We start from the raw sequence: 57,671 nt of genomic DNA, 5'->3' as shown, positions 1-57,671 counted from the left end.
AACAAACTTCGTGGAACATTCAACGCAGTGGCAGTAAAAGCACCTGGATTCGGTGATCGTCGTAAAGCAATGCTTGAAGACATCTCTGTTCTAACTGGCGGAGAGTTAATCACAGAAGACCTAGGACTTGACCTGAAATCAACTGAAATCGGTCAGCTTGGCCGCGCGTCTAAAGTCGTTGTGACAAAAGAAAACACAACTATCGTAGAAGGTTCAGGAGATTCTGCTCAAATTGCAGCACGTGTCAACCAAATCCGTGCGCAAGTTGAAGAAACAACTTCTGAATTCGATAAAGAAAAATTACAAGAACGTCTTGCAAAACTAGCTGGTGGCGTCGCTGTCATCAAAGTTGGTGCTGCAACTGAAACAGAACTAAAAGAGCGTAAGCTACGCATCGAGGATGCACTTAACTCAACTCGTGCAGCAGTTGAAGAAGGTATCGTATCTGGTGGTGGTACAGCACTTGTGAATGTATACAAAAAAGTCGCTTCAATCGAAGCTGATGGTGACGTTCAAACAGGTGTAAACATCGTTCTACGTTCTCTTGAAGAGCCAATCCGTCAAATCGCTCACAACGCAGGTCTTGAAGGATCCGTTATCGTTGAGCGCTTGAAAAACGAAGAAATTGGCGTAGGCTTCAACGCAGCAACAAACGAATGGGTAAACATGATCGAAAAAGGAATCGTTGACCCAACAAAAGTAACTCGCTCTGCACTTCAAAACGCAGCTTCTGTTGCAGCAATGCTTCTAACAACTGAAGCAGTCGTTGCTGACAAACCAGAAGAAGGCGGCTCAGGCGGCGGAATGCCGGATATGGGCGGCATGGGCGGTATGGGTGGAATGATGTAATTACGGATTTAAACCCTTATTAATCAATCAAGGGTTTAACCGTAAGTCACACTCATTTTGATGCCATATAGATAAATTAGAGGCTTTTCATTAGTTCTCCGAACTTTTGAGAAGCTTCTTTTTTTCGGTCTTTTGTTATGTGCAGGTATATTTTAGTTGTTGTTTGATCTTCTGTATGTCCAAGTCTATCCATTATCCTTTGGAGATCCACACCAGCTTCAGCAAGAAGAAAGGTATGTGTATGCCGTAATGAATGAGTTGTTAATTCAACGTTTAAGCCAGCTATTCTAAGCAATCTGCCATTAGATTTTAAACGTTTTTATGGACAATTGGATAACCGTGCTATTGCTCGTTTTTGGCAATAATGATGTCTCTATTGTAATAAGTCGTTCGTTCGATTACTTGATGTTGTGCTTCTTTGTAGCGGTTTTATACCATCGTTTTCAGGGCAAAAAAATATTAAAAAAGAAGTCGCTCTTCAACAATATGAGCGGCTCCTTATTGTTTATATGTGATTTGATAAATCTTTGTATAATTCACACATTCTATTTGTTTAATAATCTTTTTAGCATACTTTTGGGTTTTACAGGATTTGAACTTTCAAGGATAAGAGTAGATAACTTCCCAAGCATTTTAGTTAATTCATTTTCGAATTCTATGGTGTTATCATCAGTATTTGTATGAGCGTGAACCAACTCGTGCACAAGTGTACCTGCGAATGATTGTATATTTTTCAGTTGGCTACGTTTAATAATAATTCGTTTAGTGGACGGCTCCCATAACCCAAGTGCATCATAACCCGTATTATTGTCTGGCCGCATTGAATCGGAAATCACAATATCATTGACGAGATTACTCTTTTTTGGGAACCAACTTACAATGGTATCTTTGTAGTTGAAAATTTCTTTTTCTTTAGCCGTTAATTGGTTGACTTTTACGATATCAAATTGGAATTGTTCGTTCCATTCTAACGCATAAGTTTCCAAGCTTCTGAAGTTATTACCATTCAGATCTTTACTAGTTTCAAGTTTATTCGCTAGTGAATCAGGAACAGTAATGATACGTATTCCTTCCTCCTTTGCGTAACTTAAGTATTTACCACCATCCATTAAATCATAAGCACTTAAAAACATCACTTTTTTGTCCTTGCTACTTAATATTTTACAGGCGTGTAGTTGAACATCAACCCATTGTAATTCATCGTGATAATTTCCTGTTTGAATCCTTTGTAAATCATCCACCAGTTTTCTAGCAAATGTTGGGCTCTTACATTCTAAGAGAATAGACTTTACCCTGTCTGTGTAAGCACTTCTTCCTACATTTGTTCGCTCCCGATTTAAAGATTGACGAAGTTTCTTAGTGGTGGAAGTGATATTGTAAGAAAAGAGTAAATTGTCTTCCTCAGCTATACAAATTCCGTTAACGTAAATTCTTGAACGATTTTTATTGTTTTCAATGAGTTCCCCATACTTCGTTTTTTCAATTGTCTTTTCTCCGGAATAAAGTAAGAAGAAATCCTTGGCTTTTTCGATATCATCATCTTTGAGACCAGTAAACATAAAGTCTGTGCCTACCAAATTAGGATTAGTCGGACTATTGACGATGGCGTGCAAAGTTACCAAATCGTCAAAGTCTCCCTTAGATAACTTCTTTATTGTAATATCACTATATTTTGATTGAATGAGGATTTCTACGTTCCTTCGATCGAATGTCGCCAATGCATCTTTTAAACCTACCCCGAATTTGCCAATGACTTTATCCGGGTTCTCTGTCTTTTCTATATTCTCGTTTTGCGTTAGGTGTTCATACTTTAGACCTCTCCCAAAATCTTTGATATGCCATTTATTATCATCATCTTTAAAAATAAGGGGCTCTTTCGTGTTCGTTAAATTTGATTCATCCAGTGCATTTGCTATGATTTCTCTTAAGGCGTGAGGAATGGTCCAGTGCTCTAATACTTTTTCGATGTTCAAATCGAACTTTCTCATTATTAATGCTTCTCCTTTGTAATTGGTATTTTTTATAAGAAAATTATACCTCATACTTTTGAAACTAGACTATAAATTGATTTTTATTTGTGGTTTTGCACCTCAAAAAAGAACCTGTTAGTATATTCAAGATTGTCTCTTTTTTAATCTGAAATTATGCTCTGTATAAAAAACGTTTTTAAAATAGAAAAATCTATGTTGTGAAATATGATGTTATTTGTCATTGTGATTATAATAAAAAGATTGAAGTGGTTGATATGATAGACTTCAGAGAGTTTTTATGGGAGGCGTTGTCTGAGGAACTGTTAGAGAAGCAAAATGAAAGGCGCTGTAGGCTTTAAGATCATCATTAATGAAGTTCAGGCTGCTTCTAAATTAAGCTAAAATCGCCACGAAAAGGATTGTGCTCGCATCATTGAAAAGCTGATGCAGAGGGTGAAGTGGAAATGGCTGAGGCGATAAAAGAGTGAGTAAACGATGTATGAGAAAAGCACTCTTATGATCAAGAGTGCTTTTTTCTATTGAGAGATATAAGATACCTTGGCTTATAATGTCACATTTTCTTTAAAATTACATAAAAAAATCCACTATTTCCATAAAAAATCAGATCATTTCCTTATAATAAAAGTATCTGAAAATGGGGAGTGAGTCGAGATGGACCAAAACGTGTTGCAAATGAATCAAGAAGCATCAGAGAATGAATTAGCGGTTCTTAATATTTCTTCTAAAGATATTGGTGCTCTATCAAAAGAATTAGCGGAGCGGATTTTACAAACGAAGGATACGGACTATATTCATCAGGTGATGTATGTTCCGATTGAGAAGAAAGAAGATTTGGATTGGTTGATTCAATGTGTTGGAGAGGCGTTAGACGATGAGGATGAAGATGACGTTACACTTGAATTCGCTGATTTGCTCTATTTCTTTGTCATTCCGTTTTATGGGGAGTATATTTTGAGAGATCGTCATTTGTATGAGTATATCGATCATTTGCTGGTACGATTAGCATCAAGGGCTCACTCGGATATCCAAACACTGGTCGATGCTATGAGAGATGATTTGACTGAGGTGAACATTAAAAAAATCTTGTAGAGCGGACCTCTACAAGATTTTTTAGTCGCAAGAAAATCCATAAAGAATGTCCTTGTCCATTTACTGGGCTCTTTCCCAGGTGATTTTTGTTTCATTTGTTGTTTTCTTTCCTTTTGCCAGCACCTTGCCGTTTTCTTGTTTCACGGTGATGTTTAGGTCATAAAAGGAATAGAGGGCGCCAAGGCTGTCATTTTCCGGTTTATGCAGGTTGTTTTCTTTTTCAGTCGCTGCCCCAATGGCTAGCGTTTTGGCAAAGTTTAAACCGATGACTTCAGCGTAATCACTATTTGTATCAGAGGAAGCTGTCACGTTTAAAGAAATGACTTTTTTCTTTTGATCAACGGTGATCGCTGTGTCTTTTACGAGCTTAGACTGCTCCATCACCTCTTTTGTTTCATTTTGAATGCGTTCATTGATCGTTGGAAGTGCCTTCGTTTCTGTTTTTTGTTCTTTTGTCGTATTTGAGCAAGCTGCTAGCATGAAGAGACTTGCAACTAGACTCATGAAAACAAGTAGACTTTTTTTCACGTTCGTTCTCCTTTTTTCTTCGAAGTATGTATGCTTATGTTACCACGAATCCTTGTTTTGATTAAAAGAGAAGTGTTGATAAGCTGTGAACAATAAAAAGCACCCAAACTGGGCGCTTTTTTCTTATTGTGCTGAAAGGCTTGTACTAAGTGGAATAGAAGAATGTACCGTGAATTTAGGAGACGGCGCACCTGATTCTAGATTTTTACGCAACAGCGATGATTTGATGGACCCATCCCATTTTTTATAGACGCTTCCTGATGTATCTGCACGAAGCTGTACATTTGAGAAGCTTGCTTGTGTGTAGCTGTTTGCCCCATTATCCTGAACACCGTGTACCATTTTGACAACATCAAAGTTTTTCAGACGGCTAGGGTTGAAAACAGGCTGCTTGTAGCGCAATTTCCCATTGACATATAGTGACACCGTGCCATCACCATTGTTGATGAGCTTTAAGTTGACACGTGCGCCATCCTTAATGCTCGTATCGTATTCACTGTTCCAGTATTGACTGCCGCCTTGTGAGCCGCTGCCAAGAAAGACCTTATAGCCAGAAGACGTTTTTGAAATACCGCTCTCTACAACGGCAGAGCCAAGACCGAGATACCAGTCAGCATATCCATTTTTAATCGTTGCTGTTTTCGGAAGCACAATATCAGCAGAGATACCTGACCATTTGGCTTCATCCGTTTGTGTCACAATCGCACCGTGACGGGGACCAGCTGCTGAGGCAGGTAGACTTGAAAGCATCAAAACGAAGGCCAAACTCACACTCAAAACAATGAACCACTTTTTCATAAAAATTCCTCCTTATATTGGATTCACTTTTATTATATAAAATGAAAGAGAGGGGCTACTTACATTGTTCTGGCTGATTTTGGTATTTTTTGTGAACAAAATCGGTCATAAAAAAGTGGTCAACTTGTATTCGAATTGTAATGTGACTGTAAAATAACTGGGGGCATCTTCATGTATAATAAGTGCAGAAACCAAATACGGAGGATTTTTTTATGAATAAAAAGCTTATCGCGACAATCGTAACAGTAGCTAGTTTATTTTTAGCGTTTAGTTTCTCACATGGAGCAAGTGCAAAAAAAGTAAGCGGCAATATTACTTGGTATAATGGTGTCGGTAAAAAAGGCGCAGATGGAAAAAAACTCGGTCATTGGGATGCAGCAACTAAAATGGGATTTGACGTACCGAAAAAAGGTACAAAACTAAGAGTGACAACAAAAGCGAAACCACATAAAGTGATTACAGTATATAAATATGATGTTGGTAGAATGCCAAACGCTGTATTAGACGTAAGTCCGAAAGCATTCAAAGCACTTGGGTATAAAACAAGTAAAGGTGTCGTAAAAGGGCATTACACTTATTAATACATAGGCATGCAAAGAAGCGGGAAAAGTTCATTTTCTGGCTTCTTTTCTTGTAGAGAGGGTCTAAAAGACAATGAAAAAATCAACATGGTGGATCATCACGGTCATTGGAGTCGCAGTGATTGCGGCAGTCGTTTTCTTCATGATGAAGCCGGCTCAAGAGGCGAAACATGTGGGAAAAGTCAAAACGAATCAAGATGCAAAAGACGAATTGCTTGTTTCATTTACAGATCAGCAGTTAAACAATACATATTACCTGCACGATCGGGCGCTTCATACGGAAAAGCTGACAGCGTATCCTTCGATTGCTTATGATTCTACGAAACAGCTTTTATATTACACGTATACGGATGAAGACACGCAAAAAGTGAGTATTCGGGAATTGAATGTGAAAAATGATCAAGAAAAAACGCTGTTTACTAGTGACGATTCAATCGACAGTATGAGGCTATCTGGTAACGGAAAGCAGTTATATCTAAGGTATAACAAGGATTCTGGGGAACAGTTTTATGTCGCTTCTTTTGATTTGAAAAAACACAAAGTGAAGATGTTGTATCCAGAGAAAAGCAAGGATGATACGGTGAGTTCTTTTGCCTATGATCCGACTTCAAACCTTTTGGCCGTCCAGCATTATTCATTAAAAGAGGATTATCAGAAGACCGATGAAGCGAATGAAAAAGGGACGGATCCTGAACCAACGACCATGAAGATCACCCTTCAAACAGGTCAGAAGGGGAATCGTATTGCACGTATCTCACAAACGATCAATGATATTTCATTTTCACCAGATCACAAGACATTGATTTATACAGAAGTGAAGGTTCGAAACGAAAAAGAAGTATCTTCTATTAAGATGCTTGATGTAGAAACGGGGAAAACGACGACACTCGTTAAAAACAACCAGAATGTTCATATTTTAAGTGCTGCACAGCCGCAATTTTCTACGGATGGGACATCTGTTTATTTCTTAGGTGTTGCAAAGAACGCAAAGGAATTAAAGGATGACACCGGAAGAAAGGCGAAGGTAAGGACCATTTTTGAATATGATATCAAGAAGAAAACAGTAGAAGCCGCTTGGGAGAAGGATGGCGGAATCATTAACAATTTCACTGTCAATCGATAAACGATGCGTTCAGTTATTTTATATAACTGGACGTTTTTTTATTTTGTCATTTGATATACCGGGGAAATAGGTGAGTTCATGAAATGAAATTCGTTTTTTAGAAAGAAAAAAGAGGAGCATTTTCGTATTTTGCTGGTGTGACAGAGGAGAAGAAAGAGAGTAAAATGAATGGAAATAAAAAAACGAGAGGACAGATGGGCTCTCGTTTGATCTTATTTATTTGGTGTTTTCGTCTAGTAAGTTTTGAAAAATAAATAGGGCATTAATGGAATGAGGAAATCCAGCAATCTTTGTACAGTGCTTAATAATCTCCATGACCTCTATGACAGAGAGACCGATATGTAATGCTTGTTTAAAATGAGCCTTTAGCTCTTCATCACAATCGCCTTTTGTGATGAGGGCAGATAATGTGCTAATTGCCTTCTGTTTATCATCTAATATGAAGTGGTTGAATTCTTTTTGTTCACCGAGTTCAATTGTTAGTTGTTCAATGTTTGTCCGAATGCTCTCATTTTCATGAATTGAAAGCTTCTCCATGTTACCTGCCACTGTTTCTTGTTTGATCTGGCAAGTCTCTTTTTCTTCATTCAAATTGAACTCCTCCGTTTTTTATCGCAATTTTCCATTTGTTTGTTTAATGTTCCTTATGTGCCTTTTGATAGATGTAATGGGTATATAGTAGTACTATCGGCTTGCTGCGTCAACTTTTTAAGTGTTGCATGTACAAATAAATGCCAATTCACGCGATACATTGTTCTATTTTCTAATGAATCAATGAAAAGGAAATAAAGGGCTAATGTAACAATGTCCGTTAGCCCTTCGCGATCATCTACTTCATGCATATTTCTACGCATGTGAAGGAAGAATGGTTTCATTTTTACCGAATGATATCCATCGGCCGCATCATGTCATAATCTTCGTGCTCTAAAATATGACAATGCCACACATACCGTCCGCTGTATGGGACAAAGCGTGCGATGATTCGAATGACTTCACCGGCATGCGCCTGAATGGTGTCCTTGTAGCCTTGTTCATGTAAAGGAGGTGCTTCATTTGGTCCTGTATACACGATTTCTCCAGTCGACTGATAGATTTCTGTATCAAATGGTCTTCTGTCTATCACCCTGAATTGAACAAGGTGTAAATGAATGGGGTGTGTACCCCTTGTTGGGTTGACGATGGACCAAATCTCTACACTGCCAAGTCGAGGATTTTCCGTGACGGGATCATTCCAAAATTGATTATCTAGTAATAAAATAGGACGGCCATATTTATCCTGCGTGCCGCTAAGTGTGAGCGTACGCTCTTTATCAGCTCGACTTGGCCGAAGCGGTGGCAGCGGTTTGAAGATTGGACGTAATGATTTAGGTGCTCTCCCTTTTAGCGGACGTGTGACTTTAAACTGCATAATGTTCGCATCTGTTTCTGGATTCACTTCTTGGCCGCAGCCTGCTTTATTTTTTAGAATAATTGTTTTGTTTTCATAAGCTGAAAAGTCGATAATGACATCGAAACGTTCAGCAGGTGCAATGCTAAAGGACTTGTGATGAACAGGTCTTGGCAAAAAGCCGCCATCAGATCCAATTTGCAAGATCGTAGCATCGTTGTCTAGATGCAGCTCGTAAGTTCTTGTATTGGACGCATTTAACATGCGAAAACGGTATTTTCGCGGCTCTACTTCTAAATAAGGCCATACTTTTCCATTAACCAGTATCGTTTCCCCGCAAAAAAAGGGGACGATGGAAGGGTCTGGAATGTCACTGTCTTCCGGCGTGTTGTTTGGTCTGCTTGGATAAAATAGTGCGCCATCCTCCTGAAACGTACGGTCCATGATCATTAAAGGAATATCATACTCATTTTTCGGTAATTCTAACGACTTTTCAAACGCATCTGAGATCAAGTAAAACCCAGCTAAGCCGGCGTATACATTTAATCGCGTCAATGCCATTGCATGATCGTGATACCACAATGTGCAGGCTTGCTGATGATTCGGGTATTCGTAAATCTCCCGTTCAAAGAAGGGACCTGTCGCTTCAAAGTCTCGTGAAAACCAAGCTTCTGGATAACCGTCACTGCTTGCTGGTGTGACCCCGCCATGTAAATGAACGACGGTTTTGACTTCTGGTTCGTCATGATGGCCTTCGTGAATGGTGTGATCGACCGGCAGAAAATGCTTAAGCGGCAATTTATTCATCCATTTTACTTTAACCTTTTCATTTCGATTTGCTTTAATGGTTGGACCAGGCAAACTGCCATTATAGGTCCATAGCTTAGTTGGGGGCAGGTCTCTATGAACTTTTAAGAACACTTCCTCCATAGCGATTTCATAATATGTTTGTCTTGGGTTCTTTTTGACGGGCTCCGCTACTTCTGGAATGGGCAGCTCGTCGACAAATTTTTCTAGGTTCATGTTCACTAATCCTCACTTCAAATTCAATTTGATACATTATAAGTGCGGACATCAAAATAGGTGAATAAAATAAAAAAAACCGCTTTTCAGCGGGAGAATTAAGGGTGTTTATTTTCAAGCGCCGCATTTGCAGGCACTTTTTTATTCGGTTTAAAGATAAAATAAGCGGCTAGCACACCAAAGGTAATGATACTTGTCAAAATGAGCTGTGGTCTCATCGATTCGATAAACAGCATAGAAGCCAAAATTGCGCAAATAACCAAAATGGTAAAGTACGTGAGGTATGGGAACAGCCACATTTTGATTTTGAGTTGTTCTGGATTTTCTTTTTCGATTTTACGACGCATTCTTAATTGCGAAACGGCAATGACCAAGTAGACAAGAAGTGCAATGGCACCAGATGCATTGACTAAGAACAAAAAGATGGTTTCAGGATAAAAGTAGTTCATCATGACGGCAATATAGGAAAAGAAGGTCCCTGCGACTGTAGCCGCTATAGGAACACCACGCTTGCTGATTTTCATAAAGCGTTTCGGCGCTTCGCCTCTTTCCGCTAATGAATAAAGCATTCTGGACGTTGTGTACAAGCCGGAGTTTAAACAAGAAAGAACGGCTGTTAAGACAATGACGTTCATGACCTGAGCGGCTGATGGGACGCCGATGTATTCTAACACAGCAACGAATGGGCTTGTTAAAATACTCGCTGAATCCCATGGAAGCAAGGTGACAACGACAGCGATCGATCCGACATAGAAGATAATAATACGCCATACAACAGAGCGAGTAGCCGTTGTAACAGATTTGACAGGGTCAGCTGATTCGCCGGCCGCAATTGCCACAATTTCAGTTCCCATGAAGGAAAAGATGACGACGACGATCCCGAGTAAAACAGAGCTGAATCCGTTGGGAAGAAAACCGCCGTTCCCCGTTAAATTCGCAAGACCTACAGTATGATGACCGCCAAAACCAAAGATGAATGCAAAACCAATGAGTAGAAAGAGAATAATGCTGACGACTTTAATTAATGAAAACCAATATTCAAATTCGCCAAAAGATTTAACAGAAAAGATATTTGTCAATGTTAAGAGGATTGTGAGGATTAGACTTGTGAGCCAAACAGGTGCATCTCCATACCAGTATTGAATAATGGCAGCACCGGCAATCGCCTCGATGGCGATGACGATCACCCAGAAGAACCAGTAAAGCCAGCCGATTGTAAAGCCAGCCCATGGGCCGATGGCGTCGCTTGCATATTGTGAGAAAGAACCGCTTGTCGGATAGGCACACGCCATTTCTCCAAGCATTCTCATAATAAAGATGACCAGAAGTCCGGCAAATGAATAGGAAAGAATGGATCCAGGCCCTGCAGAATGAATGACAGCGCCGCTACCAACAAATAGCCCTGCCCCAATGACCCCGGCAATGGAGATCATTGAAATATGTCTTGTCTTAAGGTTTTTTTGAAGACCGTTTGTCATGTTGGACATTTCTTTACCTCCAAACACTTCTCTTTCGTAGAGAATTTGTTTTTAGAATATTTTAAATTTTATCACACTGAATTGTCATTCAGCATTGGACAGGTTATCAAACTGACATTTCAAACCTCTTAACATGATGTTAAAAAGTATAAAGGATTTGAGAGATTATGTTCCCTCTTTTCCCTCAGTTCATTCTTAAAAATAGCAGAAGAAAGTGGGGAAAAAAGTTGCGTCTTAAAATAAAAATATTCTGATAATTTTAAAGGGAAGTAATGTTGCTCATATGCAAATTTCGGAACGGAAAAGAAAAATGTTGATGGGAGTAGGTTTTGAGGTCGATTGACCTTATAAAAATAAGTTTACTTAGGTCAACACATTTCTATGTATCCTATTTTGCTGACGCAAGCGAATCATGTTGCTGTAGACCCACATGGGCTTTGCTTTGTAAGATAAATAATAGAAAAGTTATGTGTGAGGAGGCTCTGTTCGACATGGAGCGCTATAACGAATTAAGACAAGGTGAAACAGGAGCTTGGGTCAGCATCATTGCCTATGTGATCTTATCTGCAGTCAAACTCATCATTGGATATGTGTTTCATTCAGAAGCTCTTTCGGCAGATGGATTGAATAATACGACCGATATTATTGCATCTCTTGCCGTGCTTGTTGGGCTGCGTATTTCTCAGAAGCCGCCTGATGAAGATCATCCATACGGGCATTTTAGAGCTGAAAATATTGCGTCACTTGTGGCTTCCTTTATTATGATGCTTGTTGGGCTTCAGGTTCTGCTGAGTGCAGGCCAGTCGCTTTTCTCATCTAAGCATCAAACGCCTGATATGATCGCGGCTTGGACGGCAGCGGGAAGTGCTGTTGTGATGTACGGTGTGTATATATACAACCGCAATCTGTCCAAACGAATCAATAGCCAGGCACTTCATGCGGCAGCTGCTGATAATAAATCAGATGCGTATGTGAGCATCGGGACATTTATAGGGATCATCGCCTCCCAATTTCAGCTGGCATGGATTGATACGCTTGCTGCGTTTGTCATTGGCTTAATTATTTGTAAAACGGCTTGGGAAATTTTCAGAGATGCCTCTCATTCGTTAACTGACGGTTTTCATATAAAAGATATGTCAAAATATAAAGAGACCATTGAAGAGACACCAGGAGTGGGCGATTTGAAAGATATTAAGGCCCGTTATCTTGGAAGCACAGTTCATGTTGACGTAGTAGTTGAGGTAGAGCCGCATTTGAACATTGCAGAAAGTCATGAGATTGCAGATGAAATCGAACGTAGAATGAAAAAAGAACATGATATTTTACATTCTCATGTTCATATGGAGCCAGCAAGTGCGCCTAAAGAAGAGAAGAAGTCTTTTCCATCGTGAGAAGGCTTCTTTTCTTTTTCTGACGTGCTGATGTTTTATGCAAACGCGCGTTGTATGGTAAAGTTAGACTATATGAAAATTGACGGAAACGTGATAGGAGGATCAGGATGGCATTTGATGAACCAATGCATTCAGATTTACAAAAAATCGTAGATAACATCAATAAAGTCATGGTTGGGAAAAAAGACATTGCGATATTAAGCCTTGTTGCGATTTTGGCGAAGGGACATGTGTTATTAGAGGATGTGCCTGGCGTTGGGAAGACGATGATGGTTCGTGCTTTGGCAAAATCAATTGGCTGTGAGTTTAAGCGAATCCAATTCACTCCTGACCTTTTGCCTTCAGATGTGACAGGTGTGTCGATTTATAATAAAAAGACAAATGAATTTGAATTTAGGCAAGGACCGATTATGGGGCAGATTATTTTGGCGGATGAGATCAACCGGACCTCTCCTAAAACACAATCAGCACTGCTTGAAGCGATGGAGGAGGGCAGTGTCACGGTGGACGGAGACACAATGCCGCTTGCGGATCCTTTCTTTGTCATGGCCACGCAAAACCCGGTGGAATATGAAGGAACCTATCCACTGCCAGAAGCGCAAATGGACCGGTTTTTATTCAAGCTGCAGATGGGGTATCCGACCATGCTGGAGGAGCTAGAAGTGCTCAACTTGCAGGAGAAGCAATCTCCGATCGATACGCTCCAGGCTGTGATGGCGAAGGAGCATATCCATGCTTTGCAGCAAGCCGTTCAGAAAGTGCATGTCGATGCATCTATTAAAGAATATATTGTGGAACTTGCCCAAGCGACACGTCATCACCCATCTGTTTATTTAGGCGTTAGTCCAAGGGGATCGATTGCACTTATGAAAGCGGCTCAGGCGTATGCGCTTTTGAATCAGCGGGATTATGTGATTCCAGATGATGTACAGTATTTAGCGCCTTATACATTGCCGCATCGAATGATTTTGACGTCAGAAGCGACGTATGAAGGGAAGAAGGCGGAGACACTGCTGCGACAGCTGCTTGAGCAAATTGGCGTACCAGTTCAAAAGTCGATGACTCAATGAAGCCACAAGACCGTTTAGCTGTTTCATTATGGTTACGCGTGATGATGCTCATCATTCTTACTGCGGCAGCCTTTTGCTATGCCATGTTTCAGGGCGGCTTTGTGAGCTGGTTCCTTTTTTATGCATTTTTACCATATGCTTTGTATGCTTTGATGTTTGCGCTCGTTCCGCTTCGGGCGACAGCCAAAAGGACATTACAGCACACCCGGTTGAAGGCGGGGGATATGCTGTCTGTTGATCTTGAAATCAAGCGGACAAACCCATTTCCATACGTTTACGTCATTATTGAGGATGATCCGCCGGACACCTTCCACTTGCAGGAACAGATTGAAATGAAGCAAATGCTGTTTCCATGGTTTCGGAAGATGTGGCGCTTTTCTTATCAATTGAATGATATTGCGCGGGGTGAGCACCATTTGACAGCGGTCCGAATCAAAACGGGTGATATGTTTGGTTTTGTTGAAAAAGAAGTAATCATTCCGTTAGAAAAAAAGCTCCTTGTTTATCCAAAGATGCTGGATCTCCCAGTTGAGTCTGCTGATTCAGTGAATGAAAACGGAGGCAAAGCGGTTCACTCGTGGTTAAATGAACCGACCAATGTCACAACAGGTGTGCGGGAATACCAGCAAGGAGACCGTTTTGCTTGGGTGGACTGGAAGACGACGGCCAGAAGAGGCCAGCTGATGACGAAGGAGTTTGAACAGAATCAGACAAAGGACCTTGTCGTGTTTGCTGATTTTACAGATGAAGTCGTTTTTGAGACGGTGGTGTCTATTGCAGCATCTGTTCTCCAAACGGCTGTGAAAAAAGGGGTGCCGGCAGGTCTTGTTCCTCTTGGAGATCAGCATGCATTTCGAGTCGATCAAGGAGAACTTCATTTACAGGACATGCTTTATTATTTAACAAGGGTGCAGTATCAGCCTTCTCGCGCACCAGAATATAAGCCGTTAGCAGCGAGTGAGTATCAGCATTCAGGGAAATATGTCATCACGGGTCAGCTGCAGGAGGAGCTTGCTGCCAGTCTTCTTGGGAATCGAAACAAAAAGAACATCACCGTTCTTTTAGTGAAGAGAGCCGTTGACCGATTGACGACAAAAGAAAAACTGCTTGTAGACCGGCTCAAGGCTTCTGGAATACGCACCACCATTTTATTTGAAGAAAAGCTGCACGAAAGAACTGTGAGGTGATAAACATTTATGCTGCATACGCATCAGCGGCAAAGCCGTTTTGAGTTGTTCATCTATTATGCTGTAGCATTTCTGCTGCTATGGGAGTGGCTTCGTCCGCTTCAAGATTTTACAGAGACGAGTCATACGTCTTATTTCATCATTTTTATAGGGCTTACCTGTTTGTTTACATTCTTTCGTCTAAAGTGGTATGTGACGTTTCCGATTTGTGCTGGATTGATCTTGCTTGCCTTATATTTGATCTTTTATCAATCAGAGCCAGGCTATCCGGCTGCTTTGTTTGCCGATATCAAAGACAATATCACGTTAATGAGCACAGGAATGTGGAGTGACATGTATCCGTCTTTCCGCACATTGTTGTTTTATATTTTGCTTTGGCTGCTTGTCTATTTGCTTCATTATTGGGTGGTCTATCAGCAGCGTATCTTTTTCTTTTTACTCATGACGATTGTGTATGTCACGATACTTGATACGTTTACGCCATATGATGCGACCTTTGCGATCGTTCGTATTATGGTGTTTGGCTTTTGTTTGCTTGGGTTGCTGTATTTCGATCGACTTCGTTCGGCTGAAGGTGTGCGGGTGTCACATAAAGCGCGTCTACAGTGGTTTTTGCCGATGATGGTGCTTGTCCTCATATCAGCGTCGCTCGGTGCTTCTTTGCCAAAGTCTGATCCGAAATGGCCTGATCCTGTCCCGTTTTTTAAGGCGGTCACGAATCAAGATGGCACTACCGGGCAGAATAAGGTGGGATATAGTACAGACGATTCAACGCTTGGCGGGCCGTTTAGTGAGGACCGTACACCGGTGTTTAAATGGAGCGGAAAGGAGCCGTCTTATTTTCGTGTAGAAACAAAAAGTATTTACACGGGAAAAGGCTGGGAGGATGCTTCAAATGATACAAAGCCTACTCGGTTAAAGGACGCTGAGGTGCCAAATAGGTGGTTTACCAATCGTGTGAAAACAGAGGAGCATGAGACGAGAGTCGATATGGAATCGGACTATCGATTTAATCATGCCGTCTATCCGATTGGGACGATTTCATTGACACCAATGGAAAACATCCCCCTTCAAATGATGGGGAAAACGGAGAAAATTGTACCGTCTAATCAAAACCCGCCCAAGAATTTAGGGAACTATCAAATCAGCTTCTTATCACCTACATTTATCCTTGAAGATTTACAGAGGATCAAAGTGCCTTCAAAACAACAGGTAAATCAACAAGTGGGACGTGAATATTTACAGCTCCCATCCTCATTGCCAGAGCGTGTGAAAACATTGGCAAACAGCTTAACGGAAACGAAGGATAATATGTATGATAAAGCCAAAGCGATTGAGGATTATTTAGGATCTGCGAAGTTTTCATATGAAACGCAAAATGTCGCAGTCCCTGGGCGTAACGAAGATTATGTGGATCAATTTTTATTTGATACGATGATTGGCTACTGTGATAATTTTTCATCCTCTATGATTGTGATGCTTCGTTCGATCGGTATTCCGGCGAGATGGGTGAAAGGGTATACGTCTGGTCAGTTATATGAAACACAAATGGATGGAAACAATGTGTATGAAGTGACCAATAACAATGCACATTCATGGGTAGAGGTCTATTTTCCAAACAGAGGCTGGGTGACCTTTGAACCGACAAAAGGATTTACGAACCCAGAGACATTTACGAATGAAGCCGTTTCTAGCGATCAAACGGATGATCAAAAGGAAGAAGAAGATCAGTCTAGTGCTGATGCAAGCGAAGATCAGCCGCAAGACCAGCCGCAGTCGCAGGAGACAGAGCAGCCGGCAAAACCAAAGGAACAAACAGCTCAAACAAAGCCAAGTATGGTGCATGTTGGTTCGATCTTGGGGTATGTGGCAGGTGCTGTTGCCCTTCTCGGTTTGATCAGCTGGATGCTTTATCGATTCAGGGCAAGATGGCTACCATTCTTCATTGTACGAAAGGTGAAACGCCTGCCTGACGAGGAAGCATTCTTCTATGCGTATGCCGCCTTATTAAAGCAGCTGAAGCGCAGAGGGATCGAGAAGAAGCCAGGCATGACATTGAGAGAATTCGCTTCTGTCATAGATGGAAAGAATGAAGATCAACAGATGTCAGAGCTGACACAGCTCTATGAGCGGGCACTCTATCGACGAGAGGATGCGTCGACGCTTTGGAAGCAATCCGCAAAGTTATGGGAAAATTTAATAAACAGGAGATAGTCTTGACCGCGTACCTTCCTGTTGTTAGAATAGGTGAATATTAAAACCTTCTAAAATACATGAAATTGAAGCGTTCGGATGTGAGTCTGGGCGCTTCAAAAGCGTGATTTCACACTGAGAGCAGGTTTTCTCCTCTCATTTTTTCTGTGCGTTTATAAAATTAAATTGGACATAGAGGTGACACCATGACAAATTTAGTAAATGAAATGATTTTGGTTCTCGATTTCGGCAGTCAGTACAACCAGCTGATCACACGTCGTATTCGTGAATTTGGTGTGTACAGTGAGCTTCATCCGCACACTTTAACTGCTGAAGAAATTAAAGAAATAGCGCCTAAAGGAATCATCCTTTCTGGTGGACCAAACAGTGTATACGATGAAGGATCTTTCCGCTGTGACGAAAAGATTTTTGATCTAGGCATCCCGGTTCTAGGCATTTGCTACGGCATGCAGCTCATGACTCACTATTTAGGCGGGAAAGTAGAAGCAGCAAGCCAGCGTGAATATGGGAAAGCGGATATCCACATTAACGGAACACCTGCTTTATTCAAAGACCTTCCAAATGAGCAAGTCGTTTGGATGAGCCATGGTGACCTTGTTGTCGAAGTGCCAGAAGGCTTTACAGTCGATGCAACAAGTGCACATTGTCCAAACTCAGCGATGAGCTTTGCTGAGAAGAATTTCTATGGCGTTCAATTCCACCCAGAGGTTCGTCACTCTGAGTACGGCAACGACCTATTGAAAAACTTTGTCTTTGGTGTGTGTGATTGTGAAGGCAAATGGTCAATGGAGAACTTCATTGAAATCGAAATGCAGAAAATCCGTCAAACAGTAGGCGACAAACAAGTATTGTGCGCACTAAGCGGCGGTGTTGATTCATCTGTTGTGGCGGTGTTAATCCACAAAGCGATCGGTGATCAGCTAACATGTATTTTCGTTGACCACGGTCTTCTTCGCAAAGGCGAAGCAGAAGGGGTTATGAAAACATTTAGCGAAGGTTTCAACATGAACGTCATTAAAGTAGATGCGAAAGATCGTTTCTTAAACAAGCTAAAAGGTGTGTCTGATCCTGAGCAAAAACGTAAAATCATCGGTAACGAATTCATTTATGTATTCGATGATGAATCGGACAAGCTAAAAGGAATTGACTACTTAGCACAAGGAACACTTTACACAGATATCATTGAGAGCGGAACAGCAACGGCACAAACAATCAAATCTCACCACAATGTAGGCGGTCTTCCAGAAGACATGCAATTTGAATTGATTGAGCCGCTCAATACACTATTCAAGGATGAAGTCCGTGCCCTAGGTTCAGAGCTAGGCATTCCTGACGACATCGTCTGGAGACAGCCATTCCCAGGTCCAGGACTAGGTATCCGTGTATTAGGCGAAATTTCTGAAGAAAAACTAGAAATCGTCCGTGAATCTGACGCCATTCTTCGCGAAGAAATTGCGAATTTCGGCCTCGAGCGCGACATCTGGCAATACTTCACCGTTCTCCCAGACATCCGCAGCGTTGGTGTCATGGGTGACGCAAGAACATATGACTACACAATCGGCATCCGTGCCGTTACTTCAATTGATGGAATGACGAGTGACTGGGCAAGAATCCCTTGGGACGTGCTTGAAAAGATCTCAACTCGTATCGTGAATGAAGTGAAGCATATTAACCGTGTTGTGTATGATATTACGAGTAAGCCGCCTGCTACGATTGAGTGGGAGTAGACTTGCACTATTGAGATACGAGATAGGTCGAGAACTTTGATACTTTAATGTTAATGGTGACGTTTCGAAAGAATTATTAATCTCCGTGCGGAGCAATTAACATAGAATAATTACTCTCTTTTATTTACGTTAATTCGTGAATAAAAGGGGGTTTTTTATATTCTAAATTATTGAGGTGATTAATGACTTCTTATTCATTAAATATTAGGTGAGGATGCAAAGTGTTTCTTTAGTAACTTGTTGAGAAGGGAATTTTTGATGAGCTAGAAAATATGGTGGATTTAGAGTTACGTTAAATTCAATGATGAAGTAAACAGAAAGCTATTGTATATGTAAAAAAATTATAAACAGATGAGAGCTAGTGAACCAATAACAATTGTTGTGTAGGGATTAAACCACAAAGAAATTTTAATGGTATGATAATAATATGAATTTAATGGTTATATTTACAAATGTGAGGGGTGTGTTTTATGGTATGTACTTATTGTAAAGAGAAAAGACAACTTACAGGAGAACACTTGATACCTATGTCACTTCTCAATTTGTTCCCAGAATGTGATATTAATTATGTACATGATAAATGTTTTAAAGGTGATAGAATTGTAATAAATGATGTATGTAATATTTGCAATAACGAGACTTTATCAGAATTAGACACATATGGGGCAAAGATGGTTAAGGAGTATTTTGTGAAAACTTATGAAGCAACCGATTACCTATCAATTCAATATGATTTTCTAACGCTTTCTAAATGGTTATTGAAGATACTTTACAATGTTGCTAGAAGTAATAAAATTGATACAACATGGTTTGAAAAGAATTTAGACTATATTCTTGGTAAAACTGAAATACCACTATTGCACTTTTCTATCTTTTCTGGACTTTCAATTGATATGAACCCTCTTCCAGAATTTTTCTTTGATAATTTGAAATTAGGAGTATATTTCAACCCTTTTATTGTAAAGGATAGTGTATTTGAAATCATAGAATCAAAGAAGTTAACTTTTAAAGTCCGAGACAATTTAGAAAAAATATCATTTTCTAAGTTAAGTCAGTCAGGTATTCTGAGGTTTGGATCGGGGATGTTTTTAGTGTTCCTGTGGGACCCCGATATAGAAAATCAAGAAATTCAGAATAACGAAGAGATTATGCTCTCAAACTATCCATATACATTACTTAAATCTAATTCGAAAATAGCTGAATTAAAGCGAGTTACACATGCTTTTAACTATCATAATTATACTATAATCGACACAACTCCTGGCATGTATATAGCTGACCAAACGAATTGTTTTTTACCTTATGATATTAATCCAATTAGTGAACGCGAAAAAGAGAGTAAAGATTGGAATCAGCATGTTAAAAAAATAAGAGAAAATAGAGAAACGAGAAGAAAATTAGAACGTGAAAAAAGAAAAAGAAAAAGGAAAAGGTAAAAAAGGTATATTTAGAATAAACTGAATTTACGGAATGGAATGTTTACCTAATTTTTTATAATAAGTAAATTTTTTAAAAAATAAATCTGCAAAAAACGTAGCTTTATTTTTAGGTTCAGCTATTATAATAAATAATTCTTATAATTTTCATATGGAAAATCCATTATGTGGTGTTTAATATAATAGAGGTGATTTAAGTGAACGAGAATCCTAAAGTTTTTATTAGTTATACACACGATAGTAGAGAGCATGCTGATAAAATATTGTCTTTTTCAAATTCTTTGAGAAATGAAGGAATTGATACTATCCTTGATCAATATGAAACATCTCCACCTGAAGGGTGGCCTAGATGGATGGATAGGCAGGTTAGAAATGCAGACTTTGTTTTAATGGTATGTACGCCTACATATTTTAGGCGTGTTATGGGAGAAGAAAAAGAAGGTGTAGGTTTAGGAGGGATCTGGGAAGGTAATTTAATTTATCAACACCTTTATAACAATGGAATGGTGAATAATAATTTCATTCCTATTTTATTTGATGGATATTCATATAATGATATCCCAACACCACTACAAGGGGCAACGCATTATTATGTAGACGTAGAAGCGAATTTTGATAAGTTATATTGGAGATTAAGAAATATTAATCCTACTGAAAGACCGGCATTAGGCAAACTGCGTCCGTTACCTGAAAAAGAAAGAAAGTCACTCTTTATATCTAGTTTTATTGATATAGAAAAATGGGATAGAGCTAAATGGAGTGGGGTAGCATTTATATTAGATCCTAGCTATACTGAGCCTCCACGATTAGTTTTACTCTTTAAAAGTGAAAAAGAGGCAAAAGAAATTTTTGAAGAATGGATATCTAGAATTGGGAGATGTGATAGTGAAGGAGCTATTAGAATTTCTATTGTTGAAGGTGATGTATCTAATGAAGATGCTGGGTACTATGTACATATAGGTACTAATATTGAAAGTGCTATTGAACGTGCTAAAAAGCAAGAGCTAGATATTCATGATAATTTATTTCTAGTAGTTTCTAGATTTCATAGAATGAATCCTTTACCAGAGTCAAGAAACTTAGAAAATTTTAAACTAATGTATGAAAAGTTTGGTTCTTATTTTATTATGCCAAGTGTAATTGATGAGAGTTTAACAAAGTTTAAATATTTAGGTGATGAATTTAAAATGTTAAAGAAGGGTATCATATTTAGAAATGTAGATGAGATTTTTTCTGAGCATGATGAAGATGCAGTTTTGCTACCTAAGTACAGACAATCGTAGCTTATCATTAGTTCGAGTTTGAAATTATCTTATTCACAATTGACTTAAAAAACAACATAAATAATCTGATAAAACTCAATTAACAATTGGCTAATAAACTCTGATATATCAAAGTTTAAACAAAGTAGAAACACATCTATCGCATAGTGGTGACATTACTTCAAGCTTCCTGCTACAATTGAGTGGCGTAAATTATATAAGTATTTTAAAAACCAATTCCTTTATATAAAAGGAGTTGGTTTTTTAGATAGTCAAATAATAATAGCCTGAAACTTATAAATCATAGTACTTTTTAAACCATTCTTTTATCGAAGTGTACTCCTTCATTTCTTTCCCCCTACTCTACTCATCTACCATTATTAAACATTCAATTTTTTATCCTTAATTTTCTCCACAACACCATAGCAAGAACAAGCAAGATGACACATTGAACCGAAAGTAAAAGCATTTGCATTGCCATAGGCGTTTGCCCATTTGTCATTTGATCCACGATATTATGCACCACATGCCATATAATCACCCATTGCAGGCTGCCAGTGAGCGCCACGATTTGCGCTGCAACAAATCCAAATAAAAAAGCGAATAGGATTTGTGCCACTGTTAAGGTGATGCTTTTTCCGCTTAATAGATTAGCAGAATGACCGAGACCGAATAGTATGGCGGAGCCCCAAATGGCGGTGTTCAGGTTGATTCGTTTTAAATATTGAAACAGAATGCCGCGAAAAATACCTTCTTCAAAAATACCGACACAGACCATGAAGAAGCAAAGCGCCGTAAAGGAAGAAAGGGATAAATCCGTGTTTAATCCAGCAATAAACGGGATGGCCTCAATGAAAAGGATGGGAATGACCCACATACCAAGAGACCCTTTTCGAAAACCTATTTCTTTCAAGTGAAAACGGCTTTTTTGAATAATGAATAGAAGTAAAAGACACCCAGCCAGCATGGCACTGCCATTGATGATATAGATGTTCATTGGATCGGTCACTTCTTTGATGGATATATAAACACCTGCACTTGTTGGAATGATTAAAGAAAACAGCAGTAGAAGCACAGATTTTCGAATGATTGTGATTGGTTTCATGTTTTGATTCCTCCTCTAATCTCAGAGTAGTGGAATCAAACAGAAGCCTCAATCAAATCTTCCTAACATGTCAATTTTTAGCCCTAAGATGCATATTAAGATGTTGTTCGTTTTTTTCGCTGCTGTAAAAGCTCATTGATTTCCGCAGCGGTTGCCTGATCTTTTTTATACAAGAGGTACTTGATCAAAAAGAATAATACAATAACCACAAGGAAATTCACGATGAACGAAAGGAGACTGATTTCACCGCTGACGATGATGATGGTTGTCATAATCATACACATCACAAGGATGATATATATAATCTGTTGAAAAAGAATCCGTTTATGGCTGTACGTTTGTTTGGGGTACAACAAAAAGGTAAGTGCACTTGAAATAAAGGAACTGGCAATGATCGCTTGTACAATGTAGATGGGCATCGATCCAAACGTGAAACAGTAAATCAATACGAGGGTCGTAAAGATTATACAAAATGTGATCAAAAGGTTTATGATGTAACGTCTCATCCTGTTCACTTCCTCCGTAATCCAAGCTTCTCTTTTAATTTTTGAATATAAAAGCGTGAAATCATCACCTTTTCTTCATTCATAAGGCTTGCTTCAAAACGGCCACTCGTTTTAGGAGAAATAGCGGCGATCTGATCAATATTCAGAATCATCGATTTCGAAATCCTGACATAATCATGCGCTTCAAGCAACTCTTCAAGTTCAAATAACTTTTCCTTTATGAGGAATACCCCATCTGACGTATACAAGAACGATCTTTTATCGACGCTTTCTATATATAAAACCTCGTGATAATAGACCTTCTTCACTCTTTCTTTCGTGGGCTCTTGCGCTAGGAAATAGGGTGCTGATTGCTCTACTTGTTGAACTAGCTTTTCAATAGTAGGATTTAGCTCATAAATGTGAAAAGAAACATATTCTGCTTGCGGCTTTTTGATGAAATGAATATCCGTTTTCATTTGTTTCTCCTCTGTCCATTGGGGTTTTATTCGTAATCTCTCTTTAAAATCGAATACATAAACACATCATCAAACCCATTTTGACCAAGATCATACTCTCTCAATAATCCCTCTCGTACAAAATCAAAGTTCTCCAACAATTGAACAGAGGATGTATTTGCTGGATCAATAATCGCTTCAATCCGATTCAGGTTCATTTCCTGAAACCCATATCGTAACACCGCAGCAATCGCTTCCTTCATGATGCCTTTTCTCCAATGATCGTGGTGTAATTCATAACCAATTTCCGTACGGCGGTGCTGTTTTTCTAGATTGAGAAAGCCGCAGCTGCCGATGATGGCAGGGTTGTCTTTTAAAGAAATGCCCCACCGGATACCTGTTTGTTCTTTGAAGATATCGTCATACCACTTGATTTCTCCTTTTGTGTCTTCAATGGAATCATGAGCATCCATTCCCATGTAGCGGCACACGGTTTCATTGGATAAATAGATGTGCATATCCTCAGCGTCTTCGATCGTTGTTTGTTTTAAGATCAATCTTTCAGTATGTATCGTTGGAAATGATTGTGGAAAGGTAATTTTGTTCATTTGGTTATCCTCCATGCGATATCTTACAATAAAAAACCCCTTCATTCCTCAGCCAAGCCTTCACCCCCGTCATCCCTCGTCTCTTTGGAGAGACCAGCTTGACGTACACTTCTTCGTTACCTTCTATCTTTTTCTGACAGCTAGCACACACGGGTTCTTCAAATAGAAACAATTGACATACTCATTTTTGTAGATATTTCTACCATTATATCAAATATTCAACATGATCTTTGTGGACCGTTCTTCACTTTTTCTATTTTCGTCCGACATATGGTAAGGAAAAGAAATTTTCGTTTGTTGAAACCGTTTGAGAGAAAGCTTGCTCTAACAGGTGTAGGAGGTGTGAATGAGATGAAGCAAGTGCGTCTAATTAAAAAAGCACAAAAAGGGAATGTCCCGGCATTTGAGAAATTAATGCTGATGTATCAAGAGCGTTTATATAAAACGGCTTTTCTCTACACAAGAAATAAAGAGGATTCGTTAGATGCCGTTCAAGAGACGGTCATTAAAGCATTTAAGCATCTATCCGGCTTAAAAGAACCAGCTTATTTTTCTACCTGGCTGACGCGGATTTTGATTCATACGATTTTTGCGATGAAGAAAAAGCAGCAAGACATTGTTCCGTTTGAACAGCATCATGAGAGCGTTGAGCGTCATGATTTTTTGGAAGACAAGCTCGATTTAAAAAACGCACTAGATGTGTTAGATGAGCAATATCAGCTCGTGATTCAGCTATTTTATTTTCAAGATTATTCGATTTCAATGATTTCTGAACAGATGGGTGTGCCCGAAGGAACGGTCAAAACTCATTTGTATCGAGCAAGAAAGTTATTAAAGCAAACGTTGGAGAAGGAGGAGAGTGTCGATGGAACGAAAAGAAATGAAAAAGCTCTATGATGAGATTGATGTACCAACAGTTGAAGTGTCCTCTGCGATTCGCCAAGCAATAGGAGAGGTAAAAGCTGAACAGAAAAGACATTGGTTCAAATGGAATTGGAGAACGCCAATATATTCAGTCATCGCCCTTGTTGTCCTTTACTTTTCATCAGGTTTCCTTTTTCCTTCGCTTAATACAGCAATGGCACGTGTACCGATTATTGGACAGTTTTATATGATGTTTCACGATAAAGTAGGAATGTCTCTTTTTCAGAGTGATTTGGTGAAGCATGTCAATGAGGGGGCTGAATCAAGAGGGGTTACTGTGAAAGTGAACAGTGTGTATTATGATGCAGGGCGGCTTGTTTATACGTTTACTGTGGAGAATTTGAATACAAAGGAAGATTCTGTACCATTCATAGTCAACAACTTCGATCATATAAATGACACTTTCCAACCGAGTTACGACAATCAGGGATTGAAAAAAATGAAAGATGGCCGCTATGTTGGGCAGACGGAAGTCTATACAAATGGACAAACGATCAAACAAGGTCAGCAAGTACCGCTTGTTATTTCGAAGATTGGGGATATTGTAGGGAATTGGCGCTTCAAATTACCTGTTGTCAAGCAAAAAACCACCTTATTAGTGGGACAAAAAGACGTGTCTATTTTAAATGGACGTTATCAAATAAGAAATGTAAAGGTAGAAAATGGAGTGAATGGCTCTGCTATTCAATATGCCATTGATTACAATGGTTTTGCCAAAGATGATAGAGTCAGTATTGATGGAATGAAGGATAATTTAGGGAATGAGTATCAGCTTGAGATTGGAACCGTTTTAAGAAAAAAACAAATGTCTTCTGACAAAACTAGAAAAGATCATTTAACGATTTTGAATCAGCCGATCAATCCAAAGGCGGCTGAATTGACATTTGACACATATGTGAATATCGAACGGGAAGAAAGCAAAATCATTCCTCTTCAGACAAAGCTGCCTGTTCAGTTCAAAACAAAACACCATGGCATCGGAATCAAAATCAATAAGATAGAGCAAAAAGACCGTTCTGTGATTGTTGATTATCAATTTACTGGAATAGTTCAAAAAGAATTGGATCAGGATGTGATGGAGAATATAGGTGAATTCATTGGATTAGGCGATGTTGAAAAGATGAAATCATGGCCCGATCCGCAAGCAGACTATGAAAGCGGATATTACTTGAAAGGGAACCATGCGAAGATAACGAATTTAAAGACAGCTTCCATGCAATCCACCTTTGAATTTGATGATAAGGAGTTAGATACTTTATCATTAAACCATTTTTCATTTAAAGAATATGGGCTTTATCTTGATTTATCAGAACTGAATATGTTGGCACCACAGAAGGCGATAACGGTAACCATTCCAGTCAAAAAAGAAACATCAAAAGCTAATCGATAAATAAGAAAGCGAACATGATTACACATGTTCGCTTTTTATCTGTTGATGCATCCGCCGATTGCGATTGAACGAGTACCGAATCAACATCAACGCAACAAAACTGGCTAACCCGCCTATCCAACTTAAATTCGTTACATTTGTATATTGAATAATCAGACCACCCATTGACGAGCCGAACATCATGCCGATATTCATAATCGCTGTATTAAAACTCAGCACGGTTTCCGATGTTTCCGGTTTTAGGGAGATGAGATAAAATTGCTTCGCTGGTGTTGTTGTCCATGTTGCGGTGCCCCAAATGGCGAGCGTGATGAAGACGCCAACTACAGAAAATTGTGTAAAAGATAACGCAAAGAGCATGAGCATCTGAACCGTGATGCTGATGGAGATGGTTCGGTTTGGTCCCCATTGATCGACAGCGTATCCACCAAAGCGTGAGCCAATAAAAGCAGAAACCCCTAAAACGAGTAATGCGATACTTGTCATTTCAAGAGAAAAACCGGCAGTCTGTCGTAATAATGGAGAGATATAAGCGAATACCATCGTGTAGCCTAAAATCCAAAACGCTGTCGTGGCTAAGCCACTTAACACCCTACGGTCTTGAAGAATTTGAATTTGCTGTTTGAATGGCACATGGGAATGTCCCTCCATAGGCGGTAATAATCGATATAGAAGAAACAAGAGACAAGCGGTTCCTATTGCAATGATGAGAAAAATGGCATGCCAATCTACATATCCTGCTAAAAATGTTCCAATCGGTACACCGAGTACTAGTGAAACTGTAAACCCAGTGATCACCGTTGCCATCGCACTTCCCTTTTTTTCTGGCGGTGCGATCTGCGCCGCATAATTCGTTGCAAGCACAATATATAAGCCGCCACTCATGGCCATGATGACCCGCGAAAGCATGAGCAGCATAAAGTGATGGCTAAAAAAGGCAAGCACATTACCTGCTATAAACATGGAAATAGCCGATAAAAGAACCTTTTTTCGATTCAATTTCGATGTGGCCATGACTAAAAAGAGGGCACCCACGGCATAAAAAAGAGAATAGATGGTGATGAGCTGACCCGCAACAGGGATTGAGATGTGCAGATCGTCAGAAATAATGTCCAGTATGCCTGACACGACGAATTCTGACGTGCCTGTGACAAATGAACCGACAGCTAAAAGAACAATCAATAGCTGATGAGATGTGTTTTTCATTTTGAACCCTTCCTTCATGTTGATACGTTGTCTTTAGTTTAAATTCCGTGCTAACATAAGTAAAATTGATGTTTTTCATGAAAGGGATGAGCGAATACTCATGAGCTTTGTTCGATTCGAGACGATGGCTAAGGTGGTCGAGCTTGGCAGTTTTACAGCAGCAGCTGAAGCATTAAATATGACACAGTCTGCCGTGAGTCATGCGGTGGCAAGTTTAGAGACGGAGTGGGGCGTGTCTTTATTCGTGCGTGACCGAAAAAAGGGCATTACGCTGACAGACATCGGCGAAACCCTTCTTCCGCATATAAGAGAAGTGCTAAATAGAGTAGAGAAAATTCAGCAGGAAATTGCGCTCACAAAGAATATTGAATCTGGCTTGATTCGAATTGGAACATTTGCCAGTGCATCCGCTTGTTTATTGCCAAAGCTGCTTGTGAGCTATCAGAAAAAGCATCCAAAGATTGAATTTAAATTCTATGAGGGGACATATGAAGAAATATTGGAGTGGCTCGATTCTGGCATTATTGATGTTGGTTTTGTTGTAAAAGGTAAAGCAGATGAAGCGTTTGATCTATTGCCACTTATGAAAGATAAAATGGTGGTCGCCTATCACGAAAATCATCGTTTTAAGCAGCAGCCAATTGTAGACATGGAAGAATTAGCAGATGAACCATTTATTATGCCAACTGGCATGTATCAATCACATGTAGAGGATATTTTTTCAGAGGCGCAAATCAAGCCGTCTATTTTATTTGAAGTGCATGATTGTACGACCATTGCCCGCATGGTTGGGGAAGGACTTGGTGTGACGATAGGTCCTGAGTTATTCCTGAAAACGCAGCAACTTGTGAAGATCAGTCATCTGAATGTATCGCATCATCGTGAGGTGGCGCTTGCCTGTCCATCGCTCACGCAAGCTTCTCCTGCTGTGAAGGCATTTTTTGATGTAGCTGAAACGGTTTTTACAAGAATTCAGTGATGGGTGTATAAAGAACTAGATGTGATTTTCCAAATTCGTGTAATAAGACGAATGAAGCGGACATTTTTTTGAAAAATGTTCGCTTTTCGTATTGTGTTTTAAAAATGAAGTTGGTACAATAGACACAGAAATCAAATAGATAGAAGTCGTATAATCGCGGGGATATGGCCCGCAAGTTTCTACCGAGCTACCGTAAATGGCTTGACTACGTCAATTCACACTCGTTTGATATAAATCATGCATTGTTCTTGTTTGATGTCACAGTCTGAATTCACAATTGTAGTCAAGCGTCCCAAACTGTTGGGGCGTTTTTTATTTGACTTGTGAATGGGGCAGACTAAAGCAAAAGGACATGAAGGGAGTCAGTTGGCTTTGAAACAGTATTTTCAGTTTGATGAATTAGGAACGAATTATCGCAGAGAGATCATCGGCGGTTTAACGACATTTTTGTCGATGGCTTATATTTTGTTTGTCAATCCGATCACACTTGCTTTAGTGGCAGTACCGGATTTTCCAGATAAATTACGAATTGATCAGGGGGCTGTCTTTACAGCTACAGCGTTAGCCTCTGCGGCAGGGTGTTTCCTGATGGGATTGATCGCCAGGTATCCGATTGCGATTGCACCAGGTATGGGTCTGAATGCGTTCTTCGCCTTCTCGGTTGTTCTTGGCATGGGAATCTCATGGCAGGCAGCACTTTCAGGTGTTTTTGTTTCAGGATTGATTTTCGTTGCACTTTCTTTAACAGGTTTCCGTGAAAAAATCATCAATGCCATTCCGGCTGAGCTGAAGCTGGCGGTTGGTGCTGGTATTGGTTTGTTCATTACGTTTGTCGGTCTGCAAGGCTCTGGCATTATCGCCAATAATGACAATACGCTCGTTTCTATCGGGAACATTCATAGTGGCCCTGTGCTGTTAACTGTGTTTGGTATTGTGGTGACCGTCATTTTAATGGTTCTTCGCGTGAATGCAGGTGTCTTCATTGGGATGCTTGTGACAGCCATTGCAGGGATGATCTTTGGTCTTGTGCCAGTACCATCTCAAATTGTAGGAAGTATTCCAAGTCTGTCTCCAACCTTTGGTCAAGCGTTGATTCACTTGCCAGAGATTTTCTCGATCCAAATGCTTGTCGTCATTTTAACGTTCCTATTCGTTGGTTTCTTTGATACAGCAGGTACACTTGTGGCTGTAGCAACACAAGCTGGTTTAATGAAAAATAATGAGCTGCCACGTGCAGGAAGAGCCCTGCTAGCGGATTCTTCTTCTATCGTTGTCGGTTCTGTTCTTGGAACATCAACAACGACGTCTTATGTTGAATCTAGCTCAGGTGTTGCAGCTGGTGCTCGTTCTGGTTTTGCAGCGGTCGTCACAGGCATTTTCTTCTTGCTTGCGATGTTCTTCTCACCACTTTTATCCATCGTTACAAAGAATGTGACAGCACCTGCTTTAATCATTGTCGGTGCACTAATGGTCGCTCCGCTGGCGAAGATTGCATGGGATCGTTTTGAAATTGCTGTACCAGCTTTCTTAACGATGATTATGATGCCACTGACATACAGTATTGCAACAGGGATTGCGGTTGGCTTTATTTTCTACCCGATTACGATGATCTTTAAAGGGAAAGCGAAAGAAGTGCATCCAATTATGTACGGATTGTTTGTCATCTTTATACTATATTTTGTTTTCTTAAATCATTAATTGAACATCTGAAACAGCAGCTCATGGAAGCTGCTGTTTTTTTGTTAAAAAAATCAAAACATAGTTGACTTATAGGAATTATGTGTTTATGATAAAAAGACATAATTCGCTGATTGGATCACCAAAGGCGCTTTGATTTCCTTTTTTCAATAGAAGGTTTCAGAGTGCCTTTTTTTCTTGTATTCATGAAAAAGGGGAGGGGATGTCTTGTCACGCTGGCTTAGGCAGGTGATTGAGCGGAAAAAGCAGGTATTGATTGAGAAGCTCCTTTTATCGGGGCATGAAGAAAAACAGGAAGCGCTCATGCATTATACGATTCATGAGCTGGAAAATGAGGTTCTCTATGTAAAAGAGCGAAAGCAAAAATAGTGGGATGGGGGATGAGCGATGGATGAACAAAAACTGAATTTTATTTTATCTGCCTTAAAAGGGATTGAGTATGGATCAGTGGTGATCACCATTCATAATGGACATATTACACAAGTCGATACGACAGAAAAGACCCGTTTCCCTGCTCATCAGGAGAATCTCCGGGTTCAGAAAGCAAAGCGGAGTCACTATCGTTCATGACGAGCTCATATAAGATGATGAAAGCTGATGCAGCCATCAGCTTTTTTTGTTTTGTCTTATTTTCTCACCGTGTTAAAACCTCTGCGGTCTTTTATCCGTCTATTCGTATGACGGTCAAGGAATCTTGACTGAATAGAGAGACTCCGCTACTTTAATAGGAGTCATCCGAACAGGTCATTCACCTGAGCCTGTAAGGATTGGATAGGAGTTGATATGAGATGTTAGAGAAAGATCAAGAGCAGGTCACATCTGAAATGAAAAATGACGAGCCAACAATAGATCAAGAAACAAGGCAATCCCGTCTTAGCCGCAGCACTGCAAAACGAGGAAGAACTTCAAAGGCGGCTGATGATGAGCGTTCAGCCCTTCAGCGCATATTGAGAGGCGTAGGTGGTGCTTTTAAGCGCTATGGCTCATATGGACTTGCGATGTTAAAATCACCTAGTCGTGCCATAAATCAAGCGGAAACATTACGCATGAAGTACGCCTGGATTTCCATTGTGTTATTCAGCGTGTTTTTTGCTTTAGGGAACTATGTTCAATTAAAGGCGTCTAAGACCCGTTTATTAGGTTTTGGCATTCATTATTCTTTTGGTGACGCCTTTTTGAAGGTAGCAGTCTTTACACTCATTCTGTTGACATTGATGATGCTCACGATTTGGGTACTTGGAAAGTACATGCTAAAAGGGAACATATCGCTGAAAGAAGTGATCATGAAGTTTGGTGCCGCGCTTGTCCCGGTTTTGGTTTTATCCATCCTTTGGCTTGTATTTGCCATGCTGAATATTCCATACGTGACTGTTATGTTATCCGTGATGATGTTTTTCGGTCTCCAGTTAATTGCAGTTGTGCTCTTTCGTTCCATTCAATCAGAGCATGAAGCCATGCGCGGAGATTTGATGTATGCTGGCTGGGTATTTTTATTGGTTGAGCTGGTCATTATTGCACTGCTCTGGAGCATTGTTGGAGAGTATTTGATTCCATCACTTGTTCCTGTCCGGTTTGGATAAATATCGTTGAAAACCTCCTTTTTAGAAAAAGGAGGTTTTCATGTTGAGAAGAGAAAAAAACGGGTAAACTCTTGGTAACAAAGACCACCCTTGTTGTCGAAAGATATATGTGTTTTTCTCGCGCAAATTTGATTGTATCAAGGTTTGTTCTCTAGTAGAATATGGGGTGCTTTATTTGATTTTTAGTGCAGGGGGTTCGAATCGTGCTTCAACAACTTTTATCCAATGCGTTCACCATGGTTTTAATCATTTTAGTCATTAATATTGTCTATGTCTCTTTCTCCACCATGCGATTGATTTTAACAATGAAAGGTAGGCGGTACGCAGCAGCTTTTGCTGGTACGGTCGAAATGCTCATTTATGTGATTGGGTTAAGCATTGTGCTAGATAACTTAGACCAGGTACAAAATGTTCTTGCGTATGCACTAGGTTATGGGATTGGGATCATTGTCGGGATGAAAATTGAAGAGAAGCTGGCACTTGGCTACATTACTGTGAACGTGATTACAAAAGAATTGGATCTTGATCTCCCAAGACAACTGAGGGAAAAAGGATATGGTGTCACCACCTGGGCAGCAGGCGGTCTTGAAGGAGACCGGTCAGCAATGCAAATTTTAACACCGAGAAAATATGAACTGCAATTATATGAAACGATTAAAACGCTTGATTCAAAGGCGTTTATCATCTCATATGAGCCCAAATCGATTCACGGCGGCTTCTGGGTGAAGGCTGTGAAGAAAAGGAGAATTAAAGAATGACTGCAAAACCAAAGAAGAAGAAATTCTATGTGGAAGACAACATGACGATCGACCAAGTGTTGTCCCAGATGGCAGAGGAAGGCTATTCGCCTGTCCGTCGAATGGAGGAGCCGATCTTTCAGGAAAAGAAGGAAAATGGGTCGATTCAGATCATTCCGATTGGGAAAAAAATCGTATTTGAAGGAAAAATAGTCTAAACACGAACATTAAAACGACGACTTCATAGATTGTTCGATAAATCCGTTGACATCATGAACATCCGTTGTTAAGATAAAAATGAAATCAAAACACGAGCCTCATATAATCTTGGGAATATGGCCCATAAGTTTCTACCCAGTTACCGTAAATGACTGGACTATGCAGGATAGTGAACAAAACTGACATGGCGTTTTAAAAAAGCGAACAGCGCTTACCATGGCCCGGTTTGTGTTGCTTCCTAACAATGCAATGCAAATCGGGCCTTTTTGTTCGGCGTTTGACAAGCTAACTTAGGTTTGGGGAGCGTGTCAAACGATACAAAATCGAATATCAGCTTAAAGGTGGGAACAAAATGAAGCCGCTTGTAGGTGTCATCATGGGAAGTACATCTGATTGGGAAACAATGAAAAATGCGTGCGATATCTTAGAGGAATTAGACATTCCGTATGAAAAACAGGTTGTATCCGCACATCGGACACCTGATTTGATGTTTGAATATGCGACTGAAGCAAGAGGTAAAGGACTAAAGGTCATTATTGCCGGTGCTGGAGGCGCAGCACATTTACCGGGGATGGTCGCAGCAAAAACGACACTGCCGGTCATTGGTGTGCCCGTTCAATCAAAAGCACTAAATGGGCTGGATTCGTTATTATCCATCGTTCAAATGCCAGGTGGTGTACCAGTTGCCACAGTGGCTATTGGTAAAGCCGGTGCAACAAATGCAGGCCTGCTAGCCGCACAAATGATCTCAGCGTTTGATGAAACAATCGCAGCTCGTCTTGAAGAGAGAAGAGAGCAAACGAAACAGACTGTACTAGAAAGCAGTGATCAGCTTGGCTAAGCAGACCATTTTTCCAAACGCAACCATCGGTATTATCGGCGGAGGACAGCTTGGCAGATACATGGCGGTTAGCGCAAAGCAAATGGGGTACCGGGCAGCTGTTCTAGACCCAGTCACACAATCTCCATGTGGACAGGTTGCTGATACAGAAATCACAGCCGCATATAGTGACCTTGAAGCGATAAGGCAGCTAGCGGAAATCAGCGATGTGGTGACATATGAGTTCGAAAATATTGATTATGATGCACTTAATCAGTTGAAGGAAGAGGCGTATTTACCGCAAGGAAGCGAACTCCTTCTGTTAACTCAAAACCGTGAAACCGAGAAAAAAGGGATTGTAGACGCAGGCTGTGAAGTAGCGCCTTACCGCATCATTCATGATGAAAAGGAGCTAGAAGACGCAGCGGACGTGCTTGGGGTGCCTGCCGTGCTGAAAACATGCAGGGGTGGTTACGATGGAAAAGGACAATACGTGATCAAAGAGAAAGAGCAGCTTCATGAAGCTGCCGCATTGCTCTCGCATGGAACATGTATTTTAGAAAGCTGGGTCCCATTTCAAATGGAGCTATCGGTCATCGTCACGCGGTCTGTTCATGGAGAAATTGCGGTATTTCCAGTCGCTGAGAACATTCATAAGCACAATATTTTATTCCAAAGCATTGTGCCTGCAAGGGTAGATGATCACATTGAGGAGAAGGCAAAAGAACTGGCAACGACACTGGCTGAAAAGCTAGGATTAGTCGGTACACTTGCTGTAGAACTGTTCCTGACAAACGAAGGAAAGCTACTTGTCAATGAACTGGCACCACGCCCGCATAATTCAGGTCATTATACGCTCGACTTATGTGAGACGAGTCAGTTTGAACAGCACGTTCGGGCGATATGTGGTTTGCCCCTAGGTGGTACAGCCCTTTTATCAGAGGGCATGATGGTGAACTTATTAGGCGATGAAGTGGACATTCCAAAAGAGCATCCTGAGCTTTTAAAGGAAGCAAAGCTTTATTTATATGGAAAGCATGAAGTAAAAGCAGGCCGCAAAATGGGGCATATAACGTTTATGAAAAAGCTCGATGATGAATGGATGACAAACATCACAAAGATATGGACTGAAAGAGATGGAGGAAACGGGAAATGATCGAACGTTACGCACGACCAGAAATGTCAGCAATCTGGACAGAAGAAAACAAATTTAATGCATGGCTTGAAGTAGAAATTCTCGCTTGTGAAGCTTGGGCAGAACTTGGCATTATTCCAAAAGAAGACGTTGTGACAATGCGCAAGAATGCAAGCTTTGATATTGGACGTATTTTAGAGATTGAACAAGACACGCGCCACGACGTGGTTGCCTTTACGCGTGCTGTATCTGAATCTCTAGGAGAAGAAAGAAAGTGGGTTCATTACGGGTTAACCTCTACAGACGTAGTGGATACGGCGCTTTCATATCTATTAAAACAGGCGAACGATATCCTGCTCAAGGACATTGAGAGATTTGTTGACATACTAAAAGAAAAGGCAAAAGAGCACAAATATACCGTCATGATGGGCCGTACACATGGTGTACACGCTGAACCGACAACATTTGGCCTGAAGCTTGCTCTTTGGTACGAAGAAATGAAGCGTAACTTAGAACGTTTTAAACAAGCGAAAGCTGGTATCGAATACGGCAAAATCTCTGGTGCTGTTGGCACATATGCGAACATCGACCCGTTTGTTGAGCAATATGTATGTGAGAAACTTGGCATCAAAGCTGCACCAATTTCTACCCAAACCTTGCAGCGTGATCGTCATGCAGATTACATGGCAACCCTTGCTTTAGTTGCAACAAGCATTGAGAAATTTGCTGTTGAAATTCGTGGTCTTCAAAAGAGTGAAACACGCGAAGTAGAAGAGTTCTTCGCAAAGGGACAAAAAGGATCATCGGCTATGCCGCATAAACGGAACCCAATCGGCTCTGAAAATATGACTGGGATTGCCCGAGTCATCCGTGGTTATATGCTGACAGCTTATGAAAATGTACCGCTTTGGCATGAGCGTGATATTTCTCATTCATCTGCTGAGCGCATCATTTTACCAGATGCAACGATAGCACTGAACTATATGCTGAATCGTTTCTCAAACATCGTGAAGAACTTGACGGTCTTCCCTGAGAACATGAAACGCAACATGGATCGCACACTTGGCTTGATTTACTCACAGCGTGTTCTTCTCGCGTTAATCGATACAGGCATGGCACGTGAAGAAGCATATGACACCGTTCAGCCAAAGGCGATGGAAGCTTGGGAAAAGCAAGTGCATTTCCGTTCATTAGTAGAAGCGGAAGAAAAAATCACATCACGCTTAACACCTGAACAAATCGCGGATTGCTTCGATTACAACTATCACTTGAAAAATGTCGATATGATTTTCGAACGTCTAGGTCTTGCGTAAGAAATGGGTCGCCTGCTCGTCAGGCGTCCAATCCTGAAAATTGCCAACATTCAAATTAGGAGGCCAACCTGAATGACTGTGAAACAAGAACTTCTCTACGAAGGCAAAGCGAAAAAAATCTATCAGACCGATGACGAGCATATTTTATTTGTCGAATATAAAGATTCAGCGACAGCATTTAACGGCGAAAAGAAAGCTGAAATTGAAGGCAAAGGCAGACTGAACAACGAAATTTCAAGCTTAATCTTTCAAATGCTGCATGAGAAAGGGATCAACAATCACTTTGTGAAACGCCTCTCTGAAACAGAACAGCTCATTCAAAAGGTGCAGATTGTACCGCTTGAAGTGGTTGTACGAAACGTTGTGGCAGGCAGTATGTCAAAGCGTCTCGGAATTCCAGAGGGAACGAAACTGGATACACCTTTGATCGAGTTTTACTACAAGGATGATGCACTCGGTGATCCGCTCATTACAGAAGATCATATTCGCATTTTACATGCAGCGACACCTGAGCAGGTGGAAGAAATGAAACAGATCACAAGACAAGTGAATGAAGAGTTAAAGCAAATCTTCTCAGATTGCCATGTGAATTTAATTGATTTCAAACTTGAATTCGGAATAGATCACGAGAATCGTATTTTGCTAGCTGATGAGATTTCACCTGATACGTGCAGGCTTTGGGACAAAGACACAAACGAAAAGCTTGATAAAGACGTGTTCAGACGAAACCTGGGCGGCTTAACGAATGCATACGAAGAAATTTTCAAAAGACTTGGAGGCCATAAACATGTATAAAGTGAAAATTTTTGTCAGCTTAAAAGAGAGCGTTCTTGATCCACAAGGAAGTGCCGTGCAGCACGCTTTGCACAGTATGTCTTATCAGGAAGTAAAGGATGTCCGTATCGGGAAATACATGGAGCTTGTCATTGAAAAATCAGATCGTGATTTAGATACAGTGGTAAAAGAAATGTGTGAAAAATTACTTGCCAACACGGTGATTGAAGATTACCGCTATGAGGTGGAGGAGGTTGTCGCACAGTGAAGTTTGCAGTGATCGTCTTGCCTGGCTCTAACTGTGATATCGATATGTACCATGCGATTCAAGATGAGCTAGGTGAACAAGTTGAATATGTATGGCACGACGAAACAAATCTTGACCGATTTGACGGTGTACTCGTACCAGGCGGTTTCTCTTATGGGGATTACTTAAGATGTGGTGCGATTGCTCGCTTCTCTAACATCATGCCGGCGGTGAAAAAAGCAGCTGAGGAAGGAAAACCTGTTCTTGGTGTTTGTAACGGGTTCCAAATTCTTCAGGAGCTTGGCATTCTTCCGGGTGCGATGAGACGAAATAAAGACCTGAAATTTATCTGTCGTCCAGTTGAACTCATTGTAGAGAACAACGAAACGCAATTTACAAGCGGCTATCAAAAAGGCGAATCCATTACGATTCCTGTAGCGCACGGTGAAGGCAACTTCTACTGTGACGAGGACACTTTAGCGAAGCTCATTGAACGAGGCCAAATCGCTTTCACTTACGGAGACGATATTAACGGCAGTGTCAATCGAATTGCAGGTGTAACGAATGAAGAGGGCAATGTACTCGGCATGATGCCGCACCCTGAGCGCGCAGTTGATTCATTACTAGGCAGCGCAGACGGACTTAAATTGTTTCAATCTATCGTGAAAAATTGGAGGGACACTCATGTCACTACTGCTTGAACCAAGTCACAAGCAAATTAAAGAAGAGAAATTGTATCAGCAAATGGGATTGAGTGATGAAGAATTCGCTTTAATCGAATCCATTATTGGCAGGCTGCCAAACTACACAGAAACGGGCATTTTTTCTGTGATGTGGTCAGAGCATTGCAGTTATAAAAACTCGAAGCCTGTTTTAAGCAAATTCCCGACAAAAGGAGAGCATGTTCTTCAAGGTCCTGGGGAAGGCGCTGGAATCGTTGATATTGGAGACAACCAAGCGGTTGTATTTAAAATCGAATCACATAACCATCCATCTGCGGTTGAACCGTATCAAGGAGCGGCAACAGGTGTCGGCGGGATTATCCGTGATGTATTCTCTATGGGTGCGCGTCCAATTGCTGTATTAAACTCTCTTCGTTTTGGTGAACTGACTTCACCGCGCGTGAAGTACTTGTTTGAAGAAGTAGTGGCAGGGATCGCAGGCTATGGAAACTGTATCGGTATTCCAACAGTCGGCGGAGAGGTTCATTTTGATCAAAGCTATGAAGGCAACCCGCTCGTTAACGCCATGTGCGTTGGGTTGATCAATCATGAGGACATCAAAAAAGGCCAGGCCAAAGGTGTTGGCAATACGGTCATGTACGTCGGTGCCAAAACGGGACGTGACGGAATTCACGGTGCAACATTTGCCTCTGAAGAATTTTCTGATGGATCAGAAGAAAAACGTTCAGCTGTTCAAGTTGGCGACCCATTCATGGAAAAGCTATTACTTGAAGCATGCCTTGAAGTCATCAAAAACGATGCGCTCGTTGGCATTCAAGATATGGGAGCGGCTGGCTTAACAAGCTCAAGTGCGGAAATGGCCAGTAAAGCAGGTTCTGGTATCGAGATGAACCTAGATCTCATTCCGCAGCGTGAAACAGGCATGACGGCATACGAAATGATGCTGTCTGAATCGCAAGAGAGAATGCTTTTGGTCATTGAAAAAGGCCGTGAACAAGAAATCATTGATATTTTTGAAAAATACGATCTAGAAGCTGTATCAGTCGGTCATGTGACAGATGATAAAATGCTTCGTTTACTCCATCAAGGCGAAGTGGTTTGTGAGCTTCCTGTTGATGCACTAGCAGAGGAAGCACCGGTTTATCACAAGCCGTCAAGTGAGCCTGCATACTATCGTGAGTTCTTAGAAACAAAAGTCGAAGCACCTGACATTACAGATGCAGCACATACGTTAAAGCAGCTCCTTCAGCAGCCAACGATTGCAAGTAAAGAATGGGTTTACGATCAATACGACTACATGGTACGAACAAATACAGTCGTTGCACCGGGCTCTGATGCGGGTGTTTTAAGAATCCGTGGAACGAAAAAAGCGCTAGCGATGACAACAGATTGTAACGCACGCTATCTCTACCTTGATCCAGAGGTCGGCGGGAAAATCGCAGTCGCAGAAGCAGCACGTAACATTGTATGCTCAGGTGCTCGTCCTCTTGCAGTGACAGATAACCTGAACTTCGGTAACCCAGAGAAACCAGAAATTTTCTGGCAAATTGAAAAGTCTGCTGACGGAATTAGCGAAGCATGCCGCACGCTAAGCACACCGGTGATCGGTGGTAACGTCTCTTTATATAACGAATCAAATGGAACAGCGATTTACCCAACACCAGTCATTGGGATGGTTGGTTTGATTGAAGATACAGCTCATATTACGACGCAATCGTTTCAGCAGGCAGGCGACGTGATTTTCGTCATTGGTGAGACGAAGGAAGAATTCGCAGGCAGTGAGCTACAAAAGATGACAGAAGGCCGCATCTACGGAAAAGCACCAGAAATTGATTTGACTGTCGAGCTTGCGCGTCAGGAAGCTCTTCTAGCGGCGATTCAAAACGGACTTGTTCAATCAGCGCATGATGTATCTGAAGGCGGTCTTGGTGTCGCACTTGCTGAGAGTACGTTTGGAACAGACGGCCTTGGTGCTGATATCCAAATCGATTTAAACAACGAAGCTTCATTATTCAGTGAATCGCAGTCACGTTTTGTTGTGACCGTTAAGCCAGAGCACCGCGAAGCGTTTGCTGCGGCTGTGAAGGATGCAAAAGAAGTCGGAACGGTCACAAATGATGGTGTATTTACCGTCAAAAATCAAGAAGGACAACAATGGATTCATGCAGCGGTCAACGAGCTTGAACGCGCATGGAAAGGAGCGATCCCATGCTTGCTGAAATCAGAGGCTTAAACGAAGAGTGTGGTGTCTTTGGGGTTTGGGGACACGAAGAAGCCCCTCAAATCACATATTACGGATTGCATAGCCTTCAGCACCGAGGACAAGAAGGTGCGGGAATCATTGCAACAGATGGTGAAAACCTGACGTCACACAAAGGCCTTGGACTGATTACGGAAGTCTTTCAAAACGGTGAGCTAAAGGATTTAAAGGGAAGAGGAGCGATCGGACACGTTCGTTATGCGACAGCAGGCGGAGGCGGCTTTGAAAATGTGCAGCCCCTTTTCTTCCGCTCGCAAAATAATGGCAGTCTTGCCCTTGCTCATAACGGGAACTTAGTGAATGCAACGCAATTAAAGCAGCAGCTTGAGAACCAAGGGAGTATTTTCCAAACATCCTCTGATACAGAGGTGCTGGCTCACTTAATTAAGCGCAGCGGGTATGTTGAATTGAAAGAGCAAATCAAAAACGCCCTGTCTATGCTAAAAGGAGCATATGCTTTCTTAATTATGACGGAAACAGAAATGATTGTGGCGCTTGATCCGAACGGCTTACGTCCACTTTCACTTGGTATGCTTGGGGACGCTTATGTGGTCGCTTCTGAAACATGTGCATTTGATGTCGTCGGCGCAACATATTTACGAGATGTGGAGCCTGGCGAAATGCTAATCATTAATGATGAAGGGTTGAAATCTGAACGCTTCTCTATGAACATTAACCGCAGCATGTGTAGCATGGAATATATTTATTTCTCAAGACCTGACAGCAACATCAATGGCATCAACGTGCATAGCGCGAGAAAGAATCTTGGCAAGAAGCTTGCAGAAGAAGCCCATGTGGAAGCAGATGTTGTCACAGGCGTACCAGACTCTAGTATTTCTGCAGCGATTGGATATGCCGAAGCAACAGGCATTCCATATGAGCTTGGTTTAATTAAAAACCGATATGTCGGCCGGACATTTATTCAGCCGTCCCAAGCATTGCGCGAGCAGGGCGTACGTATGAAGCTGTCTGCTGTGCGCGGGGTTGTCGAAGGAAAGCGTGTTGTCATGGTGGACGATTCCATCGTACGCGGAACAACGAGCCGCCGAATTGTGACGATGCTAAGAGAAGCGGGTGCAACAGAAGTACATGTACGCATTAGTTCACCGCCAATCGCTCATCCGTGTTTTTATGGAATTGATACGTCCACACACGAAGAGCTGATTGCTTCTTCTCATTCAGTTGAAGAAATTAGACAGGAAATCGGTGCAGACTCCATTGCATTTTTATCTGTAGACGGTTTAATGGACGGGATTGGCAGAGAGTATGATGATCCGCAGCGTGGTCAGTGTTTAGCATGCTTTACTGGAAAATACCCGACTGAAATTTATGAAGATACTGTCCTTCCGCATGTGAAGGAAACAGTCCTGACGAAATAATCGAATAATGGAGCAGCAGTCAAGATGATTTGATATGCTGCTCTTTCATTCTGCCGAAAATACATGGAAGAAAAGCAGATAAAAGGAGTGAATGGGATGTCAGAAGCATATAAAAACGCCGGTGTCGACATCGAAGCAGGATACGAAGCCGTCAAGCGAATGAAAACACACGTAGAACGTACTAAAAGAGCAGGAGTCATGGGTGCTCTAGGCGGATTTGGCGGTATGTTTGATTTATCTGAGCTGTCATACAAAAAGCCTGTTCTTGTCTCAGGAACAGATGGTGTTGGCACAAAATTAAAGCTCGCTTTTTTAATGGATAAGCACGATACAATCGGTGTAGATGCCGTCGCTATGTGTGTCAATGATGTGCTGGCACAAGGGGCAGAGCCGCTCTTTTTCTTAGATTATTTAGCTGTCGGAAAAGCAGATCCTTTGAAAATTGAATCCATTGTCAAAGGGGTGGCTGACGGATGCGAGCAATCAGGTTCGGCGCTTGTCGGCGGAGAGACAGCAGAAATGCCAGGTCTTTACACAGAAGATGAATATGATATTGCTGGTTTTTCTGTAGGCGTCGTTGAAAAGGATGAAATCGTGACAGGAGACAGCATCAAAGAGGGACATTTGCTCATCGGACTAAGCTCAAGCGGAATTCATAGCAATGGTTATTCTCTTGTACGTAAAGTATTGCTGGAAGACGCTGGTCTTGACCTTCATCAAACGTATGCACCTTTTACAAGACCGCTTGGAGAAGAGCTACTTGAACCGACGAGAATTTATGTGAAGCCTGTGCTCAAACAAGTGAAAGCCGGTAAAATTGACGGCATGGCACATGTGACGGGCGGCGGTTTTATTGAAAATTTACCACGTATGCTGCCTGAAGGACTTGGCGTTGAAATTGATAACGGTTCATGGCCAGTACCGCCTATTTTCTCCTTCATTCAAGAAAAAGGACTGTTGAAGTCAGAAGAGATGTTTAATGTGTTTAATATGGGCATTGGCTTTGTCTTAGCTGTAAAAGAGGATCATTTAGTTGATGTGATCAGTGGGCTTGAACAAGACGGAGAAAAAGCATTTCTCATTGGGCGTGTTCAAAAAGGAGAAGGTGTCACATTCGGCGGTGGAAGCCTCTCATGAAGAAGTTTGCGATCTTCGCCTCTGGAAGCGGGACGAATTTTCAAGCCATTATTGATACGTTAAAAGAAGAACAGTGGCAGGCAGAGGCTGCCATTGTGATTTGTGATAAGCCAGGTGCGAAGGTGCTAGAGCGAGCGGAAAAAGAGGGCATTCCCTCATTCGCTTTTACGCCGAAGGCTTTTCCAAGCAAAGCCGCTTTTGAACAAACCATTATTGAACAACTGAAGCTACATGAAGTGGAATGGATTTTCCTCGCTGGGTATATGAGATTAATTGGTCCGACATTACTTGAAGCATTCAGAGGGAAAATCGTGAATATCCACCCATCCTTACTGCCAGCATTCCCAGGGCTTGATGCCATTGGACAAGCCTATCAAGCAGGAGTCAAAGTGGCAGGCATCACCGTCCATTATGTTGACGAAGGCATGGATACGGGCCCGATTATTGACCAAGCAGCGATCCATATAGAACAAGGCGAAAACCTTGAATCAATTGAAAAAAGAATGCATGAACTAGAACACACACTATATCCAAAAGTGATCAAATCACTTTTAGAATTATCTTAATGAGGTGACAAAGGCATGACGATTAAACGCGCATTAATCAGTGTTTCCGATAAAACGAAACTTGTACCTTTTGTGAAAGCATTAACAGAACTTGGTGTTGAAGTGATTTCAACTGGAGGTACACACAAGCTTCTTCAAGAGAACGGCATTGATGTGATTGGTATTTCTGAAGTGACTGGATTCCCAGAAATCATGGATGGACGACTCAAAACACTTCATCCAAACATTCATGGTGGACTATTGGCAGTGAGAGAAAACGATGAGCACATGGCACAGATTGAAAAGCACGGCATTCAGCCGATTGATCTTGTGGTCGTGAATCTCTATCCATTCAAAGAGACAATCTCAAAAGACGATGTGACGTATGAAGAAGCGATTGAAAACATTGATATTGGCGGACCGGGCATGCTTCGTGCCGCTTCTAAAAACCATCAGGACGTAACAGTCATAGTGGACCCTCGTGATTATGATTCAGTCGTTCAGCAAATCAAAGAAGGCGGCGTGTCGCTAGAGAAAAAACGTCAGCTTGCGGCAAAGGTATTCCGTCATACAGCTGCTTACGATGCCCTCATTGCGGATTATTTAACGAACCATGTTGGCGAAACGGAGCCAGAACAGTTCACTGTCACGTTTGAGAAAAAACAATCCCTCCGTTATGGAGAAAACCCGCACCAAGCGGCTACTTTCTATGAAAATGCTCTTCCAAGCAAAGGCTCATTGGCAACAGCGACACAATTACATGGAAAAGAACTTTCCTACAACAATATCAAAGATGCTGATGCCGCTCTCCAAATCGTACGTGAATTTACGGAGCCAGCAGCTGTCGCTGTGAAGCACATGAACCCATGTGGCGTCGGTACAGGAGAAACCATTGCAGAAGCCTTTGACCGTGCATTCAAAGCAGATGAAACATCTATTTTTGGCGGCATTGTTGCGCTCAACCGTGAAGTAGACAAACAAACAGCTGAAGTGCTTCATACGATTTTCTTAGAAATTGTCATCGCACCATCATTTAGCCAAGAAGCACTTGAGGTGTTAACAGCGAAAAAGAACCTTCGTCTATTAACACTCGATGTCGAAGCTGATCTCGAGAAGAAAGAAAAGCAGCTAACTAGTGTACATGGCGGACTACTCGTTCAGGATATCGATACTTACGGCTTAGACGAAGCAACGATCTCCATTCCGACGAAAAGAGAACCAACAGAAGACGAATGGAAAGATTTAAAGCTTGCATGGAAAGTGGTCAAGCATGTGAAATCAAATGCGATTGTCCTTGCGAAGGATCAAATGACAGCAGGTATTGGTGCTGGTCAAATGAACCGTGTCGGCTCAGCTAACATTGCGATTGAACAAGCAGGTGAAAAGGCGAAAGGAAGCGCACTAGGCTCTGATGCTTTCTTCCCAATGGGCGATACAGTGGAAGCTGCTGCAAAGGCAGGCGTAACAGCGATCATTCAGCCAGGCGGATCGATTCGTGATGAAGAATCGATTCAAAAGGCAGATGAATACGGCATTGCCATGGTCTTCACTGGCGTTAGACATTTCAAACATTAAGGGGATGACAGTGTGAACGTATTAATTATCGGCAGAGGCGGAAGAGAGCATACCATCGCATGGAAAGTGAATCAAAGTGAACTTGTCAGCCAAGTATTTGTCGCACCCGGCAATGATGGAATGACAGACGCTGCAAAGCTTGTACCGATTGACGAAGGCGATCATGAGGCGTTAATTCATTTTGCAAAAGAAAACGAGATCGGTTTAACAATTGTCGGTCCAGAGGTTCCTTTAATTGCAGGTGTGGTTGATGCATTTGAAGAAGCAGGTCTAAAGGTATTTGGACCAAATGCAAAAGCTGCGGTCATTGAAGGCTCAAAGGAATTCGCAAAGGACTTAATGAAAAATTACGATATCCCGACAGCTGCTTACGCCACCTTCACATCTTTTGCAGAAGCAAAGGCATATGTGGAAGAAAAGGGTGCGCCGATTGTGATTAAAGCAGACGGTCTCGCAGCAGGAAAAGGCGTGACAGTCGCCATGACACTTGAAGAGGCGATCAACTGCCTGCATGACTTTTTAGAGGATGAAAAGTTCGGTGATGCGAGTGCATCTGTTGTGATTGAGGAATTTTTAACAGGGGAAGAATTTTCTCTGATGGCTTTTGTAAATGGAGAAAAGGTGTACCCAATGGTGATCGCACAGGATCACAAACGGGCTTTTGAAGATGACAAAGGACCGAACACGGGCGGTATGGGGGCTTATTCACCGGTTCCGCAAATTTCAGATGAAGTGGTGCAAAAAGCGGTGGAAGAAGTGGTGAAGCCGGCGGCTCGTGCGATGGTGCAGGAAGAACGTCCGTTTACAGGCATTTTATATGCGGGCTTAATGCTGACACCAGAAGGCTCAAAGGTCATTGAATTTAATGCACGCTTTGGCGATCCTGAAACGCAGGTAGTGCTCCCTCGTCTTGAATCAGATTTAGTCCAAGTATTCCTCGATGTTCTAGATGGAAAAGATGTGGACTTACAGTGGAAAGACACTGCGGCTGTCAGTGTGGTTCTTGCATCAGAAGGGTACCCTGAGGACTACGCAAAAGGCACACCAATAGGTGCTTTGCAAACGACTGTATCTGATGTTGTAACCTTTCATGCAGGAACGAAAAAAGAAAATGAGCAATTTGTCACAAATGGCGGTCGTGTAGCGAATGTTACTGCATTTGATGACACGTTTGAAGCGGCAAGATCAAGAGTGTATGAAGCGGTTGAAGAAATCATTCAACCAGGGCTATTTTATCGCCGTGACATTGGTGCCCGTGCGCTGAAGGCAGCGGGGAAAGCTTTGTAAGCGAGCATTCTGCCATAAGTGTATAGAAAAAACACCTTTAGTTTGTGTGTAGAGAAGTCATCTACTGCAACTCGAAGGTGTTTTTTCGTTTTGTTTTTAGGGGTGTTCTTGCTTTTTGTGAGCTTTTTGCAGTTTATCGATTAATTGGAGCATGAACCTCATTCCTTTCGAACCGTATCCAAAATGATTAAAGGTTCCAATGAGATAGGCCTCTGTTGCAGGGTGATAAAACATAAATGAGCCGGTTGAACCTGCATTCCCCCAAGAATTTAATTTGGCTGGCATGAAGATTGGCACCGTTTTTATATTCATCACGCCATATCCATAATCAATTCCTAAAGTGAACTTCCCTGGATCACTTTTCATTTGGTCCATGGTCTCTTTCTTTAACAGTTGATGGTGAACGAGTGCTTTTAGGAATTTGAACAGGTCACTTGTAGTAGAGACGATGCCGCCACCAGCAAATACAAAGCTCATACTTTGATAATGCGTAATGTCTGTATGACGAACAGACAATTTCGCTATGTCAAATGGATTTTTTTCTAATGGTTCCATCCGAATGTAATGTGAATGAACCATGCCTAATGGGTCAAAAATATGGCGTTTGAGCTGCTCATGATAGGGCATGTTCGTGATGTGTTCAAGGATGAGTCCTAAGAGATGGTATCCTGTATCGGAATAATGGAAGCCTTTTTCGGGAGGGAAATGAGAGTTCATATGTTCCTTCGCCCAATTAAGTACTTCGATTGGCGTCCATTTTTTTTCGGGATTTTCTAGTATCTGTTCAATCATAGACTTGCCATGTAACGGCTTATCCTCTAAGAAGTCATGTAAACCAGAGGTGTGATTTAATAAATGCTTGATTTTTATTTCGTTCGTATAATCTTTGCCTTTATATATGTGCAGATTCTCTAACACATCTGCTTGTATGTATCGCGAGATGGGATCATCGTATGAACATCGGCCCTGTTCAACTAACTGTCCGAAGAGAACAGCGGTAAACAATTTGCTCACACTTGCGATATAATAAGGCTGTTCAGGATGTATTGCATCATTGCCAGTAGCTAGACGGATGTCAGCATCAAGCTTTTCTGAATGAACAAGTAAATACGCATTATGAATGTTTGAATCTTTTTCTACTTTCTTCTTAAATAATTGTTCAATCTCTCTTTGGACATTTATCGAACCCATTCGACCATCTCCTTCTATATTCAGCCTTTTTGTATCAAAGTGCAGCAGTACTCGTATCTTTACCCATATGATGTAACGGGTCATTCGACTTCTAATAGAAGCAGGTTGGGTACACCTGTCAACGAATGCCCTTGTTGAAGCGCTTACACACCACTAGCGACTTTTGCCTACAAGATCCATATGTAAAAAGGATCACAACGATGTGCTGTCTGAGAGCGCTACATATGATATTTCTTCCTCATTATAAAACAAAAGAAGCGATCACACTCTTTCAACAAAGTAAATAAAGGGATACAATGAGATAAAAGGAAATGAATGGTGGTTAAAACATGGTTATTAAAGCATATATCATTGGTGTATTAGTCATGCTTATTTTATTTCTCATAGCCATAAATAACGTCATGTTGATTGCCATTAAGCAGAATAAATTGAAAAAAGGCTTAGCCATTAGTTATATGATCATTTCAATTTTTTTTGGCATTGCTATTTCTTCATTTTTAATTTGGAAGTTTTTCATTAGCTAAGAGAGGAATGAGTGTATGGTGCAATTGAAGAAACTTGCAAACGAGCGTTTTTCAGCCTTGATCTGTATTGATTCATTTAATGAGCGAATTCGTTTGGATGACTATAGCGGTAGGGTGCGGGATGTGATTCAGTCCGTTCTTCAGGAAGCAGCGGACTGTAAGGCTTCTAAGGTCATTGTAAAAGTAAGGCGTGAGCATATGTCTCTTTTCTTAGAGAAAGGCTTTCGACTTGAAGGGGTGTTTTCTCATTATTTCCTGGGAAGTGATGCGTACGGCATGTCGCTCTTTCTCACTGAGGGTCGAATGAATAGCCCCTATTGGCTGAAGGAAGATGAAATTGTCGCATCCATTCAAACGAAGCAGATCAAAAAAGGCCAAGGCACTTGGCAGGATGAATATGTGATGAGGAAAGCTGATACACAGGATATTCACAAGCTGGCAAAGCTCTATGATACTGTCTTTGAAACGTATCCCACGCCCATGAACGAGCCAGATTACATCCAAAAGGTGATGGAGGAAGGGACTATTTTTTATGCCATTGAACATGACGGACACATTGTGAGTGCGGCATCCGCCGAAATCAATGCACCGTATGGACATGCGGAATTAACAGATTGTGCGACCCTTCCAACATACAGAAAACTAGGATTCATGCATCATTTGATTCTAGCACTCGAAAAAGAACTCCAGTCGATGCATATCTATGTCTTTTATTCTCTTGCACGTGCACTTTCCTACGGAATGAATCAAGTGTTTTATCAGCTTGGGTATACGTATACCGGGCGCTTCCAAAACAACTGCTATATTTTCGATAAAATTGAAGATATGAATCTATGGGTGAAAACGCCGAATGAATCATGAAATGGTTCTCATCTGATCAAGCAGGCCAGATAGGCGGTACGCCATAATACTTAGCTGCAGCTTCATTCGATCATCAGTGGATTTGAGGCTACAGCCTGTTCTCGTTTCAATTTGTTTCAATCGATAGCTTAATGTATGCCGGTGAATAAACAATTCCCCCGCAGATTTTTGAATATTTTCATTGTGTGCTAAATACACTTCGAGTGTATGGATCAGATCAGCCCCTTGTTTTTTCGTATAAAGCAATGGGCTTAACAGCTCCACGTAAAAATCGTGCAAATTCATTCCGGCTTCGTTCATTTCAAGGAGCATGCCATATAAGCCGAGCTTCTGATAATGAATGATGCTCTCGTCTGTCTTTAGAAGAGGAAGAAGCCTTGCTGCATACTGGGCTTCCTTTGCACTTTTTGCAAAGAGAATGATCTGGTCATAGGCTCTCCCAATGCCAATCACAATCGGATGGACGGGGAAAAAATAAGACCAAGTGCTCCGGCATTCCTCTGATGCGCCATACCACTCCGTTTCTTGAAATGCTTTCTTTCCTGCTGGTGTCAGCACAAAAACGGAATCAAGCCTTGCCTTTAGTAAAAAAGGAATATGTCTGCGTTCAAATATCGATGTGAGTAATTGAGATAGGCGCTGCACCATCTGATGATCGAGCTGTGTGTGCTGATGCTGAAAGTGAAAGTAGATGACAACTTGTTCATCACTCATATCATATTGAAGCTTTCTTGCTTGTTCGACCACATAGCTTTCTTCTGTGTATTGCTGCTGCAACATATCATCTAACAAATGACCCTGCATTTGATTTTCTGTATCTTGGATGGCCTTTTGTTTTAGCCATTCAATCGCATACACCGCCCCGGCATGCTCAATTGCAATCGCATCGAGATGATGCCACGCCTCCTTTTTCTTTAAAGACACAATAAACCCGAAAATATCGCCCATCGCAATCACTGGGCATGCAGCGAGGACAAACGCACCGCACGTGTCATAGACGAGCCGCCCTTTCTCCTCTGCCTGCTTAAGAAGAGATGTTGTTTCAATTGGTTCACGATCTGTCAGAAAGCCAAAGGCAGGAGAATATGTCACTTCATCCTTTACAAGATGAGCCGCCTTTTGATGCAAAAAGACATCGAGCACGACGATGTTCGCCATAGTGAGATGTGCCAGCTCATCCGTAATTTGCGTCACATTTTTATTGCTCACATTTAATTGGGTCAGTCTTTGATGAATCGCTGAAGAATATTTGAGTTGATGGAGCTGACTGCTGACGATTTGCTCTAGGATGGCTTTTGTAATGTCTGAGAAATTGACATGTGAAGGAATCTCAATAAGCGGAATGCCGCTGCTTTTGGCCGCTTGAATCAGTGATGCTGGGATCTCCGTTAAGTACACCCCTTTATAAATTGCAATGGCTGATAGACGATGAGATTGAATCAATTTTTCAAGCCGTATGCGTCTTTCCTTATTTTCTGCAAGCCCAAATCCGGTTGTGACGAGTAGCTCCCCTTCTGAAACCCTGGAAGTGTCCTCGATAATTTCCACGATGGTCACCCACTGAATGAGGCGATCCAGTCCATTTTCTCCAGCAAGCAGTTTTGTTTCCTTCATAATATCGAGCGAGAGTGCGTCTTTGACGAGAATCGTCATAGACTCATGACCTCCTTTTGAACACTTTTATACACGATGTATAAAAAATGTGTGTGAAATTCGGGCATGTGGCGAATGGAGGATGACTGCCCTCTTGATTAAGCTAATCTTATAACAAGTATACAAAATTTTCTTGCGATTCATGTGAAAAGAAAGATGCAGCTGCTGACGAGAGAGGGAGGAATGGCAAAGTGGAGACTCGGAATTACTTAATCAAACCGATGTTGAATCAGGATTATCCTGTGGCTGTGAAAGGAGAGGGGATTTATTTATATGATCGGGACGGAAAAAAATATGTAGATGGTTCATCGGGTGCAGTCACGGCGAGTATTGGACATGGCATACAAGACATCATTGATGCCATGACAGAACAAGCAAAAAAAGTGAGCTTTACGTACAGGTCACAATTCACAAATGAACCAGCGGAAGAACTTGCCTATGAATTGAGTACGCTTTGCCCAGGCAATCTGAACTGGTCTTTTTTTGTAGGAAGCGGATCAGAGGCAACAGAGACAGCGATGAAAATCGCGATACAGCATTGGCAGGAGCAGGGAAAGACTGAAAAGAATCACATCATATCAAGATGGATGAGTTATCACGGCATCACGCTTGGTGCACTGTCAATGTCAGGTCATATTGCAAGAAGAGAACGCTTTGAACCACTGCTTGAAAAACACCCGGTGCTGTCTCCACCGTATAGCTATCGGTCATGGCTGCCAAAAGAAGAAAGCAAACAGGTCGAGTGGTATGTTCAGGAATTTAAAACCGTCATCCAGCGTATAGGAAAAGAGAGGATTGCAGCCTTTATTGCAGAGCCAATTGTTGGAGCAGCGGGAGCGGCACTTGTGCCGCCAGACGGATATTTTGAGGCGATGAAGCGAGTCTGTGAGGAAAACGACATTTTAATGATTGCAGATGAAGTCATGACAGGCTTTGGACGAACTGGGAAAATGTTTGCCATGGAGCACTGGGGCGTCGTACCAGATATCATGGTTCTCGGGAAAGGAATGAGTGCCGGCTATTCACCGATTGCGGCAACCGTATCAGCAGACCACGTAATCGCACCGATTCTCAGTGGGTCAGGGTCTGTGATGGCAGGTCACACGTATAGTGCCAATCCGCTTTCAGCAGCCGTCTCACTGGCTGTCATTCGATATATGAAAAAACATCAGCTTCCTGAACGAGCTGACCTGTCCGGTCGATATTTAATGAATGCCTTAAAGGATTTGCAAACAAATCATTCCATCATCGGAGAAGTGAGAGGAAAGGGACTGCTGATAGGCATTGAGTTTGTCGCAGATCGATTATCCAAAACACCATTTCCTCCACATGCACAGATGACCAATCTAGTCGTTGAGACGGCAAAGCAAAATGGATTGCTCGTTTATCCAGCAAGCGCTGGAGAAGATGGAGTGGGAGGTGCAGCTGTCATGATTGCACCGCCGCTTTCTGTTACGCAGCAGGAGATGGATGAACTCATTCATCTATTCGGGCAGACCATCACGCAGGTCGAACAAGAAGTCATCAATCGAGGGTTTTTCCCATCTGCCATGTAGGGAGGAAAGAATATGAACAAAACAGCGAGCTTTGATGAAGTGATTACGCGATTTAAAGATGGTATGACCATCATGTTTGGCGGGTTTGGCGGCGTGGGTTCTCCGCCATCATTGATAGATGCCATTTTAGAAGCAAATATCAATGATCTGACATTGATCGGAAATGATGCAGGCTTCCCGCAAATTGGTGTTGGCCGGCTCATCACAGAAGGGAGAGTCAAGAAAATCATTGCTTCTCATATTGGTTCAAATCCCATTGCCGGGCAGAAAATGCAGGCAGGTACATTAGACGTTCTCTTTTACCCGCAGGGCATCCTAGCAGAAAAGATCAGAGCAGGCGGGATGGGGCTAGCGGGTATTGTGACAGATGTCGGCATGGATAGCCTGAATCTCGATGAGAAACAATTGGTTCCACTCAATGGAAAGAATTATATTCTTGAGCCTGCGCTGACAGCGGATGTTGCCATCGTGAATGCCTTCAAAGCAGATGAAGCAGGAAATCTAATTTTTGATAAAAGTGCACGGAATACAAATCCGATTGTAGCGATGGCAGGAGACTGGACCATTGCGGAAGTAGAAGAGATTGTGCCGGTTGGCGGGCTTCACCCAGAAGAAATCGTAACACCAGGTGTATTTGTAAACCAAATCGTGCAATCAAAAGGAGTGAACTGGACATGGGCATGGGAGACATCGATTTAAGACACCGCATTGCCAAACGAGCGGCGCAGGAAATTGAAGATGGCATGATCGTGAATCTTGGGATCGGCATCCCGACCCTTGCGGCCGAGTACATCCCAGCGCATTACCGGGTGTGGCTGCATGCAGAAAACGGCATTATGGGGGCAGGGGCTTCACCTGTGCAAGATGAAGAAGATCCGAATTTGTGTAATGCCGGCGGTTTTCCCATTACGTTAACAAAAGGCGGCTCATACATGGACAGCGCGACCGCTTTTGGCATCATTCGAAAAGGCATGCTGGATATGACGATTTTAGGTGCGCTTGAAGTAAGTAGTCAGGGTGACCTTGCGAATTGGATTGTGCCAGGTAAAAGAGTACCTGGAATGGGCGGAGCAATTGAGCTGGCGCAAAAAGCGAAAAAGGTTGTGGTGGTGATGAGCCACCTTGATAAACACGGACAATCAAAGGTGAAATCGGCCTGTACGCTACCCTTAACCGCTAAATCTTGTGTGGATTTGATCATCACGGATATGGCGGTCATTGAGGTCAAGTCGCAGCTGCTCATTTTACGTGAAGTCATGCCGCCGTTTCAGCCGGAAGATGTCATGAGGGCGACGGAGGCACCTCTCATTTTAGCGCCTGATGTCAAATCTGTTGTATAGAAAGGATGACCGACTTGCAGCCAATTACACGTATTAGAAGCTGGATGAGAGAGCACCAGGATGAAGCCATTACGCTTCTAAAGCAAATGGTGCAATGTGACAGTACCCAAGGAAATGAACAAGAAGTACAGCAAATCGTGGCAAATAAACTGTCAGCCATTGGCTTTGATGTAGACGTATGGGAAATCGGCGGCGATGACTTGCTAGAACATCCTTATTTTTATTCCCCTCGCCGTTCTTTTACAGGAAGTCCTAATGTCGCTGGACGATTGAAAGGGAAAGGGGACGGCAAATCCATTTTATTAAATGGTCACGTGGATGTTGTCCCAGAAGGAGATACGAATCAATGGACATATCCGCCCTACAGCGGGCATATCATAAACGGGAGACTTTATGGACGCGGGGCAACAGATATGAAAGGCGGGAACGTTTCTTTACTCTTCGCACTGGAGGCGCTGCATGCGCTTCAAATTCCGCTGAAAGGAGATGTGGTGTTCCATAGTGTGGTCGAAGAGGAAAGCGGCGGGGCAGGCACACTTGCAGCGATACTGAGAGGGTATACAGCAGATGCTGCCATCATTCCCGAACCGAGTCATATGAAAATCTTTCCGATTCAGCAGGGGTCTAAGTGGTTCAGACTGCATATTAAAGGAAGGGCCGCTCATGGCGGAACAAGATATCACGGCGTCTCCGCTATTGAAAAAAGCACCATTGTCCTTTCACATATAGCGGCACTAGAAGAAGAAAGAAATCGGCGAATCACCGAGCCGCTGTTTCAGCATATCCCCATTCCGGTCCCGATCAACGTTGGGAAAATTCAAGGCGGTGATTGGCCGTCCTCTGTAGCAGACCTTGTCACAATGGAAGGCAGACTCGGCGTGATGCCGGGTGAGACGGTTGAGCACGCAGAGAAGGAACTAGAAAACTGGATGGCGGGACTCGGGGAAAAGCATGAATGGTTCCAAGATCATCCTGTAGAGGTCGAATGGTTTGGTGCAAGGTGGCTTCCAGGGTCAATCGATGCGGATCATCCACTTCTAGGTCTATTGAAGGAACAATATGAAGAGGTGTTAAAGCAGCCGCCAAAGGTTGAAGCCGCTCCTTGGGGAACAGATGGCGGATTACTTTCACAGGCGGCGGGTATCCCGATCATTGTGTTCGGACCTGGAACAACGGAGCTTGCCCATTATCCGAATGAATCCATCGACATTGAGCATGTGATCGAAGCAGCAGAAATTATTGCTGGTACGATGGTGAAATGGTGTGAAGTAGCGGAGTGATGAGATCACAAAAAAGAAGGCTGTCTCACTCAGCCTTCTCTTTATGTGTGTCCTGCTGCTCACACATATAAGTCACTGGACAAAAACGAAGAATACCAGATGCCAGTTTCATACCGCCAAACATGATGCTGAAAAGAAGCATTTTACTCCATGGTTTTCTAGCATACAAGGACCCAGCCACAGTACATATTGTCATTCCGCAGGCAATTCTAATGAGCGCTTCTATTAAGCCAAGGTTAGGTTTCATTGAAGGTGAATCTCCTTTTTTAAATTATTTTAAGTGTGATTTCAAGAAATTGTAACGTTTCATTAATGCGTAACGTGGTTCGTTATGTTACGATAGGGCTAATACAAATGAAGGAGAGTATGTGAATGTCCGAACGTACTTTTAATTGGAGAAACAATGACATCCGCACACAAATCGATGTAGTCGACTCAAAAATAGTTCCAACACTCCTTTTAACGAATGGACTCGTGCTAAACCCGTTTTTGAAGCAATGGGTGAAGGCAAATATTTGGATACATGATGATCGAATTGTATATGTCGGAGCAGAGCTTCCTCAAAATAAATCAACTAAACGTGTAATCGATTGTGAAGGGAAATACATTGTGCCAGGGTATATTGAGCCTCACGCGCATCCGTTCCATATTTATAATCCCCAATCACTTGCAGAATATGTGTCTCAATTTGGCACAACAACGATGGTCAGCGATAACTTATTTCTTCTTTTGCAGAGCAATGAAAAGAAAGCGCTTTCCACTCTGTGTGAATTAAAACAGCAGCCATTTCAGTATTTCTGGTGGTCTAGATACGATCTTCAAACTGAAGTTAGATATGAAGATGAGATGCTTCCGATCAACTACCGGAAGGAATGGATTGATCATCCTGATGTCCTTCAAGGCGGCGAATTAACAAGCTGGCCAAGATTGATGGACGGTGATGATCTCATTTTATATTGCATGCAAGAAACGAAGAAGCAGCGGAAACGAATTGAAGGGCATTTCCCTGGAGCTTCTGAGAAAACGCTAACAAAAATGAAGCTGTTTGGCGCGGACAGCGATCATGAAGCGATGAATGCAGACGATGTGCTAAAGCGCTTGTCCCTTGGCTACCATGTCTCACTTCGTCATTCTTCCATCCGCCCAGATTTAGTGAACATTTTAAGAGAGCTGCACGAGCGTGATTTTAGACACTATGATCACTTCTTCTATACAACAGATGGAGCAGCGCCTCATTTTTATGAGGAGGGTATGATTAATCGTTTGATTTCAATTGCCCTTGAAGAAGGCGTGCCCACGATTGATGCGTACAATATGGCGACATTTAACATTGCGAAATACTATCAAATTGATGACTTGTTAGGCGTTGTCGGACCAGGTCGATTGGCTTCTTTGAATATTTTAGATGATCCGATGAACCCAAATCCTGATTCGGTTATTTCTAAAGGCGTTATTCTCAAATTAGAAGGTGAGAACCAGCATCAATTCAAAGAAACAAAATGGGAAAATGGCGGGCTTGTTCCACTAGACTTAGGCTATGATCTGACGATGAGCGATTTGCAATTCTCAATGCCTCTTGGTGTAAAAATGAGAAATGCCGTCATCATGGAGCCATATACAGTGGAGATTGATAACTCTGTCAACCAGCTGACATGTGACCATGATCAAAGCTTCTTTAGCCTGATTGACCGAAAAGGCGAGTGGCGTGTGAATACAATGCTAAAAGGTTTTGCAAACAAAGTGCAAGGCTTTGTCAGCTCATTTTCGCTCACGGGTGACATTTTAGTGATCGGGAAAAATAAAGAAGATATGATGCTGGCACATAAGCGAATGAAAGAAATCGGCGGGGGGATCGTCCTCACAGAGAACGGGAAAATTTTGCACGAAATCCCGCTGCAATTATCAGGCTGTGCCTCTGCTGAACCATTTGAGACTGTTCTTCAGCAAATACAAACCTTGCGTGAGCTGCTCATTGAGCGAGGCTATCCATTTGATTGCCCAATTGATACACTTGTCTTTTTCCAAAGTACCCATTTGCCGTATATTCGAGTGACACCAAGAGGAATATTTGATGTCATGAAAAAAACTGTACTCTTTCCGTCTATAATGCGTTAAAATATAACAGAGTGGAGCTGTATCATCTTTGCCACATTTCTGACAGCTGTTATAGGGCAGACGTGAGCAATGGATCTCTTCACTGCCATGTAAGTGAAAATACTTATGTGGAGTTGTTGAAGCAGAGGGCTTTGACATGACGAGTGAAATGGCCTGATTGAAAAATGAATCTGTCGGTTACGCTGGCCGACCAACATATTTTGAATAATTGAGCGAGGCGGGGCGCATGTTTGTGGTCTCGCCGAGCTTTCCGCACAACCTGTATTTTTAGGGCAGACCTAATCAAGCAGAAGTGATCTTGATATCGGAAGCAAACAAGTTTGTCAGATTGTCGAACAAGGAAAATGACAGAACTTGTCGATTTTGTATACGATAAAGAAGCTTCGGCTTACGAAAGAACTGACGGCATTTCCAGCGTATAACCAAACCTGTCATGATTCGTTCAAAGCTCATTGCTAAGGTTGAAAAAAATAGTCAGGAAAGATACCGCTTTCTCCGCAGAATGTCGTGCGAAGCGGTGCCAATAGTAAAGGAGAAGATGTATAAAGATGCAAATTGATAAATTAAGGGGCAAAAGCTTAGATCAGTTATTCAACTCCATCTTATCCCTTAAAGACCTGGAAGAATGCTATCGATTCTTTGATGATTTGTGTACCATCAATGAAATCCAATCTTTATCACAGCGTCTTGAAGTAGCACGTATGCTTCGCGAGGGGAACACGTATCATAAAATTGAGACGGAAACAGGTGCGAGCACTGCAACTATCTCACGTGTCAAACGCTGCTTGAACTACGGAAATGATGCCTATACAATGGCACTTGACCGCGTAGCAGAACAGCAGGCAAATGACGAAACAAAATAAAGCAGACTTCACTGTAAACAATCCTTTTCATCAAGAATGGCGTTGTTTACAGTTTTTTTATGAAGAACGCTGAAAAGACAAGCAAGGACTGGCTTGAAAGAAGCAACAAATGGGTCATTTAACCGAATAACTTTATCAGAAGGTTGTGGAGAAGAAAAAATGAGATTCAATGCTTTGATACCAGAGTTATCTGTAACAGACATCGAAAAGTCTAAATGGTTCTATATAGAATTGCTTGGTTTTAAATTGGAATATGAGCGTGAAGACGATAAATTTATATTTGTTTCGTTGGAAGAGGAAACACAAATGATGTTAGAAGAAATCAATGGCCATTGGGACACTGGGGAGTTAAAACACCCATTTGGACGGGGAATCAATTTTCAAATAGACATTGAAGACGTACAGCCTGTCATTGACCGTTTAAGAAAGCAAAACATTCCACTATTCAGAGAGCCAACTGTTAGCAAATATAAAAGTAATGATACTACGTTTATACAAAAGGAATTTCTTGTTCAAGATCCTGATGGATATTTACTTAGGTTCTCGCAAGAAATGGCAGGTTAACATGAAAGTCTCTTCTAGAATAGGGCGCGATTGTTGAATAAGTAAA

Annotated in this window: 55 protein-coding genes, 1 pseudogene and 2 riboswitches (1 of these 58 cut by a window edge); of the genes and pseudogenes, 41 read left to right on the top strand and 15 right to left on the bottom strand. The window is 41.7% G+C overall.

What is annotated here, in order from left to right; translation table 11 throughout:
• Positions 1-849, top strand: the 3' portion of a protein-coding gene (gene groL / locus C6W18_RS15960) for a chaperonin GroEL (protein ID WP_034320371.1). It extends 786 nt beyond the left edge of the window; only the last 849 of its 1,635 coding nucleotides appear in the window; the start codon falls outside the window, past its left edge; it ends in the stop codon at positions 847-849.
• A 76-nt stretch (positions 850-925) separates the two neighbouring features.
• Here groL and C6W18_RS15955 read toward each other — a convergent pair.
• Together C6W18_RS15955 and C6W18_RS15950 are read right to left on the bottom strand one after the other, a co-directional pair.
• Positions 926-1,147, bottom strand: a pseudogene (locus C6W18_RS15955) (tyrosine-type recombinase/integrase); the annotation flags it as partial.
• 247 nt (positions 1,148-1,394) lie between these two features.
• Positions 1,395-2,837, bottom strand: a complete 1,443-nt coding sequence (locus tag C6W18_RS15950; RefSeq protein ID WP_105928209.1) for an ATP-binding protein — start codon at positions 2,835-2,837, stop codon at positions 1,395-1,397.
• Between the two features lie 654 nt (positions 2,838-3,491).
• Between C6W18_RS15950 and C6W18_RS15940 the strand changes: the two genes are divergently transcribed.
• The gene (locus C6W18_RS15940) at positions 3,492-3,929 is read left to right on the top strand and encodes a hypothetical protein (RefSeq protein ID WP_105928208.1); all 438 of its coding nucleotides are present in this window, start codon (positions 3,492-3,494) and stop codon (positions 3,927-3,929) included.
• A 60-nt stretch (positions 3,930-3,989) separates the two neighbouring features.
• Here the strand turns inward: C6W18_RS15940 and C6W18_RS15935 are convergent, their stop codons facing one another.
• Both C6W18_RS15935 and C6W18_RS15930 read right to left on the bottom strand, forming a co-directional pair.
• Positions 3,990-4,457, bottom strand: a complete 468-nt coding sequence (locus C6W18_RS15935; protein WP_105928207.1) for a hypothetical protein — start codon at positions 4,455-4,457, stop codon at positions 3,990-3,992.
• 123 nt (positions 4,458-4,580) lie between these two features.
• Positions 4,581-5,255 carry a hypothetical protein gene (locus C6W18_RS15930; protein ID WP_105928206.1) on the bottom strand — a complete coding sequence of 225 codons (675 nt, stop codon included), beginning with the start codon at positions 5,253-5,255 and terminating at the stop codon, positions 4,581-4,583.
• 212 nt (positions 5,256-5,467) lie between these two features.
• Between C6W18_RS15930 and C6W18_RS15925 the strand changes: the two genes are divergently transcribed.
• Together C6W18_RS15925 and C6W18_RS15920 are read left to right on the top strand one after the other, a co-directional pair.
• Positions 5,468-5,836, top strand: a complete 369-nt coding sequence (locus C6W18_RS15925; protein ID WP_003213878.1) for an RlpA-like double-psi beta-barrel domain-containing protein — start codon at positions 5,468-5,470, stop codon at positions 5,834-5,836.
• A 73-nt stretch (positions 5,837-5,909) separates the two neighbouring features.
• On the top strand, positions 5,910-6,959 hold the full coding sequence (locus C6W18_RS15920; protein ID WP_105928205.1) for a hypothetical protein: 1,050 nt from the start codon (positions 5,910-5,912) through the stop codon (positions 6,957-6,959).
• 216 nt (positions 6,960-7,175) lie between these two features.
• Here the strand turns inward: C6W18_RS15920 and C6W18_RS15915 are convergent, their stop codons facing one another.
• The 3 genes from C6W18_RS15915 to gabP all read right to left on the bottom strand — a co-directional run bounded on the left by C6W18_RS15915 (position 7,176) and on the right by gabP (position 10,856).
• Positions 7,176-7,550 (bottom strand): carboxymuconolactone decarboxylase family protein, encoded by a 375-nt coding sequence (locus C6W18_RS15915; RefSeq protein ID WP_105928204.1) that lies wholly within the window; start codon positions 7,548-7,550, stop codon positions 7,176-7,178.
• Between the two features lie 286 nt (positions 7,551-7,836).
• Positions 7,837-9,369, bottom strand: a complete 1,533-nt coding sequence (locus tag C6W18_RS15910) for a multicopper oxidase family protein (protein ID WP_034320340.1) — start codon at positions 9,367-9,369, stop codon at positions 7,837-7,839.
• A 98-nt stretch (positions 9,370-9,467) separates the two neighbouring features.
• Positions 9,468-10,856, bottom strand: coding sequence for a GABA permease (gene gabP, locus C6W18_RS15905; RefSeq protein WP_034320338.1), 1,389 nt, complete (start codon positions 10,854-10,856; stop codon positions 9,468-9,470).
• A gap of 482 nt (positions 10,857-11,338) precedes the next feature.
• Between gabP and C6W18_RS15900 the strand changes: the two genes are divergently transcribed.
• The 7 genes from C6W18_RS15900 to C6W18_RS15870 all read left to right on the top strand — a co-directional run bounded on the left by C6W18_RS15900 (position 11,339) and on the right by C6W18_RS15870 (position 21,155).
• Positions 11,339-12,238, top strand: a complete 900-nt coding sequence (locus C6W18_RS15900) for a cation diffusion facilitator family transporter (protein WP_034320335.1) — start codon at positions 11,339-11,341, stop codon at positions 12,236-12,238.
• A 107-nt stretch (positions 12,239-12,345) separates the two neighbouring features.
• Entirely contained in the window at positions 12,346-13,308 is a 963-nt protein-coding gene (locus C6W18_RS15895) for an AAA family ATPase (RefSeq protein WP_034320334.1), read from the top strand.
• Positions 13,305-14,495, top strand: coding sequence for a DUF58 domain-containing protein (locus tag C6W18_RS15890; RefSeq protein ID WP_105928203.1), 1,191 nt, complete (start codon positions 13,305-13,307; stop codon positions 14,493-14,495). Before C6W18_RS15895 ends, C6W18_RS15890 begins: the two co-directional genes overlap by 4 nt.
• A 9-nt stretch (positions 14,496-14,504) precedes the next feature.
• Positions 14,505-16,709: a transglutaminase TgpA family protein gene (locus tag C6W18_RS15885; RefSeq protein ID WP_105928202.1), complete on the top strand. Its 2,205-nt coding sequence runs from the start codon at positions 14,505-14,507 to the stop codon at positions 16,707-16,709.
• A 185-nt stretch (positions 16,710-16,894) separates the two neighbouring features.
• Entirely contained in the window at positions 16,895-18,436 is a 1,542-nt protein-coding gene (gene guaA / locus C6W18_RS15880; protein ID WP_034320326.1) for a glutamine-hydrolyzing GMP synthase, read from the top strand.
• 470 nt (positions 18,437-18,906) lie between these two features.
• Positions 18,907-19,872 carry a hypothetical protein gene (locus tag C6W18_RS15875; protein WP_105928201.1) on the top strand — a complete coding sequence of 322 codons (966 nt, stop codon included), beginning with the start codon at positions 18,907-18,909 and terminating at the stop codon, positions 19,870-19,872.
• A gap of 197 nt (positions 19,873-20,069) precedes the next feature.
• A complete protein-coding gene (locus C6W18_RS15870) occupies positions 20,070-21,155 on the top strand; it encodes an SEFIR domain-containing protein (RefSeq protein WP_105928200.1) in 1,086 nt (361 codons plus the stop codon).
• Positions 21,156-21,522: 367 nt separating this feature from the next.
• On the opposite strand, the gene C6W18_RS15865 is transcribed toward C6W18_RS15870, so the two are convergent.
• The 4 genes from C6W18_RS15865 to C6W18_RS15850 form a co-directional block, all read right to left on the bottom strand.
• A complete protein-coding gene (locus C6W18_RS15865; protein ID WP_105928199.1) occupies positions 21,523-22,239 on the bottom strand; it encodes a CPBP family intramembrane glutamic endopeptidase in 717 nt (238 codons plus the stop codon).
• 95 nt (positions 22,240-22,334) lie between these two features.
• Positions 22,335-22,745, bottom strand: a complete 411-nt coding sequence (locus tag C6W18_RS15860) for a hypothetical protein (protein WP_105928198.1) — start codon at positions 22,743-22,745, stop codon at positions 22,335-22,337.
• Between the two features lie 5 nt (positions 22,746-22,750).
• Positions 22,751-23,203, bottom strand: a complete 453-nt coding sequence (locus C6W18_RS15855; RefSeq protein ID WP_034320294.1) for a LytTR family DNA-binding domain-containing protein — start codon at positions 23,201-23,203, stop codon at positions 22,751-22,753.
• A 26-nt stretch (positions 23,204-23,229) separates the two neighbouring features.
• Positions 23,230-23,790, bottom strand: a complete 561-nt coding sequence (locus tag C6W18_RS15850) for a GNAT family N-acetyltransferase (RefSeq protein WP_105928197.1) — start codon at positions 23,788-23,790, stop codon at positions 23,230-23,232.
• A gap of 351 nt (positions 23,791-24,141) precedes the next feature.
• On the opposite strand from C6W18_RS15850, the gene C6W18_RS15840 reads away from it, so the two are divergent.
• Both C6W18_RS15840 and C6W18_RS15835 read left to right on the top strand, forming a co-directional pair.
• Positions 24,142-24,687 (top strand): sigma-70 family RNA polymerase sigma factor, encoded by a 546-nt coding sequence (locus C6W18_RS15840; RefSeq protein ID WP_105928196.1) that lies wholly within the window; start codon positions 24,142-24,144, stop codon positions 24,685-24,687.
• Complete coding sequence (locus C6W18_RS15835; protein ID WP_105928195.1) at positions 24,656-26,104, top strand: DUF4179 domain-containing protein; 1,449 nt, start codon at positions 24,656-24,658, stop codon at positions 26,102-26,104. Before C6W18_RS15840 ends, C6W18_RS15835 begins: the two co-directional genes overlap by 32 nt.
• 18 nt (positions 26,105-26,122) lie before the next feature.
• Here C6W18_RS15835 and C6W18_RS15830 read toward each other — a convergent pair whose 3' ends face one another.
• The gene (locus C6W18_RS15830) at positions 26,123-27,310 is read right to left on the bottom strand and encodes an MFS transporter (RefSeq protein ID WP_105928194.1); all 1,188 of its coding nucleotides are present in this window, start codon (positions 27,308-27,310) and stop codon (positions 26,123-26,125) included.
• Positions 27,311-27,410: 100 nt separating this feature from the next.
• Between C6W18_RS15830 and C6W18_RS15825 the strand changes: the two genes are divergently transcribed.
• The 19 genes from C6W18_RS15825 (at position 27,411) to purD (ending at position 45,678) form a co-directional block, all read left to right on the top strand.
• Complete coding sequence (locus C6W18_RS15825; protein ID WP_034320281.1) at positions 27,411-28,289, top strand: LysR family transcriptional regulator; 879 nt, start codon at positions 27,411-27,413, stop codon at positions 28,287-28,289.
• Between the two features lie 126 nt (positions 28,290-28,415).
• Positions 28,416-28,517, top strand: a riboswitch (purine riboswitch).
• Positions 28,518-28,661: 144 nt separating this feature from the next.
• A complete protein-coding gene (locus tag C6W18_RS15820; RefSeq protein WP_105928223.1) occupies positions 28,662-29,987 on the top strand; it encodes an NCS2 family permease in 1,326 nt (441 codons plus the stop codon).
• Positions 29,988-30,194: 207 nt separating this feature from the next.
• Entirely contained in the window at positions 30,195-30,356 is a 162-nt protein-coding gene (locus tag C6W18_RS19870; RefSeq protein ID WP_142392819.1) for a Fur-regulated basic protein FbpA, read from the top strand.
• A gap of 18 nt (positions 30,357-30,374) precedes the next feature.
• Positions 30,375-30,557, top strand: coding sequence for a YezD family protein (locus C6W18_RS15815; protein ID WP_105928193.1), 183 nt, complete (start codon positions 30,375-30,377; stop codon positions 30,555-30,557).
• A 218-nt stretch (positions 30,558-30,775) separates the two neighbouring features.
• A complete protein-coding gene (locus C6W18_RS15810) occupies positions 30,776-31,567 on the top strand; it encodes a hypothetical protein (protein ID WP_105928192.1) in 792 nt (263 codons plus the stop codon).
• A 203-nt stretch (positions 31,568-31,770) separates the two neighbouring features.
• Positions 31,771-32,325, top strand: coding sequence for a DUF2179 domain-containing protein (locus C6W18_RS15805; protein ID WP_034320274.1), 555 nt, complete (start codon positions 31,771-31,773; stop codon positions 32,323-32,325).
• On the top strand, positions 32,322-32,522 hold the full coding sequence (locus C6W18_RS15800) for an NETI motif-containing protein (RefSeq protein ID WP_099727399.1): 201 nt from the start codon (positions 32,322-32,324) through the stop codon (positions 32,520-32,522). Before C6W18_RS15805 ends, C6W18_RS15800 begins: the two co-directional genes overlap by 4 nt.
• 79 nt (positions 32,523-32,601) lie before the next feature.
• Positions 32,602-32,703: riboswitch (purine riboswitch) on the top strand.
• 172 nt (positions 32,704-32,875) lie between these two features.
• On the top strand, positions 32,876-33,364 hold the full coding sequence (purE, locus tag C6W18_RS15795; RefSeq protein WP_050945777.1) for a 5-(carboxyamino)imidazole ribonucleotide mutase: 489 nt from the start codon (positions 32,876-32,878) through the stop codon (positions 33,362-33,364).
• On the top strand, positions 33,357-34,499 hold the full coding sequence (purK, locus tag C6W18_RS15790) for a 5-(carboxyamino)imidazole ribonucleotide synthase (protein WP_105928191.1): 1,143 nt from the start codon (positions 33,357-33,359) through the stop codon (positions 34,497-34,499). Before purE ends, purK begins: the two co-directional genes overlap by 8 nt.
• Entirely contained in the window at positions 34,496-35,791 is a 1,296-nt protein-coding gene (gene purB, locus C6W18_RS15785) for an adenylosuccinate lyase (RefSeq protein WP_105928190.1), read from the top strand. Before purK ends, purB begins: the two co-directional genes overlap by 4 nt.
• Positions 35,792-35,863: 72 nt before the next feature.
• Positions 35,864-36,586: a phosphoribosylaminoimidazolesuccinocarboxamide synthase gene (gene purC / locus C6W18_RS15780; protein WP_105928189.1), complete on the top strand. Its 723-nt coding sequence runs from the start codon at positions 35,864-35,866 to the stop codon at positions 36,584-36,586.
• Entirely contained in the window at positions 36,579-36,833 is a 255-nt protein-coding gene (purS, locus tag C6W18_RS15775) for a phosphoribosylformylglycinamidine synthase subunit PurS (RefSeq protein ID WP_003214349.1), read from the top strand. Before purC ends, purS begins: the two co-directional genes overlap by 8 nt.
• Positions 36,830-37,513: a phosphoribosylformylglycinamidine synthase subunit PurQ gene (gene purQ, locus C6W18_RS15770; RefSeq protein WP_105928188.1), complete on the top strand. Its 684-nt coding sequence runs from the start codon at positions 36,830-36,832 to the stop codon at positions 37,511-37,513. The genes purS and purQ overlap by 4 nt, the downstream gene beginning before the upstream one ends.
• Positions 37,497-39,728, top strand: coding sequence for a phosphoribosylformylglycinamidine synthase subunit PurL (purL, locus tag C6W18_RS15765; protein WP_105928187.1), 2,232 nt, complete (start codon positions 37,497-37,499; stop codon positions 39,726-39,728). The genes purQ and purL overlap by 17 nt, the downstream gene beginning before the upstream one ends.
• The gene (gene purF, locus C6W18_RS15760; protein ID WP_105928186.1) at positions 39,704-41,134 is read left to right on the top strand and encodes an amidophosphoribosyltransferase; all 1,431 of its coding nucleotides are present in this window, start codon (positions 39,704-39,706) and stop codon (positions 41,132-41,134) included. Before purL ends, purF begins: the two co-directional genes overlap by 25 nt.
• 96 nt (positions 41,135-41,230) lie before the next feature.
• Entirely contained in the window at positions 41,231-42,271 is a 1,041-nt protein-coding gene (gene purM / locus C6W18_RS15755; protein ID WP_105928185.1) for a phosphoribosylformylglycinamidine cyclo-ligase, read from the top strand.
• Positions 42,268-42,837: a phosphoribosylglycinamide formyltransferase gene (purN, locus tag C6W18_RS15750; RefSeq protein WP_034320253.1), complete on the top strand. Its 570-nt coding sequence runs from the start codon at positions 42,268-42,270 to the stop codon at positions 42,835-42,837. Before purM ends, purN begins: the two co-directional genes overlap by 4 nt.
• A 15-nt stretch (positions 42,838-42,852) precedes the next feature.
• A complete protein-coding gene (purH, locus tag C6W18_RS15745; RefSeq protein ID WP_105928184.1) occupies positions 42,853-44,391 on the top strand; it encodes a bifunctional phosphoribosylaminoimidazolecarboxamide formyltransferase/IMP cyclohydrolase in 1,539 nt (512 codons plus the stop codon).
• A 12-nt stretch (positions 44,392-44,403) separates the two neighbouring features.
• Positions 44,404-45,678, top strand: coding sequence for a phosphoribosylamine--glycine ligase (gene purD / locus C6W18_RS15740; RefSeq protein WP_105928183.1), 1,275 nt, complete (start codon positions 44,404-44,406; stop codon positions 45,676-45,678).
• A 96-nt stretch (positions 45,679-45,774) separates the two neighbouring features.
• Here purD and C6W18_RS15735 read toward each other — a convergent pair whose 3' ends face one another.
• Positions 45,775-46,869: a serine hydrolase domain-containing protein gene (locus C6W18_RS15735; protein ID WP_223251730.1), complete on the bottom strand. Its 1,095-nt coding sequence runs from the start codon at positions 46,867-46,869 to the stop codon at positions 45,775-45,777.
• Positions 46,870-47,198: 329 nt separating this feature from the next.
• On the opposite strand from C6W18_RS15735, the gene C6W18_RS15730 reads away from it, so the two are divergent.
• Positions 47,199-47,393: a hypothetical protein gene (locus tag C6W18_RS15730; protein ID WP_105928182.1), complete on the top strand. Its 195-nt coding sequence runs from the start codon at positions 47,199-47,201 to the stop codon at positions 47,391-47,393.
• 15 nt (positions 47,394-47,408) lie between these two features.
• Positions 47,409-48,254, top strand: coding sequence for a putative beta-lysine N-acetyltransferase (gene ablB / locus C6W18_RS15725; protein WP_105928181.1), 846 nt, complete (start codon positions 47,409-47,411; stop codon positions 48,252-48,254).
• Here ablB and C6W18_RS15720 read toward each other — a convergent pair.
• A complete protein-coding gene (locus tag C6W18_RS15720; RefSeq protein ID WP_105928180.1) occupies positions 48,249-49,907 on the bottom strand; it encodes a PucR family transcriptional regulator in 1,659 nt (552 codons plus the stop codon). The genes ablB and C6W18_RS15720 overlap by 6 nt on opposite strands.
• Before the next feature lie 191 nt (positions 49,908-50,098).
• Here C6W18_RS15720 and C6W18_RS15715 point away from each other — a divergent pair, with 191 nt between their 5' ends.
• The 4 genes from C6W18_RS15715 to C6W18_RS15700 are packed head-to-tail and all read left to right on the top strand — an operon-like array spanning position 50,099 to position 54,083.
• Positions 50,099-51,463 carry an aspartate aminotransferase family protein gene (locus C6W18_RS15715; RefSeq protein WP_105928179.1) on the top strand — a complete coding sequence of 455 codons (1,365 nt, stop codon included), beginning with the start codon at positions 50,099-50,101 and terminating at the stop codon, positions 51,461-51,463.
• A 12-nt stretch (positions 51,464-51,475) separates the two neighbouring features.
• Positions 51,476-52,162 carry a CoA transferase subunit A gene (locus tag C6W18_RS15710; protein WP_105928178.1) on the top strand — a complete coding sequence of 229 codons (687 nt, stop codon included), beginning with the start codon at positions 51,476-51,478 and terminating at the stop codon, positions 52,160-52,162.
• A complete protein-coding gene (locus tag C6W18_RS15705; RefSeq protein WP_105928177.1) occupies positions 52,138-52,803 on the top strand; it encodes a 3-oxoacid CoA-transferase subunit B in 666 nt (221 codons plus the stop codon). The genes C6W18_RS15710 and C6W18_RS15705 overlap by 25 nt, the downstream gene beginning before the upstream one ends.
• 14 nt (positions 52,804-52,817) lie before the next feature.
• Positions 52,818-54,083, top strand: a complete 1,266-nt coding sequence (locus tag C6W18_RS15700) for a peptidase (RefSeq protein ID WP_105928176.1) — start codon at positions 52,818-52,820, stop codon at positions 54,081-54,083.
• Positions 54,084-54,108: 25 nt separating this feature from the next.
• Here C6W18_RS15700 and C6W18_RS15695 read toward each other — a convergent pair whose 3' ends face one another.
• Positions 54,109-54,330 (bottom strand): YgaP family membrane protein, encoded by a 222-nt coding sequence (locus C6W18_RS15695; protein ID WP_105928175.1) that lies wholly within the window; start codon positions 54,328-54,330, stop codon positions 54,109-54,111.
• Between the two features lie 125 nt (positions 54,331-54,455).
• Between C6W18_RS15695 and C6W18_RS15690 the strand changes: the two genes are divergently transcribed.
• The 3 genes from C6W18_RS15690 to C6W18_RS15680 all read left to right on the top strand — a co-directional run bounded on the left by C6W18_RS15690 (position 54,456) and on the right by C6W18_RS15680 (position 57,625).
• A complete protein-coding gene (locus C6W18_RS15690; RefSeq protein WP_105928174.1) occupies positions 54,456-56,198 on the top strand; it encodes an adenine deaminase C-terminal domain-containing protein in 1,743 nt (580 codons plus the stop codon).
• 548 nt (positions 56,199-56,746) lie between these two features.
• Positions 56,747-57,061: a YerC/YecD family TrpR-related protein gene (locus C6W18_RS15685; protein ID WP_003214053.1), complete on the top strand. Its 315-nt coding sequence runs from the start codon at positions 56,747-56,749 to the stop codon at positions 57,059-57,061.
• A gap of 93 nt (positions 57,062-57,154) precedes the next feature.
• Positions 57,155-57,625 (top strand): bleomycin resistance protein, encoded by a 471-nt coding sequence (locus C6W18_RS15680; protein ID WP_427281649.1) that lies wholly within the window; start codon positions 57,155-57,157, stop codon positions 57,623-57,625.
• Positions 57,626-57,671 lie beyond the last annotated feature (46 nt).

Source organism: Bacillus sp. LLTC93, assembly GCF_002993125.1.
In the GTDB taxonomy this organism is placed as follows: Bacteria; Bacillota; Bacilli; order Bacillales; family Bacillaceae; genus Bacillus; species Bacillus zhangzhouensis.
This window is presented reverse-complemented; position numbering and strand designations above follow the sequence as displayed.

Excerpts from the sequence above, each read along its gene's own strand:
- C6W18_RS15950 (WP_105928209.1), bottom strand. The coding sequence starts at position 2,837 with ATGAGAAAGTTCGATTTGAACATCGAAAAAGTATTAGAGCACTGGACC.
- C6W18_RS15940 (WP_105928208.1), top strand. The coding sequence starts at position 3,492 with ATGGACCAAAACGTGTTGCAAATGAATCAAGAAGCATCAGAGAATGAA.
- C6W18_RS15930 (WP_105928206.1), bottom strand. The coding sequence starts at position 5,255 with ATGAAAAAGTGGTTCATTGTTTTGAGTGTGAGTTTGGCCTTCGTTTTG.
- C6W18_RS15925 (WP_003213878.1), top strand. The coding sequence starts at position 5,468 with ATGAATAAAAAGCTTATCGCGACAATCGTAACAGTAGCTAGTTTATTT.
- C6W18_RS15920 (WP_105928205.1), top strand. The coding sequence starts at position 5,910 with ATGAAAAAATCAACATGGTGGATCATCACGGTCATTGGAGTCGCAGTG.
- C6W18_RS15910 (WP_034320340.1), bottom strand. The coding sequence starts at position 9,369 with ATGAACCTAGAAAAATTTGTCGACGAGCTGCCCATTCCAGAAGTAGCG.
- gabP (WP_034320338.1), bottom strand. The coding sequence starts at position 10,856 with ATGTCCAACATGACAAACGGTCTTCAAAAAAACCTTAAGACAAGACAT.
- C6W18_RS15900 (WP_034320335.1), top strand. The coding sequence starts at position 11,339 with ATGGAGCGCTATAACGAATTAAGACAAGGTGAAACAGGAGCTTGGGTC.
- C6W18_RS15895 (WP_034320334.1), top strand. The coding sequence starts at position 12,346 with ATGGCATTTGATGAACCAATGCATTCAGATTTACAAAAAATCGTAGAT.
- C6W18_RS15890 (WP_105928203.1), top strand. The coding sequence starts at position 13,305 with ATGAAGCCACAAGACCGTTTAGCTGTTTCATTATGGTTACGCGTGATG.
- C6W18_RS15885 (WP_105928202.1), top strand. The coding sequence starts at position 14,505 with ATGCTGCATACGCATCAGCGGCAAAGCCGTTTTGAGTTGTTCATCTAT.
- guaA (WP_034320326.1), top strand. The coding sequence starts at position 16,895 with ATGACAAATTTAGTAAATGAAATGATTTTGGTTCTCGATTTCGGCAGT.
- C6W18_RS15875 (WP_105928201.1), top strand. The coding sequence starts at position 18,907 with ATGGTATGTACTTATTGTAAAGAGAAAAGACAACTTACAGGAGAACAC.
- C6W18_RS15865 (WP_105928199.1), bottom strand. The coding sequence starts at position 22,239 with ATGAAACCAATCACAATCATTCGAAAATCTGTGCTTCTACTGCTGTTT.
- C6W18_RS15860 (WP_105928198.1), bottom strand. The coding sequence starts at position 22,745 with ATGAGACGTTACATCATAAACCTTTTGATCACATTTTGTATAATCTTT.
- C6W18_RS15855 (WP_034320294.1), bottom strand. The coding sequence starts at position 23,203 with ATGAAAACGGATATTCATTTCATCAAAAAGCCGCAAGCAGAATATGTT.
- C6W18_RS15850 (WP_105928197.1), bottom strand. The coding sequence starts at position 23,790 with ATGAACAAAATTACCTTTCCACAATCATTTCCAACGATACATACTGAA.
- C6W18_RS15840 (WP_105928196.1), top strand. The coding sequence starts at position 24,142 with ATGAAGCAAGTGCGTCTAATTAAAAAAGCACAAAAAGGGAATGTCCCG.
- C6W18_RS15835 (WP_105928195.1), top strand. The coding sequence starts at position 24,656 with ATGGAACGAAAAGAAATGAAAAAGCTCTATGATGAGATTGATGTACCA.
- C6W18_RS15830 (WP_105928194.1), bottom strand. The coding sequence starts at position 27,310 with ATGAAAAACACATCTCATCAGCTATTGATTGTTCTTTTAGCTGTCGGT.
- C6W18_RS15825 (WP_034320281.1), top strand. The coding sequence starts at position 27,411 with ATGAGCTTTGTTCGATTCGAGACGATGGCTAAGGTGGTCGAGCTTGGC.
- C6W18_RS15815 (WP_105928193.1), top strand. The coding sequence starts at position 30,375 with ATGGATGAACAAAAACTGAATTTTATTTTATCTGCCTTAAAAGGGATT.
- C6W18_RS15810 (WP_105928192.1), top strand. The coding sequence starts at position 30,776 with ATGTTAGAGAAAGATCAAGAGCAGGTCACATCTGAAATGAAAAATGAC.
- C6W18_RS15800 (WP_099727399.1), top strand. The coding sequence starts at position 32,322 with ATGACTGCAAAACCAAAGAAGAAGAAATTCTATGTGGAAGACAACATG.
- purE (WP_050945777.1), top strand. The coding sequence starts at position 32,876 with ATGAAGCCGCTTGTAGGTGTCATCATGGGAAGTACATCTGATTGGGAA.
- purB (WP_105928190.1), top strand. The coding sequence starts at position 34,496 with ATGATCGAACGTTACGCACGACCAGAAATGTCAGCAATCTGGACAGAA.
- purC (WP_105928189.1), top strand. The coding sequence starts at position 35,864 with ATGACTGTGAAACAAGAACTTCTCTACGAAGGCAAAGCGAAAAAAATC.
- purS (WP_003214349.1), top strand. The coding sequence starts at position 36,579 with ATGTATAAAGTGAAAATTTTTGTCAGCTTAAAAGAGAGCGTTCTTGAT.
- purL (WP_105928187.1), top strand. The coding sequence starts at position 37,497 with ATGTCACTACTGCTTGAACCAAGTCACAAGCAAATTAAAGAAGAGAAA.
- purF (WP_105928186.1), top strand. The coding sequence starts at position 39,704 with ATGCTTGCTGAAATCAGAGGCTTAAACGAAGAGTGTGGTGTCTTTGGG.
- purM (WP_105928185.1), top strand. The coding sequence starts at position 41,231 with ATGTCAGAAGCATATAAAAACGCCGGTGTCGACATCGAAGCAGGATAC.
- purN (WP_034320253.1), top strand. The coding sequence starts at position 42,268 with ATGAAGAAGTTTGCGATCTTCGCCTCTGGAAGCGGGACGAATTTTCAA.
- purH (WP_105928184.1), top strand. The coding sequence starts at position 42,853 with ATGACGATTAAACGCGCATTAATCAGTGTTTCCGATAAAACGAAACTT.
- C6W18_RS15735 (WP_223251730.1), bottom strand. The coding sequence starts at position 46,869 with ATGGGTTCGATAAATGTCCAAAGAGAGATTGAACAATTATTTAAGAAG.
- C6W18_RS15730 (WP_105928182.1), top strand. The coding sequence starts at position 47,199 with ATGGTTATTAAAGCATATATCATTGGTGTATTAGTCATGCTTATTTTA.
- ablB (WP_105928181.1), top strand. The coding sequence starts at position 47,409 with ATGGTGCAATTGAAGAAACTTGCAAACGAGCGTTTTTCAGCCTTGATC.
- C6W18_RS15720 (WP_105928180.1), bottom strand. The coding sequence starts at position 49,907 with ATGACGATTCTCGTCAAAGACGCACTCTCGCTCGATATTATGAAGGAA.
- C6W18_RS15710 (WP_105928178.1), top strand. The coding sequence starts at position 51,476 with ATGAACAAAACAGCGAGCTTTGATGAAGTGATTACGCGATTTAAAGAT.
- C6W18_RS15705 (WP_105928177.1), top strand. The coding sequence starts at position 52,138 with ATGGGCATGGGAGACATCGATTTAAGACACCGCATTGCCAAACGAGCG.
- C6W18_RS15695 (WP_105928175.1), bottom strand. The coding sequence starts at position 54,330 with ATGAAACCTAACCTTGGCTTAATAGAAGCGCTCATTAGAATTGCCTGC.
- C6W18_RS15690 (WP_105928174.1), top strand. The coding sequence starts at position 54,456 with ATGTCCGAACGTACTTTTAATTGGAGAAACAATGACATCCGCACACAA.
- C6W18_RS15685 (WP_003214053.1), top strand. The coding sequence starts at position 56,747 with ATGCAAATTGATAAATTAAGGGGCAAAAGCTTAGATCAGTTATTCAAC.